Origin of the sequence: Amycolatopsis sp. M39 (assembly GCF_001651785.1) — a bacterium.
Classification (GTDB): domain Bacteria; phylum Actinomycetota; class Actinomycetes; order Mycobacteriales; family Pseudonocardiaceae; genus Amycolatopsis; species Amycolatopsis rubida.
Window position 1 is genome coordinate 748,595 of the sequence record NZ_LWSF01000004.1, and the last position, 53,755, is coordinate 802,349.

General features: G+C 71.1%; 49 protein-coding genes and 1 pseudogene. 26 read left to right on the forward strand and 24 right to left on the reverse strand.

Annotated features, from left to right (window positions below; genetic code table 11):
- The first annotated feature begins 210 nt into the window (after nt 1-210).
- Together A4R44_RS14070 and A4R44_RS14075 are read left to right on the forward strand one after the other, a co-directional pair.
- On the forward strand, nt 211-1,572 hold the full coding sequence (locus tag A4R44_RS14070; protein ID WP_232791604.1) for a YibE/F family protein: 1,362 nt from the start codon (nt 211-213) through the stop codon (nt 1,570-1,572).
- A gap of 81 nt (nt 1,573-1,653) precedes the next feature.
- Nucleotides 1,654-1,914, forward strand: a complete 261-nt coding sequence (locus tag A4R44_RS14075) for a hypothetical protein (protein ID WP_067579942.1) — start codon at nt 1,654-1,656, stop codon at nt 1,912-1,914.
- A gap of 170 nt (nt 1,915-2,084) precedes the next feature.
- Here A4R44_RS14075 and A4R44_RS14080 read toward each other — a convergent pair whose 3' ends face one another.
- Together A4R44_RS14080 and A4R44_RS14085 are read right to left on the reverse strand one after the other, a co-directional pair.
- Nucleotides 2,085-2,723, reverse strand: coding sequence for a hypothetical protein (locus A4R44_RS14080; protein WP_067579944.1), 639 nt, complete (start codon nt 2,721-2,723; stop codon nt 2,085-2,087).
- A complete protein-coding gene (locus A4R44_RS14085; RefSeq protein ID WP_067580228.1) occupies nt 2,720-3,304 on the reverse strand; it encodes an MBL fold metallo-hydrolase in 585 nt (194 codons plus the stop codon). Before A4R44_RS14085 ends, A4R44_RS14080 begins: the two co-directional genes overlap by 4 nt.
- A 136-nt stretch (nt 3,305-3,440) precedes the next feature.
- Here A4R44_RS14085 and A4R44_RS14090 point away from each other — a divergent pair, with 136 nt between their 5' ends.
- Nucleotides 3,441-4,325, forward strand: coding sequence for a peptidylprolyl isomerase (locus A4R44_RS14090; protein ID WP_067579946.1), 885 nt, complete (start codon nt 3,441-3,443; stop codon nt 4,323-4,325).
- A 1-nt stretch (nt 4,326) separates the two neighbouring features.
- A complete protein-coding gene (locus A4R44_RS14095) occupies nt 4,327-5,112 on the forward strand; it encodes an aminotransferase class IV (protein ID WP_067579947.1) in 786 nt (261 codons plus the stop codon).
- A gap of 7 nt (nt 5,113-5,119) precedes the next feature.
- Here A4R44_RS14095 and A4R44_RS14100 read toward each other — a convergent pair whose 3' ends face one another.
- The 10 genes from A4R44_RS14100 to ruvC form a co-directional block, all read right to left on the reverse strand.
- Nucleotides 5,120-5,866, reverse strand: coding sequence for a hypothetical protein (locus tag A4R44_RS14100; RefSeq protein ID WP_093575161.1), 747 nt, complete (start codon nt 5,864-5,866; stop codon nt 5,120-5,122).
- 37 nt (nt 5,867-5,903) lie between these two features.
- On the reverse strand, nt 5,904-6,683 hold the full coding sequence (locus tag A4R44_RS14105; RefSeq protein WP_067579949.1) for an enoyl-CoA hydratase/isomerase family protein: 780 nt from the start codon (nt 6,681-6,683) through the stop codon (nt 5,904-5,906).
- 467 nt (nt 6,684-7,150) lie between these two features.
- Complete coding sequence (locus A4R44_RS14110) at nt 7,151-9,511, reverse strand: bifunctional (p)ppGpp synthetase/guanosine-3',5'-bis(diphosphate) 3'-pyrophosphohydrolase (protein WP_067580232.1); 2,361 nt, start codon at nt 9,509-9,511, stop codon at nt 7,151-7,153.
- 376 nt (nt 9,512-9,887) lie between these two features.
- The gene (locus tag A4R44_RS14115) at nt 9,888-10,406 is read right to left on the reverse strand and encodes an adenine phosphoribosyltransferase (protein ID WP_067579951.1); all 519 of its coding nucleotides are present in this window, start codon (nt 10,404-10,406) and stop codon (nt 9,888-9,890) included.
- 5 nt (nt 10,407-10,411) lie between these two features.
- A complete protein-coding gene (gene secF / locus A4R44_RS14120; protein ID WP_067579953.1) occupies nt 10,412-11,647 on the reverse strand; it encodes a protein translocase subunit SecF in 1,236 nt (411 codons plus the stop codon).
- Nucleotide 11,648: 1 nt separating this feature from the next.
- Nucleotides 11,649-13,358 carry a protein translocase subunit SecD gene (secD, locus tag A4R44_RS14125; RefSeq protein WP_067579955.1) on the reverse strand — a complete coding sequence of 570 codons (1,710 nt, stop codon included), beginning with the start codon at nt 13,356-13,358 and terminating at the stop codon, nt 11,649-11,651.
- 218 nt (nt 13,359-13,576) lie between these two features.
- Nucleotides 13,577-14,005: a preprotein translocase subunit YajC gene (gene yajC / locus A4R44_RS14130; protein WP_067579957.1), complete on the reverse strand. Its 429-nt coding sequence runs from the start codon at nt 14,003-14,005 to the stop codon at nt 13,577-13,579.
- Nucleotides 14,006-14,123: 118 nt separating this feature from the next.
- Complete coding sequence (ruvB, locus tag A4R44_RS14135) at nt 14,124-15,212, reverse strand: Holliday junction branch migration DNA helicase RuvB (protein ID WP_067579959.1); 1,089 nt, start codon at nt 15,210-15,212, stop codon at nt 14,124-14,126.
- Between the two features lie 6 nt (nt 15,213-15,218).
- A complete protein-coding gene (gene ruvA / locus A4R44_RS14140) occupies nt 15,219-15,815 on the reverse strand; it encodes a Holliday junction branch migration protein RuvA (RefSeq protein ID WP_067579961.1) in 597 nt (198 codons plus the stop codon).
- Nucleotides 15,812-16,414, reverse strand: coding sequence for a crossover junction endodeoxyribonuclease RuvC (gene ruvC, locus A4R44_RS14145; RefSeq protein ID WP_067579963.1), 603 nt, complete (start codon nt 16,412-16,414; stop codon nt 15,812-15,814). The genes ruvA and ruvC overlap by 4 nt, the downstream gene beginning before the upstream one ends.
- Nucleotides 16,415-16,548: 134 nt before the next feature.
- Here ruvC and A4R44_RS14150 point away from each other — a divergent pair, with 134 nt between their 5' ends.
- Nucleotides 16,549-16,998 (forward strand): cupin domain-containing protein, encoded by a 450-nt coding sequence (locus tag A4R44_RS14150; protein WP_067579965.1) that lies wholly within the window; start codon nt 16,549-16,551, stop codon nt 16,996-16,998.
- An 86-nt stretch (nt 16,999-17,084) separates the two neighbouring features.
- Here A4R44_RS14150 and A4R44_RS14155 read toward each other — a convergent pair whose 3' ends face one another.
- From A4R44_RS14155 to pdxT, 3 genes are all read right to left on the reverse strand, one after another.
- Complete coding sequence (locus tag A4R44_RS14155; protein WP_067579967.1) at nt 17,085-17,606, reverse strand: DUF4262 domain-containing protein; 522 nt, start codon at nt 17,604-17,606, stop codon at nt 17,085-17,087.
- Between the two features lie 153 nt (nt 17,607-17,759).
- Nucleotides 17,760-18,515: a YebC/PmpR family DNA-binding transcriptional regulator gene (locus A4R44_RS14160; RefSeq protein ID WP_067579970.1), complete on the reverse strand. Its 756-nt coding sequence runs from the start codon at nt 18,513-18,515 to the stop codon at nt 17,760-17,762.
- Between the two features lie 59 nt (nt 18,516-18,574).
- Entirely contained in the window at nt 18,575-19,210 is a 636-nt protein-coding gene (gene pdxT, locus A4R44_RS14165) for a pyridoxal 5'-phosphate synthase glutaminase subunit PdxT (protein WP_067579972.1), read from the reverse strand.
- Nucleotides 19,211-19,624: 414 nt separating this feature from the next.
- Here pdxT and pdxS point away from each other — a divergent pair, with 414 nt between their 5' ends.
- The 6 genes from pdxS (at nt 19,625) to A4R44_RS14195 (ending at nt 27,924) form a co-directional block, all read left to right on the forward strand.
- Complete coding sequence (gene pdxS, locus A4R44_RS14170) at nt 19,625-20,536, forward strand: pyridoxal 5'-phosphate synthase lyase subunit PdxS (RefSeq protein WP_067579974.1); 912 nt, start codon at nt 19,625-19,627, stop codon at nt 20,534-20,536.
- A gap of 609 nt (nt 20,537-21,145) precedes the next feature.
- A complete protein-coding gene (locus A4R44_RS14175) occupies nt 21,146-21,979 on the forward strand; it encodes an SIS domain-containing protein (protein WP_067580234.1) in 834 nt (277 codons plus the stop codon).
- Nucleotides 21,979-22,800, forward strand: coding sequence for an ROK family protein (locus tag A4R44_RS14180; RefSeq protein ID WP_067579976.1), 822 nt, complete (start codon nt 21,979-21,981; stop codon nt 22,798-22,800). The genes A4R44_RS14175 and A4R44_RS14180 overlap by 1 nt, the downstream gene beginning before the upstream one ends.
- Nucleotides 22,797-23,684: a 1-phosphofructokinase family hexose kinase gene (locus A4R44_RS14185; protein ID WP_067579978.1), complete on the forward strand. Its 888-nt coding sequence runs from the start codon at nt 22,797-22,799 to the stop codon at nt 23,682-23,684. Before A4R44_RS14180 ends, A4R44_RS14185 begins: the two co-directional genes overlap by 4 nt.
- Nucleotides 23,681-24,517, forward strand: a complete 837-nt coding sequence (locus A4R44_RS14190; protein WP_067579980.1) for a class II fructose-bisphosphate aldolase — start codon at nt 23,681-23,683, stop codon at nt 24,515-24,517. Before A4R44_RS14185 ends, A4R44_RS14190 begins: the two co-directional genes overlap by 4 nt.
- Nucleotides 24,518-24,786: 269 nt before the next feature.
- Nucleotides 24,787-27,924 carry a TIM-barrel domain-containing protein gene (locus A4R44_RS14195; protein ID WP_067579982.1) on the forward strand — a complete coding sequence of 1,046 codons (3,138 nt, stop codon included), beginning with the start codon at nt 24,787-24,789 and terminating at the stop codon, nt 27,922-27,924.
- Nucleotides 27,925-27,993: 69 nt separating this feature from the next.
- Here the strand turns inward: A4R44_RS14195 and A4R44_RS14200 are convergent, their stop codons facing one another.
- The gene (locus A4R44_RS14200; RefSeq protein ID WP_067579984.1) at nt 27,994-29,748 is read right to left on the reverse strand and encodes an RICIN domain-containing protein; all 1,755 of its coding nucleotides are present in this window, start codon (nt 29,746-29,748) and stop codon (nt 27,994-27,996) included.
- A gap of 252 nt (nt 29,749-30,000) precedes the next feature.
- On the opposite strand from A4R44_RS14200, the gene A4R44_RS14205 reads away from it, so the two are divergent.
- From A4R44_RS14205 to A4R44_RS47865, 8 genes are all read left to right on the forward strand, one after another.
- On the forward strand, nt 30,001-31,347 hold the full coding sequence (locus tag A4R44_RS14205; protein WP_232791592.1) for an ABC transporter substrate-binding protein: 1,347 nt from the start codon (nt 30,001-30,003) through the stop codon (nt 31,345-31,347).
- A 64-nt stretch (nt 31,348-31,411) separates the two neighbouring features.
- Entirely contained in the window at nt 31,412-32,365 is a 954-nt protein-coding gene (locus tag A4R44_RS14210) for a carbohydrate ABC transporter permease (RefSeq protein ID WP_067579986.1), read from the forward strand.
- Between the two features lie 10 nt (nt 32,366-32,375).
- Nucleotides 32,376-33,305: a carbohydrate ABC transporter permease gene (locus tag A4R44_RS14215; protein ID WP_067579989.1), complete on the forward strand. Its 930-nt coding sequence runs from the start codon at nt 32,376-32,378 to the stop codon at nt 33,303-33,305.
- A gap of 7 nt (nt 33,306-33,312) precedes the next feature.
- On the forward strand, nt 33,313-34,380 hold the full coding sequence (locus A4R44_RS14220; protein ID WP_067579990.1) for an ABC transporter ATP-binding protein: 1,068 nt from the start codon (nt 33,313-33,315) through the stop codon (nt 34,378-34,380).
- Entirely contained in the window at nt 34,377-36,257 is a 1,881-nt protein-coding gene (locus tag A4R44_RS14225) for a DUF5107 domain-containing protein (RefSeq protein ID WP_067579992.1), read from the forward strand. The genes A4R44_RS14220 and A4R44_RS14225 overlap by 4 nt, the downstream gene beginning before the upstream one ends.
- Nucleotides 36,258-36,337: 80 nt before the next feature.
- Entirely contained in the window at nt 36,338-37,114 is a 777-nt protein-coding gene (locus A4R44_RS14230; RefSeq protein WP_067579994.1) for a DeoR/GlpR family DNA-binding transcription regulator, read from the forward strand.
- Nucleotides 37,115-37,317: 203 nt separating this feature from the next.
- On the forward strand, nt 37,318-39,285 hold the full coding sequence (locus A4R44_RS14235; RefSeq protein ID WP_067579996.1) for a glycoside hydrolase family 31 protein: 1,968 nt from the start codon (nt 37,318-37,320) through the stop codon (nt 39,283-39,285).
- 330 nt (nt 39,286-39,615) lie between these two features.
- Nucleotides 39,616-40,089 (forward strand): hypothetical protein, encoded by a 474-nt coding sequence (locus tag A4R44_RS47865; RefSeq protein ID WP_067579998.1) that lies wholly within the window; start codon nt 39,616-39,618, stop codon nt 40,087-40,089.
- Between the two features lie 4 nt (nt 40,090-40,093).
- Here the strand turns inward: A4R44_RS47865 and A4R44_RS14245 are convergent, their stop codons facing one another.
- Both A4R44_RS14245 and A4R44_RS51710 read right to left on the reverse strand, forming a co-directional pair.
- Nucleotides 40,094-40,984, reverse strand: a complete 891-nt coding sequence (locus A4R44_RS14245; protein ID WP_067580237.1) for a phosphotransferase — start codon at nt 40,982-40,984, stop codon at nt 40,094-40,096.
- A gap of 97 nt (nt 40,985-41,081) precedes the next feature.
- A complete protein-coding gene (locus A4R44_RS51710; protein WP_255366077.1) occupies nt 41,082-41,213 on the reverse strand; it encodes a hypothetical protein in 132 nt (43 codons plus the stop codon).
- 652 nt (nt 41,214-41,865) lie between these two features.
- On the opposite strand from A4R44_RS51710, the gene A4R44_RS14255 reads away from it, so the two are divergent.
- Together A4R44_RS14255 and A4R44_RS14260 are read left to right on the forward strand one after the other, a co-directional pair.
- Entirely contained in the window at nt 41,866-42,297 is a 432-nt protein-coding gene (locus A4R44_RS14255) for an Hsp20/alpha crystallin family protein (protein WP_067580239.1), read from the forward strand.
- A gap of 159 nt (nt 42,298-42,456) precedes the next feature.
- On the forward strand, nt 42,457-43,206 hold the full coding sequence (locus A4R44_RS14260) for a polysaccharide deacetylase family protein (RefSeq protein ID WP_067580000.1): 750 nt from the start codon (nt 42,457-42,459) through the stop codon (nt 43,204-43,206).
- Here A4R44_RS14260 and A4R44_RS14265 read toward each other — a convergent pair.
- Nucleotides 43,166-44,257, reverse strand: coding sequence for a sensor histidine kinase (locus A4R44_RS14265; protein WP_067580002.1), 1,092 nt, complete (start codon nt 44,255-44,257; stop codon nt 43,166-43,168). The genes A4R44_RS14260 and A4R44_RS14265 overlap by 41 nt on opposite strands.
- Before the next feature lie 22 nt (nt 44,258-44,279).
- Between A4R44_RS14265 and A4R44_RS14270 the strand changes: the two genes are divergently transcribed.
- Together A4R44_RS14270 and A4R44_RS14275 are read left to right on the forward strand one after the other, a co-directional pair.
- Complete coding sequence (locus tag A4R44_RS14270) at nt 44,280-44,894, forward strand: response regulator transcription factor (RefSeq protein ID WP_067580241.1); 615 nt, start codon at nt 44,280-44,282, stop codon at nt 44,892-44,894.
- Nucleotides 44,895-45,091: 197 nt separating this feature from the next.
- A complete protein-coding gene (locus A4R44_RS14275; RefSeq protein WP_067580004.1) occupies nt 45,092-46,333 on the forward strand; it encodes a flavin-dependent oxidoreductase in 1,242 nt (413 codons plus the stop codon).
- Nucleotides 46,334-46,335: 2 nt separating this feature from the next.
- Here A4R44_RS14275 and A4R44_RS14280 read toward each other — a convergent pair whose 3' ends face one another.
- The 4 genes and pseudogenes from A4R44_RS14280 to A4R44_RS14290 form a co-directional block, all read right to left on the reverse strand.
- Nucleotides 46,336-46,812 carry a cupin domain-containing protein gene (locus A4R44_RS14280; protein WP_067580006.1) on the reverse strand — a complete coding sequence of 159 codons (477 nt, stop codon included), beginning with the start codon at nt 46,810-46,812 and terminating at the stop codon, nt 46,336-46,338.
- A gap of 110 nt (nt 46,813-46,922) precedes the next feature.
- Nucleotides 46,923-47,538, reverse strand: a pseudogene (locus tag A4R44_RS14285) (SAM-dependent methyltransferase).
- Nucleotides 47,514-47,687, reverse strand: a complete 174-nt coding sequence (locus A4R44_RS47870) for a hypothetical protein (RefSeq protein ID WP_157904863.1) — start codon at nt 47,685-47,687, stop codon at nt 47,514-47,516. The pseudogene A4R44_RS14285 and the gene A4R44_RS47870 overlap by 25 nt, the downstream one beginning before the upstream one ends.
- A gap of 14 nt (nt 47,688-47,701) precedes the next feature.
- The gene (locus A4R44_RS14290; RefSeq protein ID WP_067580008.1) at nt 47,702-48,265 is read right to left on the reverse strand and encodes a helix-turn-helix domain-containing protein; all 564 of its coding nucleotides are present in this window, start codon (nt 48,263-48,265) and stop codon (nt 47,702-47,704) included.
- A 70-nt stretch (nt 48,266-48,335) separates the two neighbouring features.
- Here A4R44_RS14290 and A4R44_RS14295 point away from each other — a divergent pair, with 70 nt between their 5' ends.
- Nucleotides 48,336-49,031 (forward strand): AzlC family ABC transporter permease, encoded by a 696-nt coding sequence (locus A4R44_RS14295; RefSeq protein ID WP_067580010.1) that lies wholly within the window; start codon nt 48,336-48,338, stop codon nt 49,029-49,031.
- On the forward strand, nt 49,031-49,351 hold the full coding sequence (locus A4R44_RS14300) for an AzlD domain-containing protein (protein WP_067580012.1): 321 nt from the start codon (nt 49,031-49,033) through the stop codon (nt 49,349-49,351). The genes A4R44_RS14295 and A4R44_RS14300 overlap by 1 nt, the downstream gene beginning before the upstream one ends.
- 147 nt (nt 49,352-49,498) lie before the next feature.
- On the opposite strand, the gene A4R44_RS14305 is transcribed toward A4R44_RS14300, so the two are convergent.
- Nucleotides 49,499-51,091 (reverse strand): M4 family metallopeptidase, encoded by a 1,593-nt coding sequence (locus A4R44_RS14305; RefSeq protein ID WP_067580014.1) that lies wholly within the window; start codon nt 51,089-51,091, stop codon nt 49,499-49,501.
- Nucleotides 51,092-51,535: 444 nt separating this feature from the next.
- On the opposite strand from A4R44_RS14305, the gene A4R44_RS14310 reads away from it, so the two are divergent.
- Complete coding sequence (locus A4R44_RS14310) at nt 51,536-53,647, forward strand: elongation factor G-like protein EF-G2 (RefSeq protein ID WP_067580016.1); 2,112 nt, start codon at nt 51,536-51,538, stop codon at nt 53,645-53,647.
- Nucleotides 53,648-53,755: the final 108 nt, after the last annotated feature.

Sequence of the window (53,755 nt, forward strand, 5' to 3'; positions counted from 1 at the left end):
GTGGAGCGCTCCGGCAACCCCGAGCGACCAGTGGAGCGCTCCGGCAATCCCGGGCGCACCGGCGAACCGGGACGGCGAGCCGAGCGGCCCGGCGAACCCCGGCGTCCGCGTGCCGCCGCGCCAAGGCCTCCCCAGCCCGGCGCCGCACGCTCGGCGCAACCGGGCGCCCCGCGCTCCGCCGATGCCCGCGGCGGCGCCCCGTCCGGCGAACTGCGCCTGCCTCGCCGCTCCGGCGACACCCCGCCTCCCGGCGGCCGCCGCCGTCCCCCGGCCCGGCCCCCGCAGTCCGAAAAGGACACTCCCGATCCCGCGCCGGCCAAGGAAACCCCGCCGCACACCGGGCACGGCCATGGACACGGACACGGCCCGGCCGCCCCCGCGTCGCACCGGGTCCGCAAGCTCCTGGTCTGGCTCCTCGCCCCGCTGGCGCTGGCGACCGTCGTCGGCATGATCGTCCTGTACCCGTGGGGCAGTTCGCTGCCGAAGAGCGCGGTACCGCAAGGCACGCCGGTCCAGGCGGCGATCACGACCGCGACGTCCGGCCCCTGCCTGCAGCCCGGCCAGGTCCAGGTCGGCTCGCAGCCGGACCCGGACGCGAAACCGTGCCTCACCGTCGACCTGCGGATGTCCGACGGCCCGGCGGCGGGGAAACCGGTGCGGCTGACCGTCCCGATCGAGCCGAGCACGCCGAGGTTCACCGCGGGCGACAAGGTCGTGCTCGCCTACAACGGCGGCAGCCCGCTCGACCCGCAGTCGTTCACGCTCGTCGATTTCCAGCGCGGCACGCCGCTGGTGCTGCTCGCCGCCCTGTTCGCGGTCGCCGTGCTCGTGCTCGGCCGCTGGCAGGGACTGGCCGCGCTGGTCGCGCTGGTGCTGAGTTTCGTGGTGATCGTGCTGTTCGTGCTGCCGGCGATCCTCTCCGGGGAGAACCCGCTGGTGGTGGCGATCGCCGGAGCGGGCGCGATCATGTTTCTCGCGCTGTATCTGACGCACGGCCTGTCCGCGAGAACCTCGGTCGCCGTATTGGGCACCTTGGTCAGCCTCGCGCTGATCGGGATCCTGTCGGCGATCTTCTCCGCCGCCGCGTCGCTCACCGGCCTCGACGACAGCACCACGACGCTGATCGCCTCGCTCGGCCACGGCATCGACGCCCGGGGCCTGCTGCTGGCCGGAATCGTGATCGGCGCGCTGGGCGTGCTCGACGACGTGACCATCACCCAGACCAGCGCGGTCTGGGAACTGCGGCGCGCGAACCCCTCGCTCGGCTGGCGCGAGCTGTACAGCTCGGGCCTGCGGATCGGCCGCGACCACGTCGGCTCCGCGGTGAACACGCTGGTGATGGCCTACGCCGGGGCCGCGCTGCCGGTGATGCTGTACTCCGCGATCTCCGGCGTCGGCCTCGGCGCGCTGCTCGGCAGCGAGGACATCGCCGCGGAGATCATCCGGACGCTCGCCGGTTCGGTCGGCATCGTCGCGGCAGTGCCGGTGACGACGGTCCTGGCCGCGCTCATCGCCGCCCGGGAGCCGGTCGAGCACCTCATCAGCACCACCAACCCCGCTGAATCACACTAGCCACATCCCGGCCGCCCCGGTCGGGCGCGGGCGTCGCGGATGAGGTACGAAGACCGCGACCCCGCACCCCGAGGAGGGGCTGTGTTCTCAGCCGTCCTGGCCGGACCCCGAGTCACCGTGCACCTGATCCGCCGCCTGTTCGCGTCGGTGCTGGAAGCGGCCGAAACGGTCCCGCGGATCGCCACCGCGCTCGACGAGGTCCGCGCGACGCTGCGCCACCTGGAACGGCTGCTCTCCTACGTCGCCGCAGAACTCCCCGAACTGGCCGACCAGCTGGACCGCATCCGCGCCCGCGTCGACGCCCAGGAAGAACGCACCCGCGACCCCGCCAGACGCGAGTAACCCGCCAGAAAAACGCGCCTCGAAACCCAACCCCACCCCAACCCCACCGCGGGATCGCGGGATCGCGTCGGCGTCTGGAGGAGCGGTGCGATCGCCCCCAGGCGGTCGCACCGCTCCTCCAGACGCCGACTTGAAGGCGATCCCGCCGCGTCGGCGAAGCCGACGCCACATCACAGCGTGGCGACGAACCGGCTGATCGCTTCCATCGGAAACCGCTGCAAGTACTTCCCTGACGGAGCCGCCGAAGCCAGCCGGTACAACGGCCGTTCCGCCACCGCGTCCCCTCGTGCCTCCGCCCGCAGCTCGGCCACCAGCAGCTCCGAAAACACCAGCCCGTTCGCCTCGGTGTTGTTCAGCACCGCGTCCGCCAGCCGCCGCAACTGCAGCGCTCCCAGTTCCCGCCCGCCGGTCCCGGAAAACACCGCCAGGTCGAGCTTCACCGCACGCCGCCGGTGCCCCGCGTTCACCAGCAGCGCCACCGTCCGGGTGCCGCGCACGTCGCTGATCACCACGTCGAGCCTCGGCGCCGAAAGCAGGTCCACTCGCCGGACGCCCCACGTGCGCACCACCAGCGTCGTGCCCTCCAGCCAGATCCGGCGGCGATACGCGTAGAGCACCACGTAGATCAGCGGCAGCGCGACGACCGCCGCCACGATCAGCCCGGGCAGCTGCCCGCCGATCAGCCCGGCGATCCCGCCGAACGCCGCGGCCAGGATCAGCACGCCGAAGACACCCGACCCCGCGCGGCGGCGGCGCAGCTTCGGTTCGTCGGCGAACAGCGGCAGGCGTTCCGCCGGTTTGTCGGTCACCGCGCGGCTCCCGGCACGAAGGGGTTGGCGGCGCGCTCGCGGCCGATGGTCGTGGCCGGTCCGTGGCCGGGCAGCACGACGGTGTCGTCGGCGAGCGTGAGCAGAGTGCGCAACGAATTCTCCAGGTCGGAGCCGGATCCGCCGGCGCGCCCGACCGATCCGGCGAAAAGCGTGTCCCCCGTGAACACCAGCCTGCCACCCTCGCCGGTCTCGACGGTGAACGCCACCGAACCCGGCGTGTGCCCGGGAAGCGGAAGTACCCCCACCGTCAGCCCGGCCGTCTCGATCTCTCCCGGGGCGAGCGGTTCGAAGGGCCCGTCGTACCACTCGGCGTCGCCCGGATGGAGCCGGACCGGCGCGGCCCAAGCCCGCGACAGCTCGGCGGCGGCGCCGGCGTGGTCCGGATGGCCGTGCGTGGCGAGCAGCGCGACCGGCGTCAAGCCGTGCTCCGCCAGCGCTTCGGCCAGTGGCTCGGCGGACCCCTCGCCCGGGTCGACAACGAGACACGGACCCCCGGCGGCAGGGGCCAGCAGATAGCAGTTCGAGCGCAGCGGACCCGCGGCGAACCCGGCGACGAGCACCGAACCCTCCTCCCCGGAAGCGGCCTTGATCACGACCCGGTGAAGACTAGCCGCCCCTGTACGGAGTCCTCACAGGCTGTGCCCATACACTGCCGCTACCTCAGACGTGTGACTTCGAGCGGAAACTGGAGGGCGGGTGGCGACCAACCAGCAGCGCCGAGAAGCCGCAAAGCGCAAACTCGAGCGGCAGCTCGTGCGCCGGGCGGAACAGGCGAAGCGACGCAAGATCGTGGGCGCTGGAGTGGTCGGCGGTGTGGTCCTCATCGTCGCCGGTCTCGTGGTGTGGATCGTGAACAGCGGCGGCAGCGACGGCGACCAGCAGGCCGCGACGCCGCCGTCGAGTTCCGCGCCGCCGGTCCCGAGCGTCACGAACATCCCCACCGAGCGCACCGCGCTCCCCAAGCGCCCCCAGGCGCTGCCGAACCCGACGACGTGCTCGTACCCGGCCGACCCCAGCGGCAAGCCGCCGTCGGGCAAGAAGGCGACCGCGCCGGAGGGCAAGAACGTGTCCTCGTCCGGGACCGTGAACATCACCATGAAGACCACCCAGGGCGACATCCCGATGACGCTCGACCGCGCGCTCGCGCCGTGCACCGTGCAGGCGTTCGAAGCGCTCGCGAAGCAGGGTTTCTTCACCGACACGATCTGCCACCGCCTCGGCGTCACCGACCTGCAGATGCTGCAGTGCGGCGACCCGGACGCGAAGGGCGACGCGACGACCGACGGCCGCGGCGGCCCGGGCTTCACCGTGCCGGACGAGGTCATCGACACCTCCAAGTACGGCCGCGGCATCCTCGCGATGGCCAACACCGGCCAGCCGAACAGCGGCGGCAGCCAGTTCTTCATGGTCTACGGCAACGCGCCGCTGCAGCCGCAGTACACGATCTTCGGCAGCATCTCCGACGAGGGCCTGAAGGTGCTCGACAAGATCGCGAAGAACGGCATCGGCACGGTCGGCCCGGACGGGTCGACCGGCGAGCCCAAGCAGCAGGTCAAGTTCACCGCGGTCACGGTCTCCTGACGTGACCGGACGAGTCGAGATCGGCGGCGCCGCTCCCAGCGCCGCCGATCTCGCCGCCGCGGCGACCAGCTACGGCCATTTCACCGCGATGCAGGTCCGCGACGGGCGCGTGCGCGGCCTCCGCTTCCACCTCGACCGGCTCGCGGCGAGTACCCGGGAGGTGTTCGGCAGCGAGCTGGACACCGATCTGGTCCGCCGCTGCGTCCGGCGGCTCGTCGCCGGTCAGGGCGACCTGTCGGTGCGAGTGATCATTTTCTCGCGGTCCTCTCCGCACGATCCCGCGATGGCGCCGGAAATCCTCGTGCGCACCGCACCGCCCAGCTTCCACGTCCCCGCGCCGATGCGGCTGCGATCCGTCGCGTACCAACGGGATCTGCCGCACGTGAAGCATCTCGGCGGCTTCGGTCTCACGCACCATTCGCGTGCGGCCGTCCTCGCCGGTTACGACGACGCCGTGTTCCTGGCCAGCGACGGCCGGATCAGCGAGGCGACGATCTGGAACGTCGGCTTCCTGCGCGACGGGACGATCGTGTGGCCGGAAGCCGAGGTGCTGCCCGGAATCACGTACCTGGTGCTTGAGGAACAGTTGCGCGCGGCCGGAGTGCCGCAGCAGACGCGGCCGGTCTATCCGGCGGAACTCCCGGAATTCGACGCGATGTTCCTGACCAATTCGGCGACGATCGGCCGCCCGGTCGCCTCGGTGGACGACGTGCGGCTGCGCACCTCGCCCACCGCGAGCGCACTGCTGACCGCGGCCTACGAAGCCGCGCCCTGGGACGAGATCTGACCCGGTCTCAGGGTCGGCGGTGCTCCACCCAGACGTTGGGTTCGACGTAAACGGCGGAGTCCTGCGCCACCGACACCAGGACCGGGCTCAGCGCACCTTCCACGTTCACCGGGCCGTCCGTGTCGAACGGCAGCCCGGTCCACTCCCGCCACTGCGCGAGCGTGCCGGGGATGGTCATCGACACCGGGCAGACCTTCACGATCCGCCCGCCCGCGCGCACGTGCACCCGCAGCCACGCGTCGTAGGGCAGGCCGTCGTCGCGCACCCGGAAGGCGTACTCGCTCATCGGGGTCTCGGGTTCGTCCGCCTTCTGCGACGGCCGCACCGGGGCGTAAAGCACGTCGTGTCCGAGGCGGAAAGCGTTGTCCCGCAACGCGTTCACCAGCACCGAGGCGAGTCCGCTGCCTTGCCGTTCCTTGCGGACGACGATCTCCAGCGCGGTCGCCGCGGTGCGTTCGCGCCCGGCCAGCCGGTCGGCGTGCTGCCACCGGATCACCTCGTCCCACCCCGCCTCGGGCAGCGCCTCGCGTCCGGGGCCGCCGAACGCGAACGGCGCCGAGTAGGCCTTGGCGACCGGCTCGTCCCCGTCGGTCGCGAGCAGCACGTAGTCGGCGACCGTGTCGAGTTCGCCGTAGTACAGGTGCCCGGTCGGGTTGTGCTGCATGAAGACCGGCCACGACCGGTCGAAGCCGGCGTGGTCGACCGTCCGGAAGATCTCCCGGTTCTGGCCGCGGTGATGGATTTTCAGCGCCACGGAACCCAGTCTCACCGGCCAGTCAACTTTTTATCCGTCAGCGATAAGTGAACTTCGGCGCGCGCCGGTTCAGGAACGCGTCCACACCCTCGGCGTAGTCCTCCCCGTGCAGCGCGGCGAGCCGGATCTCCTCGACCTCGTCGTCGGTCTTTTCCTGGCCCGCGACGATTTTCTCGATGATCCGGTTCATCCCGCGGACCGAGGCCTGCGACCGTCCGCACAGCGTCTCGGTGAACCGGGCCGTCGCGGATTCGAGGTCCGCGGCCGGGAAAACGTCGTTGACCAGCCCGATCTCGCGGGCCCGGGTCGCGTCGACGAGTTCACCGGACAGCAGGAAGTACTTGGCGTTCGCCGGGCCGACCAGCGACACCAGCTGCCGCGTCGAGGCGAAGTGGTAGACGATGCCGAGCTTGGCCGGGGTGATGCCGAAGCGCGCGTCGTCCGCCGCGAAGCGGAAGTCGCAGGCGACCGAGATCTGGCAGCCGCCGCCGATGCAGTTGCCCTGGACCATCGCGACCGTCGGCTTGCGCATCGCGGTCAGCGCCGCCACCGCGCTGTCCACGGCCTCGTCGTACTTCGCGGCGGCCGCGGCGGTCGAGCGCAGCTCGCGGAACTCGCCGATGTCCGCGCCCGCGGAGAAATGCCGTCCGGCCCCGGTCAGCACGAGCACCTTCAACCCGGGATCGGCCTCGACCTCGGCCGCCGCGCCCGGGATCGCCGCCCACATGCCGCGGGTGATCGCGTTCATCTTCTCCGGGCGGGAGAACGTCAGCCGGGCCACGGCGCCGTCGCGGGTGAACTCGAGTCCGTCCGTCATGCCCAGCACCCTAATGCGCTCGCACGACGATCCCGCTGTGGGACGGCTCACGGTGTCCGAAGTGGACAGTCCAGGCAGGACCGCCCAGATCGCCGCCACCGGGGACTGCTCAGCGGGCTGATCAACGCCGCGCAGCAACCGGGCGGCGCGACAGCCAGTCTCGCGCGAATGAGCGAGCACCTCACTGCCGTCCCGTCCGTCAGGGCACGCGTCGTCGGCCCTGAGTCCGGCGGAGAATTCGGCTACCGCGCCCGAGGACCGCTACGAGAAGTACCTAGACCACCCGGCGCACCTCGCCATGGACCGGATCGGGCTGCCGCTGGTCGGCACATTCGTGTCCTGCGACAGCACCGACGACCCGGACCCCGGAAATCGGCGAGAAGATCGCCGATTCGAGAACGCGCCGGACTGGTCTCCGGCCTCAGCGAGTACACCGGCAGCGCCGCCGAAGCCGACCGCCGGAGCAGCTATGACGCCGACGTCACCCGGTACACGTCGTACACGCCCTCGACCCCGCGCACGACCTTCAGCACGTGCCCGAGGTGCTTCGGATCGCCCATCTCGAACGAGAACCGGCTCACCGCCACCCGGTCCCGCGACGTCGTCACCGAGGCCGACAGGATGTTCACCTTCTCGTCCGCCAGCACCTTCGTGACGTCCGACAGCAGCCGGTGCCGGTCGAGGGCCTCGACCTGGATCGCCACCAGGAACACCGAGGACGACGACGGCGCCCACTCCACCTCGACCAGCCGCTCCGGCTGAGTCCGCAGGTCGTCGGCGTTCGTGCAGTCGGTCCGGTGCACGCTCACGCCGCCGCCGCGCGTCACGAAGCCGAGGATCTCGTCGCCCGGCACCGGCGTGCAGCAGCGCGCCAGCTTCGCCCAGACGTCGCTCGCGCCCTTCACGATGACGCCGACGTCGTTCGAGCCGCGGCGGCGTGTGACCGTGGACGGTGTGGCCCGTTCGGCCAGCTCCTCCTCGGCCTCTTCGACCCCGCCGAGCAGCGCGACCAGCCGCTGCACCACGTGCTTCGCGCTGGTGTGGCCCTCGCCGACGGCCGCGTACAGCGACGAGATGTCGCCATGCCGCAGTTCGGTGGCGACCGAGCCCATCGACTCCGCCGACACGAGCCGCTGGATCGGCAGCCCGACCTTGCGGATCTCCTTGGTGATCGCTTCCTTGCCCGCGTCGATCGCCTCGTCGCGGCGCTCCTTCGCGAACCACTGCCGGATCTTCGCGCGCGCCTTCGGCGAACCGGCGAACTGCAGCCAGTCGCGGCTCGGCCCGGCGCTCTCCGCCTTGGACGTGAAGATCTCGACGACCTCGCCGTTTTCGAGCTTCCGTTCGAGCGCGACCAGCCTGCCGTTCACCCGGGCGCCGATGCAGCGGTGGCCGACCTCGGTGTGCACCGCGTACGCGAAGTCCACCGGCGTCGAATCCGCGGGCAGCGTGATCACGTCGCCCTTCGGCGTGAACACGAAGATCTCGCGCGCGGCCAGTTCGTAGCGCAGAGATTCGAGGAAGTCGCCCGGGTCCGCGGCCTCGCGCTGCCAGTCGAGCAGCTGCCGCATCCACGCGATCTCGTCCAACTCCATCGCGTTGTTGCTGGCGTGCGTGCCCTTGGTTTCCTTGTACCGCCAGTGCGCGGCGATGCCGTACTCGGCGGTGCGGTGCATGTCGTAGGTGCGGATCTGCACCTCAAGCGGCTTGCCGTCCGGCCCGATCACCGTGGTGTGCAGCGACTGGTACACGCCGAACCGCGGCTGCGCGATGTAGTCCTTGAACCGCCCGGGAACCGGCTGCCACAGCGCGTGCACCACGCCCATCGCGGCGTAGCAGTCGCGCACGTCCTCGACCAGGATCCGCACGCCGACCAGGTCGTGGATGTCGTCGAGGTCGCGGCCGCGGACGATCATCTTCTGGTGGATCGAGTAGTAGTGCTTCGGCCGTCCCTCGACCTTCGCGGTGATCCGCGACGACACCAGGTTGTTCGTCAGGTCCGCGATCACCTTGCGCAGGTAGGTGTCGCGCGAGGGCGCGCGGTCGGCGACCAGCCGCACGATCTCGTCGTACTTCTTCGGCTGCAGGATCGCGAACGCGAGGTCTTCCAGCTCCCACTTCACCGTGGCCATGCCGAGCCGGTGCGCCAGCGGGGCGAGCACCTCCAGCGTCTCGCGCGCCTTGCGGGCCTGCTTCTCCGGCGGCAGGAAGCGCATCGTGCGCATGTTGTGCAGCCGGTCGGCGAGCTTGATGACCAGGACGCGCGGGTCCTTCGCCATCGCGATCACCATTTTGCGGATGGTCTCCGCCTCGGCCGACGTGCCGAGCTTGACCTTGTCCAGCTTCGTGACGCCGTCGACCAGCTCGCCGACCTTGTCGCCGAAATCGGCGTTCAGCTGCTCCAGCGAATAGCCGGTGTCCTCGACGGTGTCGTGCAGGAGCGCCGCGACGAGGGTAGTGGTGTCCATGCCCAGTTCGGCGAGGATCGTGGCTACCGCGAGGGGGTGGGTGATGTACGGGTCGCCGGATTTGCGGCGCTGCTCGCGGTGGAGTTCTTCGGCGACGTCGTAGGCGCGTTGCAGCTGGGCCAGGTCGGAGTTGGGGTGCAGTTCGCGGTGGATGACCGCCAGCGGTTCGAGGACCTGTTTGACCGGGGCGGCGCGCTGGGCGGTGATCCGCCGGGCCAGGCGGGCGCGGACGCGGCGGGTCGCGGAGGGGTTCGGCGCGGCTCCGTTGGGCCGGGTCCCGGCGTCCGCGGCGGCGGCCCCGTTCTTGGCGGGAGTCGCACCGCCTTTGGCGGGGACGTTGGCGTCGAGCTCTTGGCTCACCCGCACCTCCAGCTGCTTCGTGCGGCCTCGAACCTTCAGGGTAACCGGTTGGTCTTTTGGCGGGGTGGTGACGTGCCGTTGCGGGGGGTCGCGGTCGGCTCGTCGCCTGGGGGCGACATTGCTTGTGGGGGTTGCGTGGGGCACCCCGAANGAAAGATGCCTTGACAAGCACCCCCGAACCGCAGAGAGGCTTCGTATCGGGGTGCGCGGGAGGGGCTGGGTGCCTGGATCGTTGGTGCGCTGGTGCGGCTGGGTGCAGCTGTGGTGGGTGCAGCGGTTTACGGTCTCGCGGACGGCGGGGCTAGTGCCCCAATGTGGCACTGGGGGGCGTTCGGCGAAGGCCACGGGGCACCGGCGGCGGGCGTGAGGCGTGAGGTCAGACGGTGCGGAGGGTGTGTACGGTGCGGGTGCCCAAGGCGGCGCGGCCGTTGAGGGCGGCCAGTTCCAGCGCTACCGACACGCCGGTGACCGTCGCGCCTGCGTCTTCCAGGAGTTGCGCGGTGGCGGCGACGGTGCCGCCGGTGGCGAGGACATCGTCCATGACCGCGATTCGCTGGCCTGGTTTTACGACGCCTGCGGGCAGTTCGACGCTCGCGGTGCCGTACTCCAGGGAGTAGTCCACCCGGCCCGCCACGGACGGGAGCTTGCCGGGTTTCCGGACCAGCACCACGCCCATGCCGCGGGAGTAGCCGACCGCCGCGGCCAGGAGAAAGCCGCGGGCCTCGACTCCGGCCACCAGGTCGGCGGCCGGGTCGAGGGTGTCGGCCAGGGCGTCGGCGACGGCGGCGAAGCCGGGGCCGTCGGCGAACAGCGGGCTGAGATCGCGGAACAGGACGCCCGGTTCCGGGAAATCCGGCACCTCGGCGATCAGGTCCAGTGCCTCGTCGAGCTTCATCGGGGTCAGCGCTTCTTCTTCCCCGACGGACGCTGCTTCGGGTGCCGCGCCGGGACTCCGGCCGCGGCGGCCATCGCCTTTTCCTTGCGGAGTTCGGCGGCCAGCTGGTCCTCGTCGCCCGCGTCGAAGTCGTCCTCCGAGGCTTCGCGCTTCGCGGCCTTCGCCCGGCGGGCGGCGACGCGGTCGGCCTGCTGCCGGTACTGCGGGTCGCGCATCTTGAAGTCGACCAGCAGCGGCGTCGCCAGCGCGACCGACGACAGGACGCCGACCAGGGTACCGGTGAGCTGCACCAGCGCCAGGTCCTGCAGCGTGCCCGAGCCGAGCAGGATGTAGCCGACGATCAGCAGGCCCAGGATCGGCAGCAGCGCGATGAAGGCGGTGTTGAACGACCGCATCAGGGTCTGGTTCAGCGCCAGGTTCGCCGCTTCGGCGTACGTCCGCCGCGACAGGCCGAGCAGGCCGCGGGTGTTCTCCCGGACCTTGTCGAAGACCACCACGGTGTCGTACAGCGAGAACCCGAGAATCGTCAGCAGGCCGATCACCGTCGCGGGCGTGACCTCGAAGCCCACGAGCGAGTACACGCCCGCGGTGACCACGATGTCGTGCAGCAGCGAGATGAGCGCCGCGAACGCCATCCTGGTGTCGAAGTAGATCGCCAGGAAGATCACGACAGCGACCAGGAACACGCCGAGCGCGATCAGGGCCTGCCGCGAGATCTCGTTGCCCCACGACGCGCTCACCGCGCTGTCGCTGATCGCCTGCTCGCTCGACGTGCCGTTGGCGCCGATCGGGCCCAGGTCCTCGAAGATCTGCTTCTTGACCTTCGCGACCTGGTCGGCGGTGAGGGCCTCCGACCGGGTCTGGATGGTCGCCGCGTTGCCGGTGCCGACCGTCTGGGTCTCGGCCGGGGCCTCGCCGAGCGCGGTGTTGAACGACTTGATCACCTGGTCCTGGGCGATCTGGCCGTGCGAACCGTGCGCGGGCAGCTGGATCTGGGTGCCGCCCTCGAACTCGATGCCGACGTTGAAGCCGCGGAAGATCATCGAGCCGATGCACACCAGCAGCAGCAGCGCGAAGAACAGGTACCAGCGCTTGCGCGAGCCGACGATGTCGACCGCGCCGGTGCCGACGTAGAGCCGGTGGAAGAAGCTTTCCTTCTTGCCGGGCTTGGCCGCCGTGCTGCCCTGGCCGTTCGAGCCGTCGGGGCTGTCCGACGCGACGCCTGCGGTTTCGTCGCTCACGTCAGGCCTCCTTCACGTTCGCGCGACGGCCGGGAGCGGGGCGCGTGGACTTGCGCTGCGAGCCGAGCTTCTGGACGGCGCCGAGGCCGAGATTCCGGGGGTTGGACAGGAACTTCGACTTCGAGGTCGACACCATCGCCACGAGCGGATGCGTGACCAGGTAGACGACCACCAGGTCGAGCACCGTCGACATGCCGAGGGTGAACGCGAAGCCCTGCACGTCGCCGACCGCGATGATGTACAGGATCGCGGCGGCGAGGAAGCTGACCGCGTCCGAGGCCAGAATCGTGCGCCGCGCCCTCGACCAGCCGCGCGGCACCGCGGACCGGAACGTCCGGCCCTCGCGGATCTCGTCCTTCAGCCGTTCGAAGTAGATGACGAACGAGTCCGCGGTGATGCCGATCGCGATGATCAGGCCGGCGACGCCCGCGAGGTCGAGCGTGTACCCGATCCAGCGGCCGAGCAGCACCAGCACCGCGTAGACGAGCAGACCGGACAGCACCAGCGACCAGATCGTGAGGATGCCGAGCAGCCGGTAGTAGAACAGGCAGTAGATGAACACGACCGCGAGGCCGATGGCGCCGGCGATCAGGCCCGCCTGCAGCGAGGCGTAACCGAGCGTCGCGGAGACCGTGGTGGCGTCGGACGAGTCGAACGACAGCGGCAGCGAACCGTACTTGAGGATGTCCGCCAGGTTCTTCGCGTCGGTCTGGGTGAACTTGCCGGTGATCTGCGTGTTGCCGCCGAGGATGGCGTTCTGCACGGTCGGCGCGGACACCACGTCCGTGTCGAGCACGAACGCCGCCTGCTTGCCGATGTTGGCCGACGTGAAGTCGCCCCAGGTCTTGCCGCCCGCGCTCTTGAAGCCCAGGTCGACGATCCACTGGCCGCGCTGCTGGTCGTAGCCGGAGTTGGCGTTGGCGATCTCGGTGCCGGGGATGATCTCCGGGCCGAGCACGTACTTGGTGGCGTCCTTGTCGCCGCAGGTGACCAGCGGCTGGTTCGGCAGGTCGTTGCCCTCCAGCGGGTCCGCGGCGTTCGGCGCGCAGGCGAGCGCGGCGAGCGCCTTCTGCTGCGCGGCCTGCGCGGCGGCGGCCTCCTGCTGGTTCTTCGGGTCCTTCGGCATCAGCGCGGGAGCCTGGCGCACGGCACGGGCTTCCTCGATCGGGTTCTTGCCCGCGTCCTGGCCGTTGCTCGCGCCCGGGGCCGGCGGGGCCGAACTCGGCGGTTGCTGCGCCGGGGCGCCTTCCGCTCCCCCGCCGCCGGCGGGCTTGCCCGGCGCGGTCGCCGGGGCGCTCGGGGCTCCCGAGGCGGGCGGCGCGGCCGGGGTGTTCGGGACCGAGGTGATCACCTCGCGGATCCCGAGCTTGGCGGTCCGGCCCAGGTTCTTCGCCTCGTCGCCCTGCTCGCCCGGCACGGTGATCACGATGTTGTTGCCGTCGAGCACCACCTCGGTGCCGCCGACGCCGATCCCGTTGACGCGGGTCTCGATGATCTGGCGCGCCTGGTTCAGCGAGTCGCGGGTGGGCTGGCCGCCGTCGGGCGTGCGCGCGGTGAGCGTGACCCGGGTGCCGCCCTGGAGGTCGATGCCGAGCTTCGGCGTCGCTTTGCCGCCGCCGGTGAAGAACACCAAGGCGTACAGCACGACCACGATCAGGGCGAAGAAGGCGAGATAGCGTCCCGGGCGGAGATGCCCGGCCGATGGTGCCACGGTGCTTCGGTCTCCTCGAACTGGCACGGACTGGATGGACCCCAAGTGGTTCGGGTGCGCGAGCCGGAAGGGGGTCCCCCGGACGCGGCTGGGCGTGAACTATGACGGCGGACACGCACGCAGCACCGAGACAGTACTCGGTGCTGCGTGAGCCCGGCGTTCGCCCGTACCGACTTTCGTAGGCTGTGGGCGGATCACTGCCCGGTGAAGCGCGGAGGCTACTTCTTCCCGTGCTCGAGCGGGGGCGCCACCTGCGCACCGGAGGTCTGCTTCTCCTCGGCGGAGATCGACTCCTGGGCAGGCGCTTCCGACGAGGCGGCCGGGGCCGACTCGATGCCCGCGACCTCGGTCTCGGCCGAGTCCTCGTTCTCCTCGGTCTCGACGGCAGGCTCGACCTTCTCGCGCACCGCGAGCCGCAGCCAGGTGGTGACGACGCCCGGCGCGATCTCGATGTCGATCGTGGTCTCGCTGCTGGTGTCGGCGACCGTGCCGTACATGCCCGACGTGGTCATCACGCGGTCGCCAGCGGAAATGCTGTTCTGCATCTCCTGCTGAGCCGCCTGCTGCTTCTTCTGCTTGCGGGTGCCCATGACGAGCGGCACGGCCACTACGAGCAGCAGCAGCAACGGCAGCAGTAACTGGTTCATGACTCTCCTCGACGGACGCCTTTCTCGGCTGCCCGCGTCCGGTTTCGACGGATGTGCTGTGTTCGAGTGTGCCAGGTACCGGCGGAAACGCCACCACCCGGGCCGCTGTCGGTCCTTGTCAGGCCTGGTCGAACAGCGTCGGACCGCCCGCCTCGGGGCGTCCCGCTTCCGGCGGCGGCACGAGTCCGAGGTGGTGCCACGCGGCCGCGGTCGCGACCCGGCCGCGCGGAGTGCGGGCGAGCATACCGGCCCGGACCAGGTAGGGCTCGCACACCTCCTCGACGGTGCCTGCCTCCTCGCCGACGGCGACCGCGAGCGTCGAAATGCCCACCGGTCCCCCGCCGAACGAGCGGGTCAGCGCGCCGAGCACGGCCCGGTCCAGCCGGTCCAGCCCCAGCTCGTCGACGTCGTAGACCTTCAGTGCGGCCTGCGCGACCTCCAGGGTCACCTTGCCGTCGGCGCGCACCTCGGCGTAGTCGCGGACCCGGCGCAGCAGCCGGTTGGCGATGCGCGGGGTGCCGCGCGAACGGCCGGCGATCTCGGCGCAGCCGTCGCGGTCGATCTCGATGCCGAGGATGGTCGCGGCGCGGCGGACGACCAGCTCCAGCTCGGCCGCGGAGTAGAACTCCATCTGGCCGGTGAAGCCGAACCGGTCGCGCAGCGGCCCGGTCAGCGATCCGGACCGGGTGGTGGCCCCGACCAGCGTGAACGGCGCGATCTCCAGCGGGATGCTGGTCGCCCCCGGCCCCTTGCCGACGACGACGTCGACCCGGAAGTCCTCCATCGCGAGGTACAGCATTTCCTCGGCGGGCCGGGCGATGCGGTGGATCTCGTCGATGAACAGGACGTCGCCGGGCGCGAGGTTGGACAGCATCGCGGCGAGGTCGCCCGCGCGTTCCAGGGCGGGCCCGGAGGTGATCCGGATGGCCGCGCCCAGTTCGGCGGCGACGATCATCGCCATGCTCGTCTTGCCGAGGCCGGGCGGGCCGGACAGCAGCACGTGGTCCGGCGGGACGTCGCGCCGCCGGGCGCTCTCCAGCACCAGTTCCAGCTGCTCGCGGACGCGTTCCTGGCCGACGAACTCGTCCAGTTTCCGGGGCCGGAGCGAGGTTTCCAGGTCGCGTTCGCCGGTCTGCGCGAGCGCGGAGAGGGTTTCGTCGTCCGCCTCGGCGCCGCCGGGGCCGAACTCGGTCACTTCGTGGTTCATCGGCGGCTACCGCTTGCGGCCCAGCGCGGCCAGCGCCGCGCGCAGCACCGACGCCGTGGTGTGCCCGTCGCCTTCGGACAGCACCTTGTCCACCGCCTGCTCGGCTTGTTTGGCCGGGAAGCCCAGTCCGGCCAGCGCTTCGACCACCTCGCCGCGCAGCGCGCCGGGCGCGGTCACCACCGGGGCGTCGGCGGGGCCGCCGAGCGCGGTGACCTTGTCCCGCAGTTCGAGGCTGAGCCGCTCGGCTCCCTTGCGGCCGATGCCGGGGACCTGGGTGAGCACGGTGATGTTGCCTTCGACGAGCGCCGCGCGCAGCTTGTCCGGCTCCAGCACGGCCAGCGTCGCCAGCGCGAGCCGCGGCCCGATCCCGGACACCGTCTGGAGCAGGCCGAACAGCTCGCGCGCGTCCTCCTCGGCGAATCCGAAGAGGGTCAGCGAGTCCTCGCGCACGACCAGCGCGGTGTGCAGCCGCGTCTGCTCGCCGCGGCGCAGCGTGGCCAGCGTCGCCGGGGTGGCCTGCACGGCGAGGCCGACGCCGCCGACCTCGACCACCACGTGGTCGAGACCGACGGACAGCACTTCGCCGCGTACCGAGGAGATCATCGTCGTGCTCCTGTTTCGTCCTGCTTCGTGGTGGTTCCGGCCGCCTTGGCCGCGGCCGCGAGCCGGGCCTTGTGGGCGCGGACCAGTTCGGCCGCGCGGGCCTCGGCCTCGGCGAGGCGGACCCGCATCGGCTCGCGCCAGAGGTGGCAGATGGCGAGCGCGAGCGCGTCGGCCGCGTCCGCCGGATGCGGTTTGACCTCAAGCCCGAGCAGCCGCATCACCATGGTGGTGACCTGCGCCTTGTCCGCGCGGCCGGACCCGGTGACGGCGGCCTTGACCTCGCTGGGCGTGTGGAAGACGACCGGCAGCCCGCGCCGCGCCGCCGACAACGCCACGACCCCGCCCGCCTGCGCGGTGCCCATCGCGGTGCGGACGTTGTGCTGCGCGAACACCCGTTCGACGGCCACCGCTTCGGGCCGGTACCGGTCGAGCCAGCGCTCCACCTCGTCGGCGATGCCGAGCAGCCGCCGCGCGAGATCCTGGTCGGCGGGCGTGCGCACGACCCCGACCGCGACCGGGCGCACCGACCGGCCCTTGCCGCCGTCGACCACGCCGAGGCCGCACCTGGTCAGACCGGGGTCGACCCCGAGCACCCGCACCGTTTCTCCTTCGCCCGCGCGAACATTAGTTCGAGATGCAGGCTAACGGTCGCCGAGCGCGGCCCCGCGCATGGACACGCGTTAACGGCGGCCGAGGTGGACGCCGGATCCGCTCGGCGAGCACGATTGGCGACATGCCGGAACCGGAGGACTACGTCAAGCACCTGGGATTGGAACCGCTGCCGGTGGAGGGCGGCCGGTTCGCGGAGAGCTGGCGCGCGGACGCGGGGTCGGCGATCTATTACCTGCTCGCCGCGCCCGAGATCTCCGCGCCCCACCGGCTCGATCGCGTCGAAGTGTTCGTGCATCACGCCGGCTCGCCCGCGCGGATGCTCCTGCTGCATCCCGATGGCGAGGTGACGCGCCCGGTGCTGGGCAGCGACGTGGCGGCCGGGGAACGCCCGCAGGTGGTGGTGCCCCCGGGAACGTGGCAGGCGACAGTGCCGCTGGGCGCGTGGAGCCTGCTCGGCACCGTGGTGGTGCCGCCTTATGCCGACGACTGCGTGGAGTTCGCGGATCCGGCGACGCTGGCCGCGCGCTTCCCGGACGCCGCCGCCGACCTCGCCGCCCTCAACCGGGATTAGCCGGGTCACCGACGTCTTCAGGTCCGTGAGGACCGCACACGCGCTTGCGGCACCGGCGCAAGCTGCCGGCATCGGCTTCGGGCGGGTCAGGGGCCGTCGACCCCGGGCGTCCAGCTCTCCGGGTCCCCGCTCTCGGTGAGCACCGGCTGCCATGCGGCGAAGCCCTCGGGTGCGTCGGCGTGCCACGGGAAGTGCCCGTCCGGCGTCGCGACGATCATCTGCAGCGCCGGGAAGTCTCCGTCCGGGTAGACCAGGAACGCGGACCCGAAGTACTCCGGATAGTGGCCTTTCGCGACGCGTTCGAAGATCACCGGCGCGCCGTCGAAGAAATCGTCGTAGCGTTTGCCGACCTCGAAGATCTCGCCGTTGGCGGAGCGGTCGACGTACGCGTCGAGCAGCACCGGGGCCATGTGGTCGGGCAGGCCGATCACGACGGCCTCGGGCACATTGTGCAACGCCCACGCGCACGCGGTGAAGCAGTAGCCGGCCCCCTGGTCGTCGGCGGCCACGGCGATGACCGCGTTGCCCCGTTCCCGTGCCTGGGTCTCGATCCAGGCGATAAGGCTCTGCTCTTGCTCGGTGAGGGCGGAGGTCGTCACGGCGGACATTCTGCCCCACCCGCGCGCCCGAGCCCAGTCCCCGCGCCGGTCATTTTCCGCCCGCCCCAAGGATTTTCGCGTTTTCCGTTGCGCGCCAACGGAAAACGAAACGAAAACGGCCGCGTCCCCGGAGCGCCGGGGCGCGGCCGTGTCGCGCCGGGATCAGTCCACCTCGGCCATGACCTCGTCGGAGACATCGAAGTTCGCGTACACGTTCTGCACGTCGTCGCAGTCTTCGAGTGCGTCGATCAGCTTGAAGACCTTCTTCGCGCCGTCGACGTCGAGCGGCACGCTCACCGACGGCAGGAAGGTCAGTTCGGCCGATTCGTACTCGAACCCGGCTTCCTGCAGCGCCTTGCGCACCGGGACGAGGTCGCCGCCCTCGGAGACGATCTCGAAGCTCTCGTCGAGGTCGTTGACCTCCTCGGCGCCCGCGTCGAGGACCGCCATGAGGACGTCGTCCTCGGTCGCGTCCGCCTTGGGCATGAGCACGACGCCCTTGCGGTTGAACATGTAGGCGACCGAACCCGGGTCGGCGAGCGAGCCGTTGTTGCGCGTGAGCGCGGTGCGGACCTCCATCGCGGCGCGGTTCTTGTTGTCGGTGAGGCACTCGATCAGCACCGCCACGCCGTTCGGGCCGTAGCCCTCGTACGTGATGTTCTGCCAGTCGGCGCCGCCCGCTTCCTCGCCGGCGCCGCGCTTGCGCGCGCGCTCGATGTTGTCCTGCGGGACGGAGTTCTTCTTCGCCTTCTGGATGGCGTCGTACAGCGTGGGGTTGCCGTCCGGGTCCCCTCCCCCGGTCCCGGTGCGGGCGGCGACCTCGATGTTCTTGATCAGCCGCGCGAAGAGCTTGCCCCGCTTGGCGTCGAGGTTCGCCTTCTTGTGCTTCGTCGTGGCCCACTTGGAGTGGCCGCTCATCTTTCCTCCATCTGTTCCCGCGGCCGCGTGCCTCCCGGCGCGGCCGCCGCAATCCTTGCTCAGGCTTTCCGCACGAGCTCGACGAACAGCCGGTGCACGCGCTCGTCCCGGGTGATCTCCGGGTGGAACGCCGTGGCCACCACCGCCCCCTGCCGGACGGCGACGATCCTATCCGCCCGCGTCCCGTCCGGCGGGTCCTCCGGGTCCGCCACGGTGGCCAGCACCTCGACCCCGTCTCCCGCCTTCTCGACCCACGGGGCCCGGATGAACACCGCGTGCAGCGGCCCGCCGGGCAGCCCGGCGAACGGGAGGTCGGCCTCGAAGGAGTCGACCTGCCTGCCGAACGCGTTGCGCCGCACGACCACGTCGAGGCCGCCGAGCTGCCGCTGGTCCGGGCGCCCGTCGAGCACCTGGCGGGCCAGCAGGATCATCCCGGCGCACGAGCCGAACGCCGGCAGGCCGCCGGCGATCCGCTCGCGCAGCGGTTCGAGCAGTTCGAAGGTCTCCAGCAGCCGCGACATCGCGGTGGACTCCCCGCCGGGCAGCACCAGGCCGTCCACTCGGGACAGCTCGGCGGGGCGGCGCACCGGAACCGCGCGGGCCCCCGCGCTCTCCAGCATCGCGACGTGCTCGCGCACGGCGCCTTGCAGGGCGAGCACGCCGACCGCCGGCCGTGCTCCCGTAGCTGTCGCCACCCGACCTCCCGTGAGACGTTCGCATCAGCTTAGGGGGGCCGCCCGGAACGCAACCGGGCAGGTCAGGCGGGCGGCACCGGGGCCGCCGCCCACTCGCGGAGCGCTCCGGCGGCCGGTCCCGGGCCGACGTGAAGTGGACTGCTGAAATCTGTCGCCAGTGGCCACCTCGAAGGTGGTCTCCACTGGTGCCGGGCCAGCCCTTCCGGCGCGGGCCGATCCCGTCTCCCATGGTAGGCCGTTCCGGAAGCCCCAGGTCAACGCTTCCCGGCGGAAAGGCAACCGTGCCTAAGTGGATCTCTCCGCGCGAGAAGTGGACTTCCGAGATAGCCGCGCAATGGCCTGCCTCAGCGGTCCACCGTCGTCTTACGCTGGAGGGGAAGACCCCGTTCAGCTCCCCCGAGAAAGGCCCGCAAGGTGTCGCAGCAGCAGAACGCCGAACCCCAGACCGTCACCGGCACCGCGAAGGTCAAGCGCGGCATGGCGGAGATGCTCAAGGGCGGCGTGATCATGGACGTCGTGACCGCCGACCAGGCGAAGATCGCCGAGGACGCGGGCGCGGTCGCGGTCATGGCGCTGGAGCGCGTCCCCGCGGACATCCGCGCCCAGGGCGGCGTCGCCCGGATGAGCGACCCGGACCTGATCGACGGCATCATCGAAGCGGTGTCGATCCCGGTCATGGCGAAGGCGCGGATCGGCCACTTCGTCGAGGCGCGGGTGCTGCAGTCGCTCGGCGTCGACTACATCGACGAGTCCGAGGTGCTCACCCCCGCCGACTACGCCAACCACATCGACAAGTGGGCGTTCACCGTGCCGTTCGTCTGCGGCGCGACCAACCTCGGCGAAGCGCTCCGCCGGATCACCGAGGGCGCGGCGATGATCCGCTCGAAGGGCGAGGCGGGCACCGGCGACGTCTCGAACGCGACCACGCACATGCGCAAGATCCGCGGCGAGATCCGCCGCCTCCAGTCCCTTCCCGAGGACGAGCTGTTCGTCGCGGCGAAGGAGCTGCAGGCGCCGTACGAGCTGGTTCGCGAGGTCGCCGAAGCCGGCAAGCTGCCCGTGGTCCTGTTCACCGCGGGCGGCATCGCGACCCCGGCCGACGCGGCGATGATGATGCAGCTGGGCGCGGAAGGCGTGTTCGTGGGCTCGGGCATCTTCAAGTCCGGCAACCCGGCGCGGCGCGCGGAGGCGATCGTGAAGGCTACGACGTTCCACGACGACCCTGATGTGCTGGCGAAGGTTTCGCGCGGGCTCGGGGAAGCCATGGTGGGAATCAACGTCGAGGACGTGCCGGAGCCGCACCGCCTCGCTGAGCGCGGTTGGTGACGTACCAGCTTCATCTCATCTTCCCGCGCGAACGGTGAGGGGCACCCGCCCCTCACCGTTCGCGCATTTTTACGCTCCGCACTCGGCCAGCCGGCCCCGGGCTGGGCGCTCGCAAGGCTGCGCTTCCGACCCGGGCTCACCCGTCCCCGCGCGATACCCGTGTGCCCCTGCCGAGGTTTGACCAGGCTTCCCTCGGCGATCTGCCCCGCACTGTCCGGTCGTCTGACGTGCCGCACTTGCCCACTTCTGGCGGCGCACGCCTGAGCATTGCGCTCAGCGAGATCGCCGAGGCCGCCTCCGCCCTCGTCGCCGGGCTTCACGATGGCCAGCCCAGCGGCAGGGGGCCACCCGCCATCCGTGCCGGACAGTCACAACAGCCCACCCGTGATGATTGAAGATGACGCAAATCGCTTACTTCAATCACAAACGATCGTCTACACTGAGGGCCGCGCTCAGTTCACGGACCGAAGGGCCTTCATGTCAGAGCCGTCCTCCCCCGAGTCGTTCTCGCCCGAAACCTCCGCGTCCGGTGCGGCCGACGCGTCCGGTGCGCTTGCCGCGCCGGAGCATGGTTCCTTCGTGGCCGCCGAACTGGCCTCGCAGCCGCAGATGTGGCGCGCCGCGGCCGACTGTGCCGCGCCGGCCGCCTTAGCGCTGCCGCGCCCCGGCGAGCGGGTGGCCGTGGTCGGGTGCGGCACCAGCTGGTTCGTCGCGATGAGCTACGCCGCCGCGCGGGAGCAGCGGGGGCTCGGCGTCACCGACGCGTTCGCCGGGTCCGAGTACCCGGCTGGCCGCGAATACGACCGGGTGGTCGCGATCTCCCGGTCCGGCACCACCACCGAAATCATCGAGCTGCTGTCCGCGCTGGCCGGGCAGCGCACCACGCTGATCACCGCGGTGGGCGACGGGCCCGCGGCCTCGGTCGCGGCGGAGGTGGTCGAGCTGCCGTTCGCCGACGAGCGTTCGGTGGTGCAGACCCGCTTCGCCACGAGCACGCTCGCGCTGTTGCGCGCCGGCCTCGGCGACGACATCGGCGAGCTGGCGCGGCAGGCCGGGCGCGCACTGCTGGAACCGCTCGACGATCTGCTCGACGCCGAACAGGTCACCTTCATCGGGCGCGGGGCCGCGGTCGGCATCAGTTGCGAGGCCGCGCTCAAAACCCGTGAAGCGGCCCAGTTCTGGGCCGAGGCCTACCCCGCGATGGACTACCGGCACGGCCCGATCGCGATCGCGCAGCCCGGCAGGCTCGTGTGGTCGTTCGGCGAGACCCCGGACGGGCTGGCCGGCGACATCGCCCGCACCGGAGCCCGGTTCGTGCACCACGACCTCGACCCGCTCGCCGGGCTGGTCGTGGCGCAGCGGTTCGCGGTGGCGCTCGCACGGCGGCGCGGGCTCGATCCCGACCGGCCGCGGTCGCTGACCCGCTCGGTCATCCTCGCCTGATGGCCGTCCTCGGCGTCGACGTCGGCGGCACGACCGTCAAGATGCGCGTGACCGACGGCCGCGCCGTGTTCGCCGAATGGCGCGAACCGACCCCGTTCGGCGATCCCGCGGCGCTCGCCGACCTGGTGGCCCGCGCCGCCGCGCGCTATCCGGTCGACGCCGCGGGGCTGGTGGTCCCGGGGATCGTAGACGAGCGCGCCGGGCGGTGCGTGCGGGCGGTCAACCTCGGCTGGGACGACGTCCCCGTCCACGACCTCGTCTCCGCTCGCCTCGACGTGCCGCTCGTGTTCGGGCAGGACGTCCGCGCGGGCGCGCTCGCCGAAGCCCGCACCGGCGCGGCGGCCGACGCCTCGGGGCCGGTGCTGTTCGCTCCGGTCGGCACCGGTTTCGCGACCGCGCTGGTGGTGCGCGGCGAGGTCCTCGACGCGAGCCCGTGGGCGGGCGAAGTCGGGCAGATCCGGCTGCCCGGCGGCCGCCGCGTCGAGGAGGTCGCGTCGGCGGCCGGGCTCGCGCGCCGCGCCGGAGCCCCGGACGCGGCCGCCGTCGCCGCGAGGGTTCGCGACGGAGACCCGGCGGCGGTCGAGGCGTGGGACGAGTGCGTCCGCGCGCTCGCGGAGCCGATCGCCTGGGCCACCGCCGTGGCAGGCTGTTCCACCGTGGTCGTCGGCGGCGGCCTCGCCGAGGCTGGTGCCCTGCTGCTCGACCCGCTCGCCCGCGAGGTCGCGCATCGGCTCGGCGCGCTGCGGGCGCCCGCGATTGTCCAGGCGCACCACGGGGATCGGGCCGCCGTGGTGGGCGCGACGCTGCTGGCGCTGCGATGATCGTCGTCGCCACGCCCAACCCCGCGGTCGACCTCACCTACCGGGTCGGCACCCATACCCTCGGCGGCACGAACCGGGTGCTCGACGTGCAGCGCCGCGCCGGCGGCAAAGGCGTGAATGTCGCCCATGTCCTTGCGGCGCTGGACGTTCCCGTGCGCGCGGTGCTTCCGCTCGGCGGCGACGCGGGCCGCTGGCTCGGTTCGGCGCTGGCGGTTCCGTTCGACGCGACTGCGTGCGAAGCCCAGACCCGATCGACGGTCACGGTCACCGGCGACGGCCATCCGACCGTGTACGCCGAGCCGGGACCTGAGCTGTCCGCTGCGGAATGGGAAAGGTTCTCGGCGTTGCTCGCCACCCGGATCCGGGACGCGGATCTGCTCGTGATTTCCGGTTCCCTGCCCCGGAACGCCGCACCGGAACTGGTCGGCGAATGGGTCCGGCTGGCCCGGGATGCCGGGGTCCGGGCACTGGTCGATTCGTCCGGGCCCGCGTTGCTGGCCGCCGCCCGCGCCGGAGCCGACGTGAAACCGAACCGCGAGGAACTCCTCTCCGCCACCGGCGCCGCCGACGAAACCTCGGGCGCCGCGGAGTTGTCCAGGCTCGGAGCCGGGCTGGTCGTGGTGTCGCGGGGCGAGGACGGCATCGCCGCTTACGCCCCGTCCGGAGTCGTCTCGGCTCCCGTCGTGCCTGGCGTGCAGGGGAATCCCACCGGCGCCGGGGACGCGGCGACCGCTGGCCTGGCCGCGGCACTCGTGCGCGGGTTGCCGCTGGAGGAGGCGCTGCGCCAGGCCGCCGCAGCCGGTGCGGCAGCCGTGCTTCGCCCGGTCGCCGGAGAGATCGACCTGTCCGCGTACCGCAGATTCCTGAACGGAGCGTCCACATGATCACCCGCCCCGCCTTCGCCCGGTTGCTCGCCTCGGCCCAGGACCGGGGCGGCGCGGCCGGCGCGTTCAACGTGATCCTGCTGGAGCACGCCGAGGCCATCGTCTCCGGAGCCGAACAGGCGCGGCTGCCGGTGATCCTGCAGATCAGCGAGAACTGCGTGACCTACCACGGCGGGCTGGCCCCGATCACCGCGGCTTCGCTGGAGATCGCGCGCCGGGCGTCGGTCGAGGTGCTCGTGCATCTCGACCACATCGAGGACACCGAGCTGGTCCGCGAAGGCATCGAGCTGGGCGTGCACAGCGTGATGTACGACGGCTCGCGACTGTCCTATGCGGACAATGTGCGCAGCACCCGCGCGGTGGCCGACCTCTGCCACGCGGCGGGAGTCGCGGTGGAAGCCGAACTGGGCGAGGTCGGCGGCAAGGACGGCGTGCACGCGCCGGGTGCCCGCACCGACCCGGCCGAGGCCGCGGAGTTCGTCGCCGCCACCGGGGTCGACGCGCTGGCCGTGGCGGTGGGCACGTCGCACGCGATGCTGTCGCGCACCGCCAGGGTCGACCGCGGACTGGTGACGCGGCTGCGGGACGCCGTCCCGGTTCCCTTGGTGCTGCACGGGTCCTCCGGCCTTTCCGACGACGAGCTGCGCGGGGCGGTGGCCGGCGGGATGGCGAAAATCAACATCTCGACGCACCTCAACGGGCTGTTCACCGGAGCGGTGCGGCAGTTCCTGGACGAACAGCCCGAGGCGGTCGACCCGCGCAAGTACGTGCGGCTCGGCCGGTCCGCGGTGGCGGCTGAGACGGCGCGGCTGCTCCGGCTGCTGGCCGGATAAACAACAAGGCTGACCCAGCGCGGCACCCGGACGACGATTCCGCGCGAATCAGCCTGCCGCCGGACAGATCCGGGTGCGGCGAGGTGCCGGAGACCGCGTCTCCGGGGCTCGCCCGCCGTACCCGGAGTCCAGCACGCCCGCAGCCGGCGCGTGCCCCGGAATCTCGATACCGACGGAAGTCTGCTCCACCGGTTCAGCCGGTGACTTCGCTGCCTGAGTGCGCTATACAAGAGCGCGCTGTGCATTTTAATGCGCAAGAAAGGTATGCAATGAGCAAATATCTGCAACGCCTTCGCTGTCTGACTACAACTCTCGTCCTGCTGGCCGTCGCGACCCCCGCCGTCGCCCAGGCCGCCGCTGCCCCGGCCGGGCAGCTCGGCGACTTGACCGGCGTCTCCGCCGACGGTCCGGTGACCACCCTGACCGCGGGCACCGCGGCCGTCCGGGTCAGCTTCCCCTCAGCGGCCGCGGTCCGGGTGTGGCTCGCGCCGGACGGGACCTTCACCGATCCGGCGGGCAGCAAGATCGTGCTGCCGAACGGCAACCCGCCCGCGACACCGAAGCGCACCGACCGAGGCGCCTACTGGGCCATCGGCACCGGCAAGGCCACGCTCCGCGCCTACAAGCACCCGTTGAAGTTCGCCCTCTACGACGGAGCGGACCGCAAGCAGCTCTGGGCCGAGTCCGCGCCGCTGTCCTGGACGGGGAACACCACCACGCAGACGCTCGCGCGCGGCGGCGCCGAACAGTACGTCGGCGGCGGGGAGCAGAACGGCCGATTCAGCCACCGCGACCAGACCATCAAGATTTTCGCCGACGACAACTGGAACGACGGCGGCGCGCCCAACTCGCAGCCGTTCTACGCCTCGACGGCCGGGTACGGCGTGCTGCGCAATACCTTCGCGCCCGGCAGCTACTCGTTCTCCGATCCGGTCCGCACGACCCACGACGAGCGCCGCTTCGACGCCACCTACGTCGTCGGAGACGGGCTCAAGGACGTCATCTCCGGCTACACCGACCTGGTCGGCAAACCTTTCCTCCCGCCCGTTTACGGCCTGGAGACCGGCGATTCCGACTGCTACCTGCACAACGCGAACCGCGGCGAACGGCACACCCTCGACGCGGTGAAGGTGGCCGAGGGCTATCCCGAACACGGCATGCCCAACGGCTGGATGCTCGTCAACGACGGCTACGGCTGCGGTTACGAAAACCTTCAGCAAACCGGCGAAGGCTTGCGGGACAACAAGATGCAGCTCGGCCTGTGGACCGAGAACGGCGTGCCCAACCAGGCCGAGGAGGTCAAGGCGGGCGTCCGCGTGCGCAAACTGGACGTCGCCTGGGTCGGCCCCGGTTACCAGTTCGCCCTCGACGCCTGCGACACCGCGCACAAGGGCATCGAGGACAACAGCGACGCGCGCGGATTCGTCTGGCAGCCGGTGAGCTGGGCGGGCGCGCAACGATGCGGCGTGCTCTGGAGCGGAGACCAGTCCGGCTCCTACGACTACATCAAGTGGCAGATCCCGACCTACGCCGGCTCGACGCTGTCCGGCATCGCCTACAACACCGGCGACATCGACGGCATCTTCGGCGGCAGCCCGCAGACCTACGTCCGCGACCTGCAGTGGAAGTCCTTCCTTCCGGTCGCGATGACCATGGACGGCTGGGCGAAGGCGGACAAGCAGCCCTGGCGCCAGGGCGAGCCCTTCACCTCGATCAACCGCAAGTACCTGCTGCTCAAGGAACGGCTGCTGCCCTACACCTACAGCTACTCCGTCCAGGCCCACCAGACCGGTGTCGGCCAGGTCCGGCCGCTGGCCCTGGAATACCCCGACGACCCGAACGCGTGGACCGACAAGGCGAAGTACGAATTCCTGTCCGGCACGGACTTCCTGGTCGCCCCGGTCTACGACAACTCGTCCGTGCGCAACGGCATCTACCTGCCCAAGGGCACCTGGACGGACTACTGGAGCGGCAAGACCTACACCGGTCCGACCACTGTGGACGGTTACGACGCGCCGCTGGACAAGCTGCCGCTTTTCGTCCGCGGCGGCGCTGTGGTGCCGATGTGGGCGGAGGGCACGACGTCCTGGCAGACCCGTGACAAGAGCCAGCTGGACGTCGACGTGTACCCGCAGGGCAAGAGCAGCTTCGCACTCACCGAGGACGACGGCGTCACGCGCGGCTACCAGCGCGGCGAGCAGGCCCGGCAGACGTTCACCGTGGACGCGCCGCGGTCCGGTCCGGGCACGGTGACCGTCGGGATCGGCGCGAGCACCGGGTCCTATCCCGGCAAACCGGCGGCGCGGAACTACCAGCTGACCGTCCACACCGGAACGAAACCGGCGGCGGTCCTGGGCGGCCACGGCATGCTGCGGCAGTACGCCAGCAAGGCGGAGCTGGACCAGGCTCCGTCCGGCTGGTGGTACGACCCGTCCGCACGCGGCGTGGTGCGGGTGAAGACCGGCTCGATCGACTCCGGCGCCGCTCAGGACATCCGGTTGCTCGGGGCGAGCGCGGTCGGCGGGTTCTTCCCCGCCGACGACAACGCCTCGGTGCAGCTTTCCGCCCCCGCGACGGCGGCTCCGGGCCAAGCGGTGTCAGCTACCGTCAGCTTCGCCAACAGCACCCCGCTGCCCGTGCGTGACGTGGCATTGTCGGTGCAGGCCAACGGTTTCCACGCGGAGGTACCGCAGGCTCCGGCGCTCGTGTGGCCGGGTCAGACGGTGCGAGTCCCGGTGCGGCTCACTCCCGACCCTGGGCTGCACCCGGCAGACTATGAAGTGACCGCCACCGCGAAGTACCAGGCCAGGCTGAGTACGCACGAAGCGGCCGGGTCAGCGATGATCACGGTGCCGTACGCGACGGTGGCCGCGGCATACGGAAACGTCGGTGTCACTGACGCGGCACACGCCGCGAACGGCGACCTCGACGGCAGCGGCAGCAGCTTCCGGGCGGAGGGCCTCGCCGAAGCGGGCTTGAAACCGGGAGCGCAGTTCACCGCGGACGGCGCCGAGGCGACCTGGCCCGACGCCGGCACCGGGAAGCCGGACAATGTCGTGGCAGGCGGCCAGACTGTCGCCGTGCAGGGCAGCGGCGCCAAGCTGGTCCTGACCGGCACCGGGACCGGCTCCGCCGCGAACGGCCAGGTCGTCGTCCGGTACGCCGACGGCAGCACGAGCCAGGCCGCGCTCGGCTTCCCGAACTGGTGCTGCGCCGACCCGGCCCAGTACGGCGCGACGACGGTCGCCTCGGTGTCCGGCAAGAACACGAAGTCCGGTCCGGCCTATCCGACGGTGGCCTACCGGGTGTTCGCGAACTCCGTCCCGCTCGACCCGGGCAAACGAGTCGTCGCGATCACCCTGCCGGCGAACTCGGCACTGCACGTCTTCACCGCCGCGATCGCCTGACCGGCACGCAGTCGGTGAGGGGGAACCCTGAACCCTCAGGGTTCCCCCTCACGGACGTGAAGATCGGGGTCAGCGGCGCGGAGTCAGCCGCAGGATCTGCTCGCCCGCGGTACGGCCGTCCCCGATCCGGCTGCCGCTGCCGTCGGTCCAGGAGCGCACCGGCGTGGTTTCAGTCTGCCGCCCCGGCTCCGCCGACAGCGCCAGCACCAGTCCGCTGTAGCGGTTGACCAGCCGGGTCCCGCCGTCCGCCGGGACCAGGAACCATTGCTGGGCAACGCCGGATCCGGCGCTCAGGTTCGGCGCGGTCCCCCAGGCGCGGCCGGAGGGGACCGCCGGAACGCCCAGTGCCAGACCGCTCGCGGCGTTGGTGATGCGGTAGGAGCCGTCACCGGACGGGGTGAACCGCCAGCCGGCCCGATCGCCGGCCAGCCACGAGGACACGGACGTGGTGCCGGTGCGGCCGGACTGGGCGAGCACGCGGCCGGAGCCGATCCGGTAGGCGCGGCGCGGGTCGACCGGGGACGCGGCCGGCGCGGCGGACGTGACGGTCACGTCCGCGTAGACGCCGTCACGGCCGTCCGTGCACGAGATCGAGCAATAGGACCGGAACGTCTTGCCCACGATCGTCCCGGTGGTCCGGGTCGCCGAGTCGACGAACCAGCGGTACCACGACTGGTCCTGGTAAGAGCCGGTGTCGCCGATCAACCGCCATTTCGGGTTCGCCAAGTCCTCGGTCGCGTAGAACCGCTGCGGGCCCACGGAATCGACTGCCTCCGGCTCGCCGATATACAGCCCGAGGTGCGCGTCGTAGGCGATGTTCATGACGAACAGGTCGGATTTGCGCGGCAGCGTGCCCGCGGCCACCTGCTGGGCGGCGGTGCCGGTGTGCGCCGGGTCGTAGTCCTTCTCCGGCGGGGTGTAGCCGTTCGGGTCGACGTCCGTGGGCACGAGGTTGCTTTCCTTGCCGCCGACGCCCGGCTGCGACCAGTGGCCGTCGTACCACTTCTGCCACGTCCCGGTGCCCATCTTCCCGGACATCGGCGCGCGGGCCACATGGGCGAGGCCGCTGAACCCGCCGCCGCCCTGTCCGGCCTTCGTCACGACGCGGGAGCCGTAGTAGACGTAGAAGTAGCCGGACTTCGGATCGGCGAACAGCCGCGGATCGCCGTCGCCGTAGTCGAAGGTCTGGTTCGGGAACGCCGCCGTGTCGCCGCGTTTCGTCGAGTACGGCGACGTGATCGCGTGCCCGCCGATCCGCCAGGTGCGGCCCTGGTCGGCCGAGACCGCCCAGTCGATCGCGTCGTAGTGGGAGAACGAATAGGCGCCGAAGGGTTCGGGAGTGAACTCGTTGTGCACCAGGCCGTACCAGTCGCCGGTGTCCGGGTCGACCCAGGTCCCGACGAGATCGCAGAAGTTCTTCTGGGTGTAGCTCGACCCGGCGGGCGGATCGGTCGCCTCGCGGCCGGTCGGGCTGGTGTCGCACCGCCAGGTCGTGTCGTTGTTGCGGTCGCGCGGCTCGGCCGGGTTCACCGCGTCGCTCAGGCCCGCGTCGCGCTTCGCCGAGTCGAAGTCCGCGCCGGTGTAGAAGTCCCATTCCCGCGGGCCGTCCTTGCCGTAGAGGGCGGCGGACTGCTGGAAATGGAAGGTCCCGTCCCGGTCGAGGAACGGGGCGGCCGGGGTGTCGGTCGGGAACGGGTATTCGGCGACGGCCCCGACCGACACGGTGTAGCCGGGGTTGGCGTGCGCGGCCAGGGGCGCGGTGCAGGTCCCGGCGGTGAGGGCCAGGGCCGCACCGGCGGTCAGGGAAGTGCGGAAGCGTGACATGGCTCGGTTCCTCGCAGGCGATCGGCATCAACAATCGACAAGAACGAACAAGTTCACACAGTCTTGATGCTCGATTTTGCGCTGTCAACCCGCCATTCGACCCCCTTCGCGCAGGACAGGGCCGGTCCGCCCGTGGGTCACGATGCCACCGCGAACCTCGGAGAAAATGTTGACAAGTGATTGGTAAGGGCTAAAAATGCGCAGCAACACGCACTCAGTGTGTGGTCTTCGACCTCGATCAGGTGGTGGCTGATGCGGTTTCACAAGCTCGTGGGCTCGACCTTAGCGGCGACGCTGCTGCTCGCCGGGTGCGGCAGCGGGGACGCGGCGGGCGACGGCACTGGGGAGAACGCGCTCCCCGGCGCGGCCGAATTCCTTTCCTCGCCCTGTCCGGAACCGGCGGCGAAACCGGCCGGCGGCGGGCAGCTCGTCTACTGGTCCATGTGGACCGCGGACGAGCCGCAGGGCAAGGTGCTGCACAAAGCGCTGAAGTGCTTCCAGGACAAGACCGGCGTGAAGGTCGACGTGCAGTGGCTGGGCCGCAAGGCCTACACCCAGAACCTGGTCCCGGCGCTCAACACCGGCACCGTGCCCGACCTGTTCGACCAGGACGTCAGCAAGGTCGGCGCGGCGATCATGACCCCGGGCGGCACGCAGAGCCTCGACGACGTGTTCGGCATGAAGGTCGGCGAAGGCGACAAGACGGTCAAGGACGTCCTCTCCCCCACCTCGTACGACTTCCCGCAGAACAAGGACCGCGAGGGGCACAGCTTCCTCGTGCCCTACGAGATCCAGTCCAGCGCCTGGTGGTACGACAAGGCCGCCGGCGGCGCGCTCGGCCAGCCGAAGACCGTGGACGAGCTGATCGGCCTGTTCGACAAGGCGAAGGCGGACGGCAAGGCGGCGGTCAGCCANGTCAGCCAGGACGGCGACATCCCGTTCTACAACATGTACTACTTCACCCAGCTCGCCGAACGCTACGTCGGCGCGGGCGGGCTGGCGAAGGCGGCGCAGGACCCGACCGGCCGCGCGTGGACCGACGTGCCGGGGTTCCGCGAGGCGGCCGCGCAGACCGCGCGGATCTCGAAGTACTTCATCGACGGCTGGGACGCGGCCAAATTCCCGCAGATCCAGCAGCGCTGGGCGGACGGGGACGCGCGTTTCCTGTACGTCGGCACCTGGGCGCCCAGCGAAACCCGCGAATACCTCGACAAGCAGGGCGCGGGCACGAAGATCGACTACGGCTCGTTCCAGTTCCCGATGCCGCCCGGCGCCACGCACGACACCGTGGAGCAGATGTCGATCGGCTTCGCCGTGCCCAAGAAGGCCAAGAACGCCGCCGCGGCCAAGGCGTTCATCGCCTACTTCCTCAACAAGGGCAACCTCGCCGGCATCCCCGCGGTGGCCGACAACCTGGTGCCCCGGCCCGACCTCGCGGTGCCGGACGACCTGAAGCCGGTCAAGACCGTCCTGGACGACCAGAAGAAGGAGCACGTGCTGCAGTACGACGGCATCGACGCGATCGCGGGCGGNCGGGCGGCAAATGGCAGACCGACGTGTTCGACCCCGCCGACACCGCGCTGCTCAAGGGACAGCTGACCCCGGAGGCGTTCGTGGCGCAGCTCGCGCAGAAGTCCGCCGCCTTCTGGAAGAACCAGCACTGATGGCCGCGCTCACCACGGTCACCGGGGCCCGGGCGGGGCGGCGGCCCGCGCTCGGGCCGCACCTGAGCCGCAAACGCAAGCTGTTCTGGCCCTTCGCCGCCCCGGCGCTGGCGCTCTACCTCGCGTTCCTGGTGCTGCCGACGATCGCGACCGTGGTGCTCAGCTTCACCAGCTGGTCCGGGGCGGGCGACACGCCGCGGCCGCAGGGGGTCGGGAACTACGTGCGGATGTGGCAGAGCGAAACGTTTCGCTACGCCTTCGGCAACACGCTGGTCTACGTCTTCCTCGGCGGCGTCGGCACCTTCCTGCTCGCGTTCCTGTTCACCATGGTGCTGCGGGACATGCGCGGCGGGAAGATCGTGCGGGCGATCCTGTTCTTCCCGAACATCGTCGCCCCGGTCGCGCTCGGCATGTTCCTCGGCTTCGTGTTCAAGTACCAGCCGGGCAAGCAGGGGCTCGCCAACTACGTGCTGGAGCACCTCGGCGCGGACGCGGCGAAGTTCCTCGCGCCGGAGAACGTGACCGGCGTCGTGACCGCGTCGCTGATCTGGGCCAGTTCCGGCTTCTACATCACCATCCTGATGGCCGCGGTGGACCAGATCCCGCCCTACCTCTACGAGGACGCGGACCTCGGCGGGGCCTCGCCCTGGCAGAAGTTCCGCTCCATCACGCTCCCGCTCACCTGGGACGTGGTGGGCGTGGCCGGGGTGCTGTGGACGATCAACGCGCTCAAGATCTTCGAACTCGTCTTCGTGCTCGCCGGGCCCGGCACCTACGCCCCGCCGAACCGGGCGTGGACGCTCGGCATCTACGTGTTCGACCGGACCTTCGGCTCGAACGGCACGCCGGACTTCGGCGCGGCCTGCGCCTGCGCGGTCGCGATGATCGCGCTCGTCTCGATCCTCGTCGTGCTCCTGCGCCGGTTGATGCGCCGTGACGCCATCCAGTTCTGAAGGAGACCCTGTGACCGTCACGGAAGCGCCGTCGCGCGGCTCCGCCCCGGGCAAGCCCCGGCGCACCCCGCCGCGCCGTCCCCGCCCGGCTCCCGGCAGCCGCAGGCTCAGCCCGCTGCGGCTGCTCGGCTCAGTGCTCGTGTGGCTGTTCACCGCGGGCAACCTGCTGGTGCTGTACTGGCTGATCACCGCGTCGTTCAAGACGCCGGTGGAGATCTTCACCAAGCCGTTCGCCCTGCCCTACCAATGGTTCCACGTCGGGAAGCCGTTCCGGAATTTCGTCTACGCCTGGAACAACGCCGGATTCGGCGACGCCGTGCTGTCCACAGCGGTCCTGGTGGGTCTGGCGACGATCGTCACGGTCGCGATCTCCGCGCCGTGCGCTTACGCGCTCACCCGGCTCGGCGTGCGCGGTTCGGGCGTGCTGACCAACGGCGTCGCGATCGGCATGGGGGTGCCGTTCCAGACCGTGATCATCCCGCTGTTCGTGGCGTTCAGCGAAATCCACCTGGACAACCAGTACGGGCTGTTCGTGCTCTACGTCGCGCTGTCGATCCCGTTCACGGTGTTCCTGCTGACCGGGTTCTTCCGCTCGCTGCCCGAGGAGATCGAAGAGGCCGCGGTGCTCGACGGCGCGTCGCCGGCGCGGGTGTTCGTCTCGGTGGTGCTCCCGCTGGCCCGCGGCGGCGTGGTCACCGCGCTGACGCTCAACGCGATCGGGCTGTGGAACGAAACCCTGCTGGCGATCGTGTTCCTCAAAGACCAGGCCCACTTCACGCTCTCGCGCGCGCTGTTCACCTTCTACGGCGCGGCGAGCTACCAGTCCGAGTACGGCGGGCTGATCGCCGGGGTGGCGATCGTCGTGCTCCCGATGCTGCTGCTCTACGTCGTGCTCGCCCGCCGGATCATCACCGGCCTGACCCTCGGCGCCGGAAAGTAGGACTCTGATGGCCACCGTGAGCTTCACCGACACCACCCGCTACTACGCCGGGGTCGAGCGCCCCGCGGTGGACGGGCTCGACCTGGAGGTCGCCGACGGCGAATTCCTCGTGCTGGTCGGCCCGTCCGGCTGCGGCAAATCGACCACCCTGCGGATGCTCGCCGGGCTGGAGGGCGTGGACGAGGGCTCGATCCACATCGGCGCGAAGGACGTCACCGAACTGCCGCCGAAGGAACGGGACATCGCGATGGTGTTCCAGAACTACGCGCTCTATCCGCACATGACCGTCGCCGAGAACATCGGCTTCCATCTCAAGCTCGCGCGCATGCCGAAGGACGAACGGGAACGCCGCGTTCGCGAAGCCGCGACCACCCTGGACCTGACCGAATTCCTCGACCGCCGCCCGGCGAAGCTTTCCGGCGGGCAGCGGCAGCGGGTGGCGATGGGCCGGGCGATCGTGCGGGAGCCGAGCGTGTTCCTGATGGACGAGCCGCTGTCCAATCTGGACGCCAAACTGCGGGTGCAGACCCGCACGCAGATCGCGTCGCTGCAACGGCGGCTCGGCACCACCACGCTGTACGTCACGCACGACCAGATCGAGGCGATGACCATGGGCGACCGGGTGGCCGTACTGCGCGACGGCGTGCTGCAGCAGTGCGACTCCCCGGTCGGGCTGTTCGAGCGGCCGCGCAACGTGTTCGTCGCGGGTTTCATCGGCTCCCCCGCGATGAACCTCATCGAGACCACAGCGGACAGTTCCGGCGCTGCGGCGGGCGACGGCACGCTCCCGCTCACCCCGGCCCAGCGGTCCGCGCTGACCGGGCCGGGGATCGTCGTCGGCGTGCGGCCGGAAGGCTGGGACATCGGCGGCGCAGGCTACCGCGCGGTCGTGGAAGTGGTCGAGGAACTCGGCAGCGACCAGTATCTCTACTGCCGGACCGGGGACCGGGTGCTGACCGTCCGGACCCCGGGCATGGCGCCGTGGAAACGCGGCGAGGAGATCTCGCTGGCCCCGCGGACCGGCACGGCGCACTTGTTCGACGCCGCCACCGGCGAACGGCTGCCGGACGCATGAGCACGATCACCCGCACCGAACTCGTGCTCCCCGCGGCCGGACTGGGCCCGGAGAACCCGTTGCCGCCGTTGCTCCGGACCGAACCGGCGGCTTCGGTGTCCAACGTGGACGAACTGCCCGCGGACCTGGCGGCGAACCTTTCCTACGGCAGGCTGGACACGGTGCTGCCGTGCCGGATGCAGGACGGGTACGGCCGCGACCGGACCGAACAGCGGCTGCCCGCGCTGGTGCTGGAGAACGAGCGGCTGCGCGCCACCATTCTCCCGGGGCTCGGCGGGCGGCTGTATTCGTTGCTGGACAAGGAAACCGGCCGGGACCTGGTGTACCGCAACCCGGTGTTCCAGCCGGCGAACCTGGCGCTGCGCGACGCGTGGTTCGCCGGCGGCGTCGAGTGGAACCTCGGCAGCACCGGGCACACCACGCTGACCTGCGCGCCGATGTTCGCCGCCGCGGCGCCCGGTCCCGGCGGCGAACCGGTGCTGCGGCTGTGGGAGTGGGAACGCACCCGCGATCTCCCGTACCAGCTGGATTTCTGGCTTCCCGGCGGATCGCGGCAGCTGTTCGTGGGCGTGCGGATCCGCAATCCGCACGCCCACGACGTGCCGGTGTACTGGTGGTCCAACACCGCGGTGGCGCAGACGGCCGGAACCCGCGTGCTGGCCCCGGCCGCGCAGGCGTGGCACTACGGCTACTCCGGGCGGCTCGACCTCGTCGACGTCGCGGGCGATCTCACCTATCCCGCACGGGCGGAGGCTGCGGCCGACTACTTCTTCGAGGTCGACGGGCCGCCGTGGATCGCCGCCGTCGACTCCGGCGGGCACGGGCTCGGCCAGGCTTCCACGGCGCGGCTGCGCGGGCGGAAGCTGTTCGTGTGGGGCGAATCCGCGGGCGGACGGCGGTGGCAGGACTGGCTCGCCCCGGGCATGGAGGGCTACCTCGAAATCCAGGCCGGGCTGGCCCGGACGCAGCTCGAACACCTGCGGCTGCCCGCGGGCGCCTCGTGGGACTGGCTCGAAAGCTACGGCCCGGTCACGGCCGACCCGGAGATCGCGCACGGACCGGACTGGCCCGCCGCGCTCGCTTCGGTCGCCGCCGGGCTGCCTGCCGCCGACGAACTGGACCGCCGGTGGCGCGAATGGCGCGCGGTCGCGGATGCCGCGCCCGGGGAACTCCTGGCGGCCGGATCCGGCTGGGGTGCGCTGGAAACCCGCCGGATGCTGACGGAACTGCCCGGCACGCCGTTTCCCGAGGACAGTCTCGGCGCGGCCCAGCAGCCGTGGCTGGAGTTGCTCGACGGCGTGGCGCCCCGGGCCGAGCCCGCCGCCGAACCACCGGACACCCTGGTCAACCGGCACTGGACCGAACTGCTGGAGGCGGTGCCCGACGCCGGCTGGCTCACCTGGTACCACCGGGGAATCGCGCGCTGGGCGGCAGGCGACCGCGACGGCGCGGCGGCCGCGTGGCGCAGGTCCCTCGATGCGGAGCCGAACGGCTGGGCCTGGCGCAATCTCGCCGTCGCCCAGGACGATCCGGCGCGTGCCGCGGAACACTACCGGCGGGCGGTCGGCTTGCTGCCGAAGCTGGCTCCGCTGGCGCTGGAGGCGGTCGCCGCGCACCTCGCCGCCGGAGATCCCGCCGCCGCACGGCACTTGCTCGAACCGTGGCCGGCCGAGGGCCGGTTCGCGTTGCTGCGAGCGCGGACCTTGCTCGCGCTCGGCGATCCCGGCGGCGCGCGCGAGGTGTACGAGCGCGGCTTCGCCGTGCCCGGCATCCGCGAGGGCGAGACGTCGCTGAGCGATGTGTGGCACGCGATCTCCGCCGGCCCGCTGCCCGCCGAGTACGACTTCCGGATGAAAACCGGTGGTGGGGCCGGATGAGCGCGAGGGGCCCGCGGGGTGAACAATGGCGCCGCGGCGGGCACGCAGGGACGGGACCGGCTCGAAGGGAGCATCAGCCGATGGCTCGGCACGAACGGTTGAGCACACTGTTGGACCTCTTGGCGAAGCGGGAGAAACTCGACGTCGAAGAGGTGGCCGCGGAGCTGAACGTCTCCGCCGCCACGATCCGCCGCGACCTGGACCACCTCGCCGAACAGCAGCTGCTCACCCGCACCCACGGCGGAGCCGTCGCGAACGACCTGGCCTACGATCTGCCGCTGCGGTACAAAACCGCCCGCCACGCCCCGGAAAAACAGCGGATCAGCGCCGCGGCGGCGGCGCTGGTGTCCAACGGCATGGTGGTCGGCCTCAACGGCGGCACCACGACCGCGGGCGTGGCCCGGGCGCTGGCCATGCGCGCGGACCTGGCCGACGCCCCCGGCCTCACCATCGTGACCAACGCGCTCAACATCGCCCACGAGCTCGCGGTGCGGCCGAACATGAAGATCGTCGTCACCGGAGGGGTGGCCCGGCCGCAGTCCTTCGAGCTGAGCGGGCCGCTGGCGACCCTGGTGCTCAGCCAGCTCAGTCTGGACCTGCTGTTCCTCGGCGTGGACGCGCTGCACCCCGCCGCGGGCGCGTTCGCCTGCCACGAGGGCGAGGCGGACATCAACCGGCTCATGGTGAACAACGCCGCCCGTGTGGTGGCGGTGGCGGACAGCTCGAAACTCGGCCGCCGCGCCTTCGCGCGCATCTGCGACATCTCCGACGTCCACGAAGTCGTGACGGACAGCGACGCCGATCCCGACGTCACCGCCGCTCTCAAAGCCGCCGGGATCCCGGTGCAGATCGCCTGACGCCGCGCGGCTGCACTCTCTCGGAAGTCCGTGCGGGGAGCCCTGGGGGAATCTGATTCCCCCAGGGCTCCCCGCACGGACCTGCACGCCGCGCCCAAGCCCGCCCGAGCATGAGGGGTCTTGACAAATTCGCTGCGCAACGTGCTTACTACTGCACGTTCGAGCGTCACCTTGAGCATCTTCACGCAGAATAGGAGGCTCCAGTGCCTCGACGACTCGCGTACGCGGCGGCCGGGCTCATCCTCACCAGTTCCGTCGCGACTCCCGCCGCGGCGCAACCGCTCTCGTCGATCTCCGTGCCGCGCGGTCCCGGCTCGCCCGGTTACCAGCTGCGCATCGACACCACCCGCCTGGGCATCAGCCTCTCGCGCGGCGGCGAACAGTTGCTGCGCACCGCGTCCGACGCTTTCACCTTCGACGGCGGCGTGGCCACGCGCGTGCGGTCGATCTCGCGAGACGGCGCGACCGTCGTCGCCACCGCCGACAGCACCGCGGGCCGCCCGGTGACCCTGCGGATCACCCCGCACCCGGACCGGTTCGATCTGAAGTGGACAGTCGGCGGGCTGGCCGCCGGGCAGCGCGCGACCCACTTCGACCTGGCGGCGTCCGGGCACTGGTACGGCGGCGGCGAAACCAGCGAAGGGAAAGCCCAGCCGTACCCGCTTTCCGCCGGAACGGTGGACGAGCCGGAGTTCTCGCCCGCCAGCTACATGATGCAGGAACCCTATTTCTTCACCTCGAAATCGGTCGGGCTCTTCGTCCGCACCGCGCAGCCGATGAAGGTCGCGATGGCAGGCGGGCGCGCCGACCTGGCCGTGACGAACTCCGCGGAATATTCGAGCACGGTGTTCGTGGAGTCGAACCGCCGCGCGGTGTACGACGACTACGTCGGCGAGGTCGGCAAACCGGCCAAGAGCGACGCGACCGACGCCGAGTACGCGAGTCCACTGTGGAATTCCTGGGCGCAGTACTACCGCGACATCGACCAGGACAAGGTGCTTTCGTGGGCGCGGGACCTGAAGGCGGCGGGCGTCGCCGGGCACACCGTGCAGCTCGACGACAAATGGGAATCCGGCTACGGGAACCTGACCTTCGACCCGAAGACGTTCCCGGACCCGAAGAAGCTGGCCGAGGGCATCCACGCCATGGGCCAGAAATTCGGCCTGTGGACCACGTTCTGGATCAACCTGGACTCGGCGAACTACGCCTACGCCCGCGACCACGGCTATCTGGTGCGCGCCAAGGGAAACCCGGCCCAGCCGTGCACGGTGACCTGGTGGAACGGCACCGCGGGCATCATCGACCTCGGCAATCCGCAGGCCCGCGACTGGTACACCGGCAACCTGCGGAAGCTGATGGCGGACTACGGCGTCGACGGCTTCAAGTTCGACACCCGCTTCTTCGACGACCGCTGCGCCGCCACCGGGAACCTGACCCCGCAGGACTACCAGAAGCTGGGCGCGGACATGACCGACGCGTTCGACCAGCAGGGGGCGGGCATCCGCACGCACTGGGGCAACCAGCGCTACGGGTTCGTGATCCGGGCGGTCGACGCGGACACCACGTGGGACGGCCTGCGCACGTCGCTGCGCCGGGCGTCGGCGATCTCGGCCAACGGCTATCCGTTCGTCGAGACGGACATGATCGGCGGCTCGAACAGCATGCCGCCGCCGTCGCGCGAGGTGCTCGTGCGCTGGGCGCAGGCCGCGTCGCTGATGCCGCTGATGTACGCGTCGACGTCCCCGGTGACGACAGTCGACACCACGACCGGCAAGCCGGTCGCCTACCCGGCCGACACCGCGAAGCTGTACGCCGACGCGGTCCGCACCCACGCGAAGCTGGCGGGCTACCTGAAAACCCAGGTACAGCAGGCAGTCGCGGACGGCACGCCGATCATGCGGCCGGTGTACTTCGACTTCCCCGCCGACCACCGCTTCGACACCGTCGACGACGAATGGCTGCTCGGCCCCGCCCTGCTGGCGGCTCCGATGATCACGGCGGGCGCCTCCCGCGACATCGCGCTGCCGCAGGGGCTGTGGTTCGACCCGCACACCAAACGGGTCGAGATCGGCGGCCGGACGCTGCGCGACTACTCGGCTCCGCTGGACACGACGCCGATGTTCGTCCGGATCGGCGCTCCCGGCTGGACGGAACTCGCGGCGAAGCTCTGAGCCGCCGGCGGCGTCCGGCGGGACCTGCCTCCACAATGGACGAAAGGGAGCTTCCCGCGCACCGGGAACCTGTCAGGTGTCGGCGACGAGGGAAATCGGGCTCGGCGTTCGCGGCCCGCAGGTGGCGGAGGTCGGCATAGCGTCCCTTTCGGAAAACCGGTGCAGCGGACGCGCGAATACATCGGCATCGTCAGGAAGGCGCTGCGCTGCGAACGGTTCCGGCACAACGCATCCGGATCTCGAAGCGGGCAAGGCCCCCTGCGCATCGCGGCCGAAGCCCTCGCGGCGTCTGGTGCCGGCGACTGATCCTTCGTGGACCCTCCTCACCGCATGGCCGTGACCCAGCAGCTCGCCCGCATCCCCGCGGCGCACCTCGCCGCCTGCCGGCAGTCGGTGGAAACGCTCGGCGGGCTGTGTTCCTTCACCTCGATTCCGGAAAGGGACTACTGCGACCTGGATTGGTGGCCGGTCGTCCTGAAATCGGCTTGGCAGCTGACCGGAGCCGATGACCGGACCCTCGCGGCGGGCTTCGACGGCGACGAGGAAGTCAATCCGGCCTGCCGGGATGTGCTCTACTCGATCGACGGACATCCGGTGGCCGAAGCGGTGTGCGGCATCACCCCGGACGCGGTCCGCGCCGTCGTGCCGCCGGACCCGGAGCAGATCGAGGCCAGGCTGGGCTCGCTCGCGCGGGAAGCGCTCGGGGATCCGGCTGAACATCTGGCCGAGCAGCACACCGTCCCGCGCGAATTCTACGTGGAAGCCGCACGCCGGGAGCTGGCCGTCGCGCGGTGGTGGGACTGACCCGTCACAGACCCTTCAGCACCCGATCCAGCGCCGCCCGGCCCGCCGGTCCCCAGTGCGGTTTTCCGCCGGGAAGGCCCTGCTCCCCGTTCTGCCCCAGGAGGATCAGGAAGAGGCTTTTCATCGCGGCCAGCCCGCGGGCGCGCCGGATCGCCGGCTCGTCCGCCCGCGCGTAGCTCTCGAAGAACCGCGCGGCCGTGCCCGCGGGCAGCACCACCCAGGCGGCGGCGAGATCCCACGCCGGATCACCGGCGGACAGGTCGCCGAAGTCCACGATTCCCGAGAGGGTTCCTTCCGAGACAACGACATTCGCCGGATGCAGGTCGCCGTGTACCCACACCGGAGGGCTCTCCCGCGCACGGGCCGCGACAGCGTCGTCCCAGACTGCCCGGACGTCGTCCTCCATGCCGTCGAGGGCAACGGCCCCGAGGAATTTCTCGAAGCCGCTCGTGCACTCCCGGGGATGGGCGCCGCGATCCGCGGCGATCGGCGCGTCGGCGGGAGCTTCCGCGTGGAGCGCCCGGAGGAAGTCCGCCAGAGTGTCAGCCGCGTGCGTGCCGCGGCTGATCGTGCCGCGGTCGAGCGGTTCTCCGGGGACCCACGTCAGCACGGTCCAGTACTTGGGGAAACGCCCGGACGGTTCGCCGTACCGCACCGGCACCGGCACCGGAAGCGGCAGGCGCGGGGCCAGGACCGGCAGCCACCGGCGCTCCTTGAGCTGCGGCTGCGGGGTGGGGTCCATGCGCTGCATGCGGACGGCCAGTTCGTCCCCGAGACGCCACATCTGGTTGCCCCAGCCGCCCGCCACCTCGCGGATCGGCAGACCGGCGAGGTCCGGGTGCTGCTGCTGGAGCAGGTCGCGGACCAGGTCAGCGGTGATCTCGGTGGCGGTCATGCGGAACGACACTACCGGCGCGACGGCCGGAGCCCGCGCGGACGGTCGTCGCGGCCGGTAATTGCTTTGCGGGACAAGGGAATCAGGTCCCGCGCGGTCAGCGTTCACCAAGCCGGGCGCGGAGGCCTGCGATGCTGTCGTGGGCGGCGGCGAGTTCGTCCGGCAAGCCGCTGATCCGGGCGGCCGACACGAGAGAGCGGCCTTCGTCCAGTTGTTCGCGCAGCCGCACCGCCGGGTCAGCTGGCGGCGGGAACAGCGGCGACGCCCGAGCGCACGACAGCCGCGGTGTCCAGGCTGCGCGGGAAGGCCCGCTGCACGCCCGGCATTTCGGCAGCCTGCCCGGTCGTGCCAGCCGGGCAGTCCTTCTCTCCGGGACCGGCTTAAGATTATGTGAACTCTCTGCTTGACATAATCTTCAGTGAGCGCTATAGAAATAGTAGCCGCGACAGCTGACCTGGGTGCCGAAACCATGTAGCCGGGGAGTGATCGACGATGCCGGACACCACCAGCCGCCAGGCCGATCCAGCCGGGCCGGGTGCGCCGTGCTGGTGCCGGGCGTGGCCCCCGGAGCATCGAGAGCGTTCTCCTCCGAGGCCAAGCGGCAGCACGAAAGCCGTGCCATCGCCGGGGAGGTGAGAACCCGGCGCGACGGGCCGGGGCGGTCTGCCACGACGCTTGGCCGAGGAGGCTCGCCCGGCCCCGGCAGTGCGTGTCGCGACGCGGTCCCGCGGCCGCCCAGCCCGGCACAGCTGCTTTTCACCCGAACTGGTTCCGGTCCCGCCGTTCGCGTCCGGCGGGACCGGATCCCCGCGACAACCCCCAAAGCGAAGACCCGCCCTGCCGGCGGGACACGAAGGAAGGAGAAAGGGAGGCGCATGGTCATGTTGATGCGAACTGACCCGTTCCGGGAGCTCGATCGGCTGACCCAGCAGTTCTTCGGCGCCACCGGCACCGCGGCCCGTCCGGCGGTGATGCCGATGGACGCCTACCGGTCCGGCAACGACTACGTGGTGCAGTTCGACCTGCCGGGCGTCGCACCGGAGTCGATCGACCTGGACGTCGAGCGCAACGTGCTGACCGTCAAGGCCGAACGCCGGCCCGGCTACGGCGAGGACGCGGAGGTCCAGGTCTCCGAGCGCCCGCGCGGGGTGTTCTCCCGGCAGCTGTTCCTCGGCGACACCCTCGACACCGACAGCATCAAAGCCGACTACGACGCGGGCGTGCTCACCCTGCGGGTGCCGATCGCCGAGCAGGCCAAGCCGCGCAAGATCGCCATCGGCGGCAGCGGCCAAGCCAGGCAGATCCGCGCCTGACCGGTTCGTCGCCGGCCCCGCCCCGCGGCGGGCGGGGCCACGGCTCCCCCGGCAGCGCCGGTGCCGGTGCCGGTGCCGGTGCCGGTGCCGGTGCCGGTGCCGGAAGTACTAGTACCTTCGCCGCTTCCCGCGCCACAGCCCCGTCGGCAAGCTCGCCGCATGATCCGCTTTTCCCTGTCCAGACGGGCTCGCCGCTGGTTGATCGCCGTGGCCGTCGTGCTGGTGCTGATCCTCGTCGGCGGTTACGTCCTGTTCCGGATCGCCGATTCCCGGACGTTCCAGTTCTTCGGCGGCCTCACCGCCCGCGTGGAGACGCCGGAGAAAGCGGTCGCGCTGACCTTCGACGACGGTCCCAGCCCCGCCGGGGTGAAACCGGTCCTCGACACCCTGGCCGCGCGCGACGTCCACGCGACGTTCTACCTCATCGGGTCTGAGCTGGCGGCGCATCCGGATCTCGGCCGCGCGATCGCCGCGGCGGGCCACGAGATCGGCAACCACACCTACTCGCACGAACGCATGCTGCTGATCACGCCCGGGTACGCGGCGAGCGAGATCGAACGCACCGACGCGCTGATCCGCGCCACCGGCTACCCCGGCGAAATCACCGTCCGCCCGCCGAACGGCAAGAAGCTGTTCGCGCTGCCGTACTACCTGCACGAGCACGACCGGAAGACGATCACCTGGGACGTCGAACCGAACTCCTTCCCCGAAATCGACCGCAGCGCCGCGGCGATCGCCGACTACACCGTGACGCACGTGCGCCCCGGGTCGATCGTGTTGTTCCACGCCATGTACCCGGGGCGCGAGCAGACCCGGCAGGCCATCGGACCGGCTGTCGACCGGTTGCGGGCGCTCGGCTACCGGTTCGTCACCGTGTCGGAACTGCTGGCACTGCGAGGCAAGGGATGACCGCCGCGACCGACCAGCCCTCTCCTTCGGGCCCCGCGGCGAGCGAACCGCCCCGGGCGGCGAGCTGGGTGCGCAGGCTGTCCAGTCCGTACCCGGTGCCGGTCGTCGGATGCCCGATCCGGTCGCTGCGCACCACGATCCGGACGGACTCCGGGGCCACCTCGACCTCGACCCGCAGCCGGACGCCGGGACCGTTGTGCCGCAAGGCGTTGATGGCCGCTTCGGAGACGATCCGGTCGGCGAGATCCCGGACCTGGTCCGGAATCCGGTGCAGCGCGGGCTCTTCTTCGATCACGAGACCGGCCGCGGTCAGCTCGGCGAGCACGGCAGCGACCGCCGGTCCTGGCTGCTGCTGCCCGTCGTCCCGCAGTTCGCGCAGGGTTTCGCGGACCTGGCCCAGCGCGTCCCGTCCGGCGGCGAGCATCGCGTCCACCCTGGCGCGGTCCGTGCTGGTCAGCTCGCCGACCGCGAGGAGCGCCTCGGCCTGCACGAGCATCACCGTGGTGGTGCGCGCGAGCGTGTCGTGCAGCCGTCGCGCGGTCTGCTCCCGGCGTTCGGCGGCCAGGCGCTCCAACTGGAACCGCGTGCGCTGCGCCGCGAACTCCGCGCGCTCGGCGGCATGCCGCTGCCGCTCGGTCCCGAGCAGCCACGCCACGACGCAGACCGCGACCGCAAGCAGCGCACCGTCCACCGGACCCCTCGACACGGTCATGGCGGCGCCGAGAGCAGCGGCGGAAAGCCCGCCGAGCCCCCATCGCACCGACGCCCGGCGTGCGCTCGGCACTGTGTACAACGCGATCAGCACCGGCACGTAGTCGATGTTGTGCGGCTGGGTCGTCAGCAGCCGGGCAAGCGTCGCCGCGGTGACGAGGGCGAGCACCCACCCCGGGAACCGGCGGCGGAAGGCCAGCGGCAGGACCTGCGCGGACACGAGGGCGACGCCGTCCCACCCCGTCGCGGGCGGCCACGCCCCGCCCACCGCGAGCAAGACCGCGACGAGCACGGCGGTTCCCAGGTCGAGCAACGATTTCCGGTCGCGGAACCAACGCACGAAGCGAGCGTAGACTGCCGTGGTGATCAGGGTCCGGGTCGTCGACGACCACGCGCTGGTGCGGGAGGGCCTCGCGCTGATCCTCGGCGCCCAGCCGGACATCGACGTCCTCGGCGCCCACGCTGACGGCGCCGGCCTGCTCTCCGCGCTGGATCCCGCCACGGACGTCGTCCTGCTGGACCTCTACCTCCCGGGAACGGACGGAATCGAAGTCCTGCACCGGGTCCGGGGGCCGAAGGTCGTCATGCTCACCACGATCGGCCGCGCAAGCGAAATCCGCCGCGCCCTGGCCGCGGGAGCGAGCGGATTCGTGCTCAAGGACAGCACCGGCGCGGAACTCGCGGCCGCGGTCCGCGCCGCGCACGAGGGAATCACGGCGATGAGCCCGGCGGTCGCCGCGGCCCTCCGCGCGCCGGCGGCCGAGGGAGTCACCCCGAGGGAACGCGACGTCCTGCTCCTGCTCGGGCGAGGACTGTCCAATCGCGACATCGCCGCCGAGCTGGGCTTGGCCGAGCGCACAGTGAAGGCGCACGTGGGCAACCTGCTCGCGAAGCTTCAGGTGGAGAGCCGGACGCAGGCCGCGTTGCTGGCCGAAGAGATTCTCGGGAACCCTGCTGGGACGGTGCCTTCCGGCTGAGGAAGGAACGTCGCTCGATCCTCTGTTCAGGCGCTGCTTCGCGACCTTCGCGGCCTTCGCAGGCGTTGCGGAGGTCGTGCTGTGGCGACGTCGGCGAGGTGATGCGGCCCCGCCCAACAGACCCAGCGCCGCTGGTCGGCGGTAGCGCGCCACCCCGCTCTCCGCCACCCTGGGCAGTCGAGGACGGGAGGCAGCACGTGAAGGTCGTCATCGCCGGAGCGGGCATCGGCGGGCTGACCGCGGCCCTGCGGCTGCACCGCGAAGGCATCGAATGCACGGTGTACGAGCAGAGCACCAGGATCGGCGAGCTCGGCGTCGGGATCAACGCCTTGCCGCACGCGGTCAAGGAACTCGCCGCGCTCGGGCTGCTCGGCCAGCTGGACGAAATCGGGATCCGCACCCGCGAGCTGTTCTACACCCATCGGCTCGGGCAGGTGATCCTGCGCAAGCCGTGCGGGCTGGACGCCGGGTTCACGCTCCCCCAGTACTGCCTGCACCGGGGCAGGCTGCAGAACATGCTGCGGCGAGCGGTCCAGGCCCGGCTGGGCCCCGAGGCGGTGCGGACCGGACACCGGCTGACCGGGTTTGCTCAGGACACGCGGGGCGTGCGAGCGCACTTCGCTGAGCGGGAAAGCGGCGAAGCGGTGACCGTGGCCGGGGACGTCTTGGTGGCGGCCGACGGGATTCACTCGGCCGCGCGGTCCCTGCTGTTTCCCGATGAGGGTCCGCCGCGCTGGAACGGGGTCCTGATGTGGCGCGGCGCCACCGACTGGCCCGAGTTCGGCGGCGGCGCTTCGATGATCGTCTCCGGCGGCACCGAGGCCAAGCTGGTGCTCTACCCGATCGGACCGGGCCGGAGCGCGGGCACCCGGCTCACCAACTGGGCGGTCTGCGTCCGGACCGGCCGGCCCGGCGACCCTCCCCCGGACCGGCAGGACTGGGCCAAACCCGGCGATCGGGCAGAACTGGCTCGGCACGTCGGGCGGTTCCGGTGCCCGGAGGTCGACCACGCCGCGCTGGCCGAGGCCACCGAGGAGATCTTCGAGTTCCCGATGTGCGACCGGGACCCGCTGCCCGCCTGGTCGCACGGACGCGTGACGCTGCTCGGCGACGCCGCCCATCCGATGTACCCGATGGGGTCCAACGGCGCCGGCCAGGCGATTCTCGACGCGTCCAGCCTCGCCGCACAGCTGACGCGGCACGCCGATCCCGTCGAGGCGCTGCGCGCCTACGATGCCGGCCGGCTGGCGGCCACCGGCGAGATCGTGCTGCGCAACCGCCGGGGCGGCCCGGAAAACGTCATCGACGAGGTCGAACGGCGCGCGCCGGAGGGCTTCGACCGTCTTGAGGACGTCATCGACGCGGCGACGCTCGACGCGATCGTCAGCGGCTACGCGCAGGTTTCCGGGGCGTCCCAGCAGCAGGTGAACCGCACCTGAGTTCAGGCGCCCGCCACCGAACCGGGCGGCAGGAAGTCGACGTCGTGCAGCGCCGACACCCGGACCACCTCGGCCGGGTCCGTCAGGTTGTGCAGCTTGTCGAACAGCGTCGCCAGCTTCCCGGCCGGGCTCACCCAGAACAGCCCCCGGCTCATGCCCTCGCCGCGGTTGTAATAGGCGTGCGGGAGCCCCTTCGGCATCCGCACGGTGTCGCCGGGACCGGCGGTCTCCCATCGGCCGTCGAGGTAAAGGGTGAACACGCCTTCCAGGATGTAGATGTGCTCGTCCTGCGTCGGATGGACGTGCGGCGGCACCCCGGTGCCGGGCGGGTCGAGGGTCTCGAACGCGAAGCTCGACTCGCTGGCCGCCTTCATCGAGTAGGTGTGGCCGAGCACGTTCCACACCTTGTTCCGCATGCCTTCGCGGGCGGGCGTGATCCCCTGGGGCAGGGGACCGAGCACGATTTCCTCGCCGGTCATCACACCTCCTGGCCGATGGTTTCGTCCGACAGGGACTCTGCGCTATCCGGTCGCCGGTGTACAGCCTCCCCCAGGACCGGGGAAGCGGAAGTCCTTCAGGACAAGCGCGGTCAGGCCTTCCCGGCCTCGACGCAGCGCCCGATCTCCGGGACCGGCAGCGCGCGCCCCGTGGGAACGACATATCGGCGACCGCTTCGGGAAACCGCCCGCAGCGCCACGGCGGCGGCCGCTTGGCCACAAACCGCCGGTACAGCTTCCGCGCGTCGTACATCTCCGTGCCGTCGAGGAACGAATGTGGACAACAGCGTGCTCCTGGCGCCCGCCGTGGCCAGCGCGTCGAAGGTCGCCCGCACTGCGGCCTCGGCCAGATACTGGGTGACGCCTTCCCAGAGGAACACAGTCCGGCCTCTGGGGCGCCAGCCATGCCCGGCCAGGACGCTGCCGAGGTCGTCGGTGTCGACCGGCACCTGCGTCACCGGGTACGAGGGCAGCCGCGCCTGCTTGGCCCGGATGGTCCACCTCGAACGCCGGGACGCCCGAGGGAACGGCGATGCGGGCCGGGCGGGTGTCCAGCCCGGCGCCGAGGACCACGACGCTGTCGGCGCCCGCTCGCAGCGCGTCGCGAAGCCGCTCGTCGAGATAGCGTTTGCCGCACGCGATCCCGGCGCAGATTCCGGAGCTGTCCTTCTCCGCGACGGCGATCAGCCGATCCGCAGCGGCGCCCAGCGGGCCGGCCTGGCCGCGGCACGCATCCCGGCCGGCCGCATTCGCGCCGCGAGTTCGTCGTCGGTCAGCCGCCGCCCGGCCGGGAAGTGCCGTTCCACGGCCGCGGTCGTCATCGGCCCGGCCGCGGTTCCCGTCGCCTTGCCTGCCATGGCGCGCCCCGCTGTCAGTTGTATTCGGAGATCTCCACCCCGAACGTCCCCGGCTCCAGCGCCTCGAAGATGTGCGGCACGTCGCCCGGATAGCAGATATAGTCCCCCGGCAGCAGCTCCACCGGGTCGTCCATGATGCCGATCCGCGCGCGGCCCGCGCACAGCACGGTGTGCTCCACCACGCCGCTCATGTGCGGGTCCGACCGCCGAGGGATGCCGGGCTCCGCGCTGACCAGGTAGATGTCGCGGCGCGCGGCGGACGGGCACGCGGACAGCAGCGTGCACGCGTAGTCGGCGTGTTCGGCGAACACCGTCGGGCCCTTGCCCGCGCGGATCACCTTCACCTCCTGCCGCTCCGGTTCGACCAGCCGGGAGAACGGCACGTCCAGCGCGACGCCGAGTGCCCACAGCGTCTCCACGCTCGGGTTGCCCGATCCCGATTCCAGCTGGGACAGGGTGGATTTCGCCAGGCCTGCCCGGCGCGCGACCTCGGTCAGCGAGAGGCCGGCGCGGGCCCGCTCGCGGCGCAGGGACGCCGCGATGATGTCCAGCGGCGCGCCTGTGCTCTCGTTCGGCATGTGTGTTCGCTCCATCAGTCTTCTCGTTCGCCTTGACGAACAGGCCCCGACGTGTTCAGCATAGGACACTATGCGTTCGATTTGGCGAACACTCGACCGCGGCCTCGCCCGCGACATCGGTCTCGTATGCCTGGCCGACGCCCTCGTGGGCGTGTCCTACGGCGCCATCGCAGTGGGTTCCGGCTTCCCGCTGTGGGCGCCGATGCTGCTGTCCCTGCTGGTTTTCGCCGGCGCGTCGCAGTTCATGTTCGTCGGCATCGTCGCCTCGGGCGGCAATCCGCTCGCCGCGGTCGCCGCCGGGCTGCTGGTGAACGCGCGGCACGTGCCGTTCGGGTTCGCGGTCGGCGACGCGCTCGGGCGCGGACTGCTCGGGCGGCTGGCAGGCAGCCACCTGATGATCGACGAATCGGTGGCGTTCGCGCTCGCCCAGCGCGACGCGGCCCGGCGGCGGGCGGCGTACTGGGCGTGCGGCACCGGGCTGTTCGTGTGCTGGAACCTCGGGGTCGTGGCCGGCGCGTTCGCCGGGTCCGCGATCAGCGACACCGACGCGTTCGGCCTGGACGCCGCCTTCCCGGCGGTGCTGCTGGCGCTCGTGCTGCCGTCGCTGAAGGACCGGGCGTCCCGGCTGCCGGTGCTGATCGGCGTGGTGGTCGCGCTCGCGGCCACTCCCCTGCTCCCGGCGGGCCTGCCGGTGCTGCTGGCGCTGGCCGGGGTGGTCGCCGGCGCCGCGGCGAAAGAGCCGAAGTCCCTGGAAGGAGCGCACTGATGGACGGCGCGGAACTGATCATCGCGACACTCGTGCTCGCGGCGGGCACGTTCGCGTTCCGGCTCGCCGGGCCGCTGCTGCGCGCGAAAGTGCGGTTGTCGCCGCGAGCCGAGCGGCTGATGACGCTGTCGGCGGTGGTGCTGCTCGCCGCGCTGGTCGCGACCAGCGCGTTGACCCAGGGGCAGGAATTCGCCGGGATCGCCCGGCCGGCCGGAGTACTGGTGGGCGGGGTGCTCGCGTGGCGGAAGGCCCCGTTCGTGGCGGTCGTGCTCGCCGCGGCGGCGACGGCGGCCCTGCTCCGCCTCGCCGGGGTGCCGTAACCGTTCCGGGAAAACCGCACAGCGAATTTCCCGGTCGGGATTTTCCGCGATCGAAGAACGACACGTCTTCCGGCAGGAAAAATACCGACCGGGAGAGGGAGACGAGTGCTCGTCGCCCTCTCCCGTCGGCGGGAAATCAGCTTTGGCTCATCGAGCGGAAATTGCGTGCGAATTGGCCGCACCGACCGCGCCGCAGGTCGGCTCGTCCGGCTGGGCGGACACGCTCACCGCGTCCCAGGCCGCCTTCACGGAGTTGAACTCGGTGCAGCTGTTCGGGAAGAGGCTCTTCGCCGCGGTCAGCGTCCAGGTCCGGTAGCTCTGGTAGGAGCTGCCGCTGGTCTTGAGCAGCATCGCGTTGTAGAAGATCTTCACGGCGGTCTGCACGCCGAGCCCGGTCACCGTCGAGTTGTCGCACGTCGGGCTGGCGGGCTGGCCGTTGGCCGGGTTCGACCCCTCGGCGAGGAGGTAGAACCAGTGGTTGCCGGGGCCGGCCGCGGCGTGCACCTCGGTGCCGGGAATCGAGTCGTCGTAGCAGTTCTTGTGGCCGAGCTGGGACGGGTCGTACATGTTGCGGATCGGCCCGCTGCCGACGAGGTTCACCTGGTTGCCGACCAGGAAGTCCGGGACCGCGTACGGCGCGGGCTCGTTGGCGAACCATTCGGACGCGGCGCCGTAGACGTCCGCGACGAATTCCTGGGTGCCGGCGCCGGACATGCTGCCCGGGGTGTGGTCGTCGATGCCGTGGCCGAACTCGTGGCCGACCACGTCGAGCGAGCCGATCCACTGGCCCGCGGTGTTGCTCCCGATCTGGACCTGGGTGCCGTCGTAGTAGGCGTTCTGCTCGTTGAGGCCGACGCGGATCGGCCAGGCGCCGCCGTTGCCGTCGAAGCTGTTGCGGCCCAGCCATTGCGTCAGCATCTTGTTCTCTTGCTGGATGCTGTAGAGGGCGTCGGCGCAGCCGGTTTCCCGGTCGGTCTCGTCGCCGTTGCCCCAGCTGTCGGTCGGCTTGGTGAAGGTCTGCTGGGTGTCGGCGTCCTGGCAGCTGAGGTTCGCGATGGCCGGATCGGTCATCGAGTAACCGCCCGCGCCGTCCGAGGACGTGTCGAGGTGCAGCGGCTCCGGGCCGTTCCACACGCCCTGCGCGTCGCCGTAGGCCACGTGCTCCTGCGTGTGCAGGATCTTCCCGGTCGTCGCGTCGACGACGACGTCCAGCTTGCTCGGCCCCTCGGCGTTCCGCCCGCTCACCCGGGTCGTCCAGGCGAGTTTCGGGCTGCCCAAAGCGTAAGCGGCGAGCGTCGCGGGCCGCACGCTGTCCACAGTGGGCACTTGGGTGCGGGCGATCGCTTCGGCCTGCTTGGCGGTCAGCTTCGGCGACGTGCTGGGCAGGTCGATCGCGGCGGTCTGCGCGACCGAGGTGGCGAGCACCTGCCCGGCGGAGTTCGTGGCCACGACGAAGTCGCCGCCGATGACCGGCAGGCCATGGTACGAGCGGTCGTAGGGCACGTACTTCAGGCCGTTGGTCGAGGAGATCACCTTGTGCTGCTGGAAAACGTCGTCCTTGCCTGCGTGCAGCGCGGCGGGCCGGGAGGCGACCAGCTCCTGCGCGGCGGTGGCCGCCATGGCTTCGGCGGCCTGCGGGCTCTGCGGTTCGAGCGGTTGCGCGTGGGCGGCGGTGGCCGTGGTGACGGCCCCGGCCAGGACCCCGGCTGCGAGCAGCACGAGCGGTCGGCGCGATTTCATCGGCGGTGTTCTCCTCCGGACAGGCCGGATCAGACCCGGGGGTGGGGGCCGGATTCGGAAGTGGAATGGGATCGAACCTCGCCAAGAGTCGGGTTTTTTCCCACTCCGGACAACCGACGAAGGTCGCTAAGTTGTCAACTTCGGCGCCTCCGTCCCGATTCTCGGTGCACGATTTCCGGAAATTCCTCTTTCCGCCCAAGAATCGCCACTCGCCCACCTCGGCAGCAGTCCGGCGTTCCGGATGAATCCGGCGGGAATGCGCCATCGAATCCTTTGTGGAAAGTGCGAATACAGCTGTCCGCGGTGGAATCGGCCGGTCCGGGCCGCCGGGACCCCGCGCTGAGCGAACGGCTGGTCCCGAGCCGATCGCCTTGCTTCCCGGCGGGTCCCGGGTGTGTGATCGGGGACACAGTCGCACCATCCGCCGTCGCTGAGGAGGCCGTCATGGCCGACAAGCAGAACAGGAGTACCGACCCTGGGGCCGCCGTCGCTGTGGCCGACCCCGCCAAGGTGCGCAACGTCGTCCTCGTCGGGCCTTCCGGTTCCGGGAAGACCACGCTCACCGAGGCTTTGCTCGCCGCGTCCGGCACGGTGCCGCGCGCCGGTTCGGTCGTGGAGGGCACCACGGTGTGCGACCACGACCCCGCGGCGGTGCGCCAGCAGCGCTCGGTCGGGCTTTCGGTCGCCCCGGTGCTGCACGCCGGGCACAAAATCAATCTCATCGACACCCCGGGATACGCCGATTTCGTGGGCGAACTGCGCGCCGGGCTGCGGGCCGCGGACGCCGCGCTCTTCGTGGTCTGCGCCGCCGAGGGCGTGGACGCCGCCACCGTCGCCGTGTGGGAAGAGTGCGCGTCGGTGGGCATGCCGCGCGCCGTCGTCGTGTCGCGGCTCGACCACCATCGCGCCGACGCGCTCGCCGAGATCGCCGCCTGCCAAGCCGCCTTCGGCGCGGGCGTGCTGCCGCTGTACCTTCCCGTGCCGGACGGCCTGGCCGGGCTCGTCACCCAGCGCCGCTACGACTATTCCGCCGGCTACCCGCCGCGCGTGGGCGACGCGGGCCCGGCCGTGGCCGAGGAGTTCGCCGCCGCCCGCAACGAGCTGATCGAGGGCATCATCGCCGAGAGCGAGGACGAGACCCTCATGGACCGCTACCTCGGCGGCGAGGAGATCGCCGAGGACGTGCTGATCGCCGATCTCGAAACGGCCGTCGCGCGCGGTTCGTTCCACCCGGTCATCCCGGTGTGCGCGACCAGCGGAATCGGGCTCGCCGAGGTGCTCGACGGCATCGTGCGGGCCTTCCCCTCGCCGCTGGAGCACACCCCGCCCGGCGTGACCAGCCCCGACGGCGCCGAGCACGCCGCGCTGTCGGCCGATCCGGACGGGCCGCTCGCCGCCGAGGTCGTGCGCACCGCGGTCGATTCGTATGTGGGACGAGTTTCGCTCGTCCGGGTGTTTTCCGGGACCCTGCGGCCCGAGAATCCGGTGCACGTCTCCGGCCACGGCCTCGCCGAACGCGGCCACGAAGACCACGACGCCGACGAACGCGTCGCCCACCTCTACTCGCCGCTCGGCGCGAACCTGCGCGAGGTGCCGTTCTGCGTCGCGGGCGATCTGTGCGCGCTCACCAAAGTGGGTTCCGCCGAAACCGGCGACACGGTGTCGTCGCCGGACGATCCGCTGCTGATCAAGCCGTGGCGGATGCCCGAACCGCTGCTGCCGGTCGCCGTCGTCGCGAAGTCCCGCAGCGACGAGGACACGTTGTCCCGCAACCTGTCCCGGCTCGTCGCGGGCGACCCGACCCTGCGCTTGGAACGCAACGCGGAAACCGGGCAGCTGGTGCTGTGGTGCATGGGCGAGGCGCATTCCGAGGTCGTCCTGTCGCGGCTGCGCGCGGGCGGTGCGGACGTCGGCACCGAGCCGGTGCGGATCAGCCTGCGTTCCACGTTCGCGAAACCCGCCCGCGGCCACGGACGGCACGTGAAGCAGTCCGGCGGGCACGGGCAGTTCGCGGTGTGCGACATCGAGGTCGAGCCGCTGCCGCGCGGCGGCGGGTTCGAGTTCGTGGACAAGGTGGTCGGCGGTGCGGTGCCGCACCAGTTCATCCCGAGCGTCGAGAAGGGCGTGCGAGCGCAACTGCAACGCGGCGTCCAGGACGGCTGTCCGGTGGTGGACGTGCGCGTGACCCTGACCGACGGGAAGGCGCACAGCGTCGACTCGTCGGACGCGGCGTTCCAGACCGCGGGCGCGCTGGCCCTGCGGGAAGCCGCGGCGGCCAGCCGGATCTCGCTGCTGGAACCGCTGGACACGGTCGAGGTGAGCCTGCCGGACGAACACCTGGGCACGGTGCTGGGCGACCTGTCCTCCCGCCGCGGCCGGGTGCTGGGCACGGAATCCAGCGAGGGCGGGCACGCCGTGGTGCACGCCGAGGTGCCCGCGGCGGAACTGCTGCGGTACGCGGTGGACCTGCGCTCGCTGACCTCGGGGACGGCGACGTTCACGCGGCGGCACGCCCGGTTCGAGCCGATGCCGGAGGGGGCGGCGGTCCCGACCTGACCCGGGCGAAATCCGTGAGGGGAACCCGGAGAGGGTGTTTCGAAACCCGGTGGCGTGGTCGGGCGTTAGCTGTGATACCGGGGCGGCGTGGCGTTTATCGGGCGGTTG

Bases quoted from the DNA above. Each gene is read 5' to 3' on its own strand.
- A4R44_RS14310 (WP_067580016.1), top strand. From the start codon at position 51,536: ATGGCCGACAAGCAGAACAGGAGTACCGACCCTGGGGCCGCCGTCGCT.
- A4R44_RS14300 (WP_067580012.1), top strand. From the start codon at position 49,031: ATGGACGGCGCGGAACTGATCATCGCGACACTCGTGCTCGCGGCGGGC.
- A4R44_RS14260 (WP_067580000.1), top strand. From the start codon at position 42,457: ATGATCCGCTTTTCCCTGTCCAGACGGGCTCGCCGCTGGTTGATCGCC.
- A4R44_RS14255 (WP_067580239.1), top strand. From the start codon at position 41,866: ATGTTGATGCGAACTGACCCGTTCCGGGAGCTCGATCGGCTGACCCAG.
- A4R44_RS14175 (WP_067580234.1), top strand. From the start codon at position 21,146: ATGTGGCGCGCCGCGGCCGACTGTGCCGCGCCGGCCGCCTTAGCGCTG.
- A4R44_RS47870 (WP_157904863.1), bottom strand. From the start codon at position 47,687: ATGGCAGGCAAGGCGACGGGAACCGCGGCCGGGCCGATGACGACCGCG.
- A4R44_RS14305 (WP_067580014.1), bottom strand. From the start codon at position 51,091: ATGAAATCGCGCCGACCGCTCGTGCTGCTCGCAGCCGGGGTCCTGGCC.
- A4R44_RS14200 (WP_067579984.1), bottom strand. From the start codon at position 29,748: ATGTCACGCTTCCGCACTTCCCTGACCGCCGGTGCGGCCCTGGCCCTC.
- A4R44_RS14210 (WP_067579986.1), top strand. From the start codon at position 31,412: ATGGCCGCGCTCACCACGGTCACCGGGGCCCGGGCGGGGCGGCGGCCC.
- A4R44_RS14295 (WP_067580010.1), top strand. From the start codon at position 48,336: ATGCGTTCGATTTGGCGAACACTCGACCGCGGCCTCGCCCGCGACATC.
- ruvA (WP_067579961.1), bottom strand. From the start codon at position 15,815: ATGATCTCCTCGGTACGCGGCGAAGTGCTGTCCGTCGGTCTCGACCAC.
- A4R44_RS14115 (WP_067579951.1), bottom strand. From the start codon at position 10,406: ATGAAGCTCGACGAGGCACTGGACCTGATCGCCGAGGTGCCGGATTTC.
- ruvB (WP_067579959.1), bottom strand. From the start codon at position 15,212: ATGAACCACGAAGTGACCGAGTTCGGCCCCGGCGGCGCCGAGGCGGAC.
- A4R44_RS14190 (WP_067579980.1), top strand. From the start codon at position 23,681: ATGATCACCCGCCCCGCCTTCGCCCGGTTGCTCGCCTCGGCCCAGGAC.
- A4R44_RS14220 (WP_067579990.1), top strand. From the start codon at position 33,313: ATGGCCACCGTGAGCTTCACCGACACCACCCGCTACTACGCCGGGGTC.
- A4R44_RS14160 (WP_067579970.1), bottom strand. From the start codon at position 18,515: ATGAGCGGCCACTCCAAGTGGGCCACGACGAAGCACAAGAAGGCGAAC.
- A4R44_RS14105 (WP_067579949.1), bottom strand. From the start codon at position 6,683: ATGACGGACGGACTCGAGTTCACCCGCGACGGCGCCGTGGCCCGGCTG.
- A4R44_RS14180 (WP_067579976.1), top strand. From the start codon at position 21,979: ATGGCCGTCCTCGGCGTCGACGTCGGCGGCACGACCGTCAAGATGCGC.
- A4R44_RS14195 (WP_067579982.1), top strand. From the start codon at position 24,787: ATGAGCAAATATCTGCAACGCCTTCGCTGTCTGACTACAACTCTCGTC.
- A4R44_RS47865 (WP_067579998.1), top strand. From the start codon at position 39,616: ATGGCCGTGACCCAGCAGCTCGCCCGCATCCCCGCGGCGCACCTCGCC.
- A4R44_RS14245 (WP_067580237.1), bottom strand. From the start codon at position 40,984: ATGACCGCCACCGAGATCACCGCTGACCTGGTCCGCGACCTGCTCCAG.
- A4R44_RS14185 (WP_067579978.1), top strand. From the start codon at position 22,797: ATGATCGTCGTCGCCACGCCCAACCCCGCGGTCGACCTCACCTACCGG.
- yajC (WP_067579957.1), bottom strand. From the start codon at position 14,005: ATGAACCAGTTACTGCTGCCGTTGCTGCTGCTGCTCGTAGTGGCCGTG.
- A4R44_RS14155 (WP_067579967.1), bottom strand. From the start codon at position 17,606: ATGTCCGCCGTGACGACCTCCGCCCTCACCGAGCAAGAGCAGAGCCTT.
- A4R44_RS14290 (WP_067580008.1), bottom strand. From the start codon at position 48,265: ATGCCGAACGAGAGCACAGGCGCGCCGCTGGACATCATCGCGGCGTCC.
- A4R44_RS14230 (WP_067579994.1), top strand. From the start codon at position 36,338: ATGGCTCGGCACGAACGGTTGAGCACACTGTTGGACCTCTTGGCGAAG.
- A4R44_RS14225 (WP_067579992.1), top strand. From the start codon at position 34,377: ATGAGCACGATCACCCGCACCGAACTCGTGCTCCCCGCGGCCGGACTG.
- A4R44_RS14280 (WP_067580006.1), bottom strand. From the start codon at position 46,812: ATGACCGGCGAGGAAATCGTGCTCGGTCCCCTGCCCCAGGGGATCACG.
- A4R44_RS14150 (WP_067579965.1), top strand. From the start codon at position 16,549: ATGCCGGAACCGGAGGACTACGTCAAGCACCTGGGATTGGAACCGCTG.